Origin of the sequence: uncultured Alloprevotella sp., assembly GCF_963536905.1 — a bacterium.
Taxonomy (GTDB): Bacteria; Bacteroidota; Bacteroidia; order Bacteroidales; family Bacteroidaceae; genus Alloprevotella.
In genome coordinates this window covers 1-57,671 of record NZ_CAUTBW010000007.1, presented here as the reverse complement: position 1 = coordinate 57,671, position 57,671 = coordinate 1, and the positions used below count along the sequence as shown (strand labels likewise).

General features: G+C 43.3%; 48 protein-coding genes, 1 tRNA gene and 2 pseudogenes (1 of these 51 running past the window's edge). 16 read left to right on the top strand and 35 right to left on the bottom strand.

Features of this window, described 5'->3' with window-relative positions:
• The 5 genes in view from ABLA33_RS02275 to ABLA33_RS02255 are tightly spaced (at most 39 nt apart) and all read right to left on the bottom strand, a layout consistent with a single transcriptional unit that may run on beyond the window.
• Positions 1-119, bottom strand: partial view of an MATE family efflux transporter gene (locus ABLA33_RS02275; RefSeq protein WP_347719073.1) — the start only. It extends 1,180 nt beyond the left edge of the window; only the first 119 of its 1,299 coding nucleotides appear in the window; its start codon is at positions 117-119; the stop codon falls past the left edge of the window.
• Between the two features lie 10 nt (positions 120-129).
• On the bottom strand, positions 130-1,227 hold the full coding sequence (locus tag ABLA33_RS02270) for a biotin--[acetyl-CoA-carboxylase] ligase (RefSeq protein WP_347719072.1): 1,098 nt from the start codon (positions 1,225-1,227) through the stop codon (positions 130-132).
• Positions 1,228-1,623, bottom strand: a complete 396-nt coding sequence (locus tag ABLA33_RS02265) for a YraN family protein (protein WP_347719071.1) — start codon at positions 1,621-1,623, stop codon at positions 1,228-1,230.
• A gap of 1 nt (position 1,624) precedes the next feature.
• Positions 1,625-2,056, bottom strand: coding sequence for a nucleoside deaminase (locus ABLA33_RS02260; RefSeq protein WP_347719070.1), 432 nt, complete (start codon positions 2,054-2,056; stop codon positions 1,625-1,627).
• A 39-nt stretch (positions 2,057-2,095) separates the two neighbouring features.
• Positions 2,096-4,246: a Tex family protein gene (locus tag ABLA33_RS02255; protein ID WP_347719069.1), complete on the bottom strand. Its 2,151-nt coding sequence runs from the start codon at positions 4,244-4,246 to the stop codon at positions 2,096-2,098.
• Between the two features lie 574 nt (positions 4,247-4,820).
• Between ABLA33_RS02255 and ABLA33_RS02250 the strand changes: the two genes are divergently transcribed.
• Both ABLA33_RS02250 and ABLA33_RS02245 read left to right on the top strand, forming a co-directional pair.
• Positions 4,821-7,562 (top strand): TonB-dependent receptor, encoded by a 2,742-nt coding sequence (locus ABLA33_RS02250; RefSeq protein WP_347719068.1) that lies wholly within the window; start codon positions 4,821-4,823, stop codon positions 7,560-7,562.
• A 428-nt stretch (positions 7,563-7,990) separates the two neighbouring features.
• Complete coding sequence (locus ABLA33_RS02245; RefSeq protein ID WP_183694266.1) at positions 7,991-8,191, top strand: hypothetical protein; 201 nt, start codon at positions 7,991-7,993, stop codon at positions 8,189-8,191.
• A gap of 73 nt (positions 8,192-8,264) precedes the next feature.
• Here ABLA33_RS02245 and ABLA33_RS02240 read toward each other — a convergent pair.
• Positions 8,265-8,338, bottom strand: a tRNA-Met gene (locus ABLA33_RS02240).
• Positions 8,339-8,510: 172 nt separating this feature from the next.
• On the opposite strand from ABLA33_RS02240, the gene ABLA33_RS02235 reads away from it, so the two are divergent.
• The 9 genes from ABLA33_RS02235 to ABLA33_RS02195 all read left to right on the top strand — a co-directional run bounded on the left by ABLA33_RS02235 (position 8,511) and on the right by ABLA33_RS02195 (position 22,416).
• Positions 8,511-10,418, top strand: a complete 1,908-nt coding sequence (locus ABLA33_RS02235) for an LptF/LptG family permease (RefSeq protein ID WP_347719067.1) — start codon at positions 8,511-8,513, stop codon at positions 10,416-10,418.
• Between the two features lie 94 nt (positions 10,419-10,512).
• The gene (locus ABLA33_RS02230) at positions 10,513-11,730 is read left to right on the top strand and encodes a bifunctional 3,4-dihydroxy-2-butanone-4-phosphate synthase/GTP cyclohydrolase II (RefSeq protein ID WP_347719066.1); all 1,218 of its coding nucleotides are present in this window, start codon (positions 10,513-10,515) and stop codon (positions 11,728-11,730) included.
• A gap of 35 nt (positions 11,731-11,765) precedes the next feature.
• Positions 11,766-12,461: a Bax inhibitor-1/YccA family protein gene (locus tag ABLA33_RS02225; RefSeq protein ID WP_347719065.1), complete on the top strand. Its 696-nt coding sequence runs from the start codon at positions 11,766-11,768 to the stop codon at positions 12,459-12,461.
• 43 nt (positions 12,462-12,504) lie between these two features.
• On the top strand, positions 12,505-13,698 hold the full coding sequence (locus ABLA33_RS02220) for a pyridoxal phosphate-dependent aminotransferase (protein WP_311491229.1): 1,194 nt from the start codon (positions 12,505-12,507) through the stop codon (positions 13,696-13,698).
• A 180-nt stretch (positions 13,699-13,878) separates the two neighbouring features.
• Positions 13,879-15,348: a TolC family protein gene (locus ABLA33_RS02215; protein ID WP_347719064.1), complete on the top strand. Its 1,470-nt coding sequence runs from the start codon at positions 13,879-13,881 to the stop codon at positions 15,346-15,348.
• A 36-nt stretch (positions 15,349-15,384) separates the two neighbouring features.
• Positions 15,385-16,371 (top strand): efflux RND transporter periplasmic adaptor subunit, encoded by a 987-nt coding sequence (locus ABLA33_RS02210; protein WP_347719063.1) that lies wholly within the window; start codon positions 15,385-15,387, stop codon positions 16,369-16,371.
• Positions 16,372-16,381: 10 nt separating this feature from the next.
• Positions 16,382-17,542, top strand: coding sequence for an ABC transporter permease (locus tag ABLA33_RS02205; RefSeq protein ID WP_347719062.1), 1,161 nt, complete (start codon positions 16,382-16,384; stop codon positions 17,540-17,542).
• 51 nt (positions 17,543-17,593) lie between these two features.
• The gene (locus ABLA33_RS02200) at positions 17,594-18,826 is read left to right on the top strand and encodes an ABC transporter permease (RefSeq protein WP_311491225.1); all 1,233 of its coding nucleotides are present in this window, start codon (positions 17,594-17,596) and stop codon (positions 18,824-18,826) included.
• Positions 18,827-19,488: 662 nt separating this feature from the next.
• Positions 19,489-22,416, top strand: a complete 2,928-nt coding sequence (locus ABLA33_RS02195; RefSeq protein WP_347719061.1) for an outer membrane beta-barrel protein — start codon at positions 19,489-19,491, stop codon at positions 22,414-22,416.
• Positions 22,417-22,557: 141 nt separating this feature from the next.
• Here the strand turns inward: ABLA33_RS02195 and ABLA33_RS02190 are convergent, their stop codons facing one another.
• The 5 genes from ABLA33_RS02190 to murF form a co-directional block, all read right to left on the bottom strand.
• Entirely contained in the window at positions 22,558-23,757 is a 1,200-nt protein-coding gene (locus ABLA33_RS02190; protein ID WP_347719060.1) for an acetate kinase, read from the bottom strand.
• Positions 23,758-23,770: 13 nt separating this feature from the next.
• Positions 23,771-24,781 (bottom strand): phosphate acetyltransferase, encoded by a 1,011-nt coding sequence (pta, locus tag ABLA33_RS02185; RefSeq protein ID WP_311490503.1) that lies wholly within the window; start codon positions 24,779-24,781, stop codon positions 23,771-23,773.
• A 126-nt stretch (positions 24,782-24,907) separates the two neighbouring features.
• Positions 24,908-25,471: an elongation factor P gene (gene efp, locus ABLA33_RS02180; RefSeq protein ID WP_183694188.1), complete on the bottom strand. Its 564-nt coding sequence runs from the start codon at positions 25,469-25,471 to the stop codon at positions 24,908-24,910.
• A gap of 127 nt (positions 25,472-25,598) precedes the next feature.
• On the bottom strand, positions 25,599-27,608 hold the full coding sequence (locus tag ABLA33_RS02175; protein WP_347719059.1) for a M13 family metallopeptidase: 2,010 nt from the start codon (positions 27,606-27,608) through the stop codon (positions 25,599-25,601).
• Between the two features lie 13 nt (positions 27,609-27,621).
• Positions 27,622-28,917: a UDP-N-acetylmuramoyl-tripeptide--D-alanyl-D-alanine ligase gene (gene murF, locus ABLA33_RS02170; protein WP_347719058.1), complete on the bottom strand. Its 1,296-nt coding sequence runs from the start codon at positions 28,915-28,917 to the stop codon at positions 27,622-27,624.
• A gap of 168 nt (positions 28,918-29,085) precedes the next feature.
• On the opposite strand from murF, the gene folP reads away from it, so the two are divergent.
• A complete protein-coding gene (gene folP, locus ABLA33_RS02165; RefSeq protein ID WP_347719081.1) occupies positions 29,086-29,922 on the top strand; it encodes a dihydropteroate synthase in 837 nt (278 codons plus the stop codon).
• Between the two features lie 6 nt (positions 29,923-29,928).
• Positions 29,929-30,696: a diadenylate cyclase CdaA gene (gene cdaA, locus ABLA33_RS02160; protein ID WP_183694200.1), complete on the top strand. Its 768-nt coding sequence runs from the start codon at positions 29,929-29,931 to the stop codon at positions 30,694-30,696.
• 35 nt (positions 30,697-30,731) lie between these two features.
• On the opposite strand, the gene ABLA33_RS02155 is transcribed toward cdaA, so the two are convergent.
• The gene (locus ABLA33_RS02155; protein ID WP_347719057.1) at positions 30,732-31,106 is read right to left on the bottom strand and encodes a hypothetical protein; all 375 of its coding nucleotides are present in this window, start codon (positions 31,104-31,106) and stop codon (positions 30,732-30,734) included.
• 72 nt (positions 31,107-31,178) lie between these two features.
• On the opposite strand from ABLA33_RS02155, the gene ABLA33_RS02150 reads away from it, so the two are divergent.
• Positions 31,179-31,439: a membrane protein gene (locus ABLA33_RS02150; RefSeq protein WP_009347491.1), complete on the top strand. Its 261-nt coding sequence runs from the start codon at positions 31,179-31,181 to the stop codon at positions 31,437-31,439.
• Between the two features lie 154 nt (positions 31,440-31,593).
• On the opposite strand, the gene ABLA33_RS02145 is transcribed toward ABLA33_RS02150, so the two are convergent.
• The 22 genes and pseudogenes from ABLA33_RS02145 to ABLA33_RS02040 form a co-directional block, all read right to left on the bottom strand.
• Positions 31,594-32,655 carry an esterase-like activity of phytase family protein gene (locus ABLA33_RS02145; RefSeq protein ID WP_347719056.1) on the bottom strand — a complete coding sequence of 354 codons (1,062 nt, stop codon included), beginning with the start codon at positions 32,653-32,655 and terminating at the stop codon, positions 31,594-31,596.
• A 40-nt stretch (positions 32,656-32,695) separates the two neighbouring features.
• Positions 32,696-33,739 carry a GNAT family N-acetyltransferase gene (locus ABLA33_RS02140; RefSeq protein WP_347719055.1) on the bottom strand — a complete coding sequence of 348 codons (1,044 nt, stop codon included), beginning with the start codon at positions 33,737-33,739 and terminating at the stop codon, positions 32,696-32,698.
• 41 nt (positions 33,740-33,780) lie between these two features.
• Positions 33,781-34,692, bottom strand: a complete 912-nt coding sequence (locus ABLA33_RS02135) for a phosphatidylglycerol lysyltransferase domain-containing protein (RefSeq protein WP_347719054.1) — start codon at positions 34,690-34,692, stop codon at positions 33,781-33,783.
• A 63-nt stretch (positions 34,693-34,755) separates the two neighbouring features.
• Positions 34,756-35,412, bottom strand: a complete 657-nt coding sequence (locus ABLA33_RS02130) for a NigD-like C-terminal domain-containing protein (RefSeq protein WP_347719053.1) — start codon at positions 35,410-35,412, stop codon at positions 34,756-34,758.
• Positions 35,375-36,523: an acyltransferase gene (locus ABLA33_RS02125; RefSeq protein ID WP_347719052.1), complete on the bottom strand. Its 1,149-nt coding sequence runs from the start codon at positions 36,521-36,523 to the stop codon at positions 35,375-35,377. The genes ABLA33_RS02130 and ABLA33_RS02125 overlap by 38 nt, the downstream gene beginning before the upstream one ends.
• Positions 36,524-36,602: 79 nt before the next feature.
• Positions 36,603-37,589: a D-alanine--D-alanine ligase gene (locus tag ABLA33_RS02120; RefSeq protein ID WP_347719051.1), complete on the bottom strand. Its 987-nt coding sequence runs from the start codon at positions 37,587-37,589 to the stop codon at positions 36,603-36,605.
• 15 nt (positions 37,590-37,604) lie between these two features.
• Positions 37,605-38,612 (bottom strand): RluA family pseudouridine synthase, encoded by a 1,008-nt coding sequence (locus ABLA33_RS02115; RefSeq protein ID WP_347719080.1) that lies wholly within the window; start codon positions 38,610-38,612, stop codon positions 37,605-37,607.
• Positions 38,613-38,704: 92 nt separating this feature from the next.
• Positions 38,705-39,415 (bottom strand): PASTA domain-containing protein, encoded by a 711-nt coding sequence (locus tag ABLA33_RS02110; RefSeq protein ID WP_347719050.1) that lies wholly within the window; start codon positions 39,413-39,415, stop codon positions 38,705-38,707.
• An 88-nt stretch (positions 39,416-39,503) separates the two neighbouring features.
• Positions 39,504-39,662: a 50S ribosomal protein L34 gene (gene rpmH / locus ABLA33_RS02105; RefSeq protein WP_009347500.1), complete on the bottom strand. Its 159-nt coding sequence runs from the start codon at positions 39,660-39,662 to the stop codon at positions 39,504-39,506.
• A gap of 115 nt (positions 39,663-39,777) precedes the next feature.
• On the bottom strand, positions 39,778-40,866 hold the full coding sequence (gene trpS, locus ABLA33_RS02100; protein WP_311490514.1) for a tryptophan--tRNA ligase: 1,089 nt from the start codon (positions 40,864-40,866) through the stop codon (positions 39,778-39,780).
• 436 nt (positions 40,867-41,302) lie between these two features.
• Positions 41,303-42,874 (bottom strand): Gfo/Idh/MocA family oxidoreductase, encoded by a 1,572-nt coding sequence (locus ABLA33_RS02095; RefSeq protein ID WP_347719079.1) that lies wholly within the window; start codon positions 42,872-42,874, stop codon positions 41,303-41,305.
• A 362-nt stretch (positions 42,875-43,236) separates the two neighbouring features.
• A complete protein-coding gene (locus ABLA33_RS02090; RefSeq protein ID WP_347719049.1) occupies positions 43,237-44,121 on the bottom strand; it encodes a carbohydrate kinase in 885 nt (294 codons plus the stop codon).
• Positions 44,122-44,236: 115 nt separating this feature from the next.
• Positions 44,237-45,730, bottom strand: coding sequence for an NADH-quinone oxidoreductase subunit N (locus ABLA33_RS02085; protein ID WP_347719048.1), 1,494 nt, complete (start codon positions 45,728-45,730; stop codon positions 44,237-44,239).
• Positions 45,731-45,754: 24 nt separating this feature from the next.
• A complete protein-coding gene (locus ABLA33_RS02080; RefSeq protein ID WP_311490517.1) occupies positions 45,755-47,275 on the bottom strand; it encodes an NADH-quinone oxidoreductase subunit M in 1,521 nt (506 codons plus the stop codon).
• Positions 47,276-47,288: 13 nt separating this feature from the next.
• A complete protein-coding gene (nuoL, locus tag ABLA33_RS02075; protein ID WP_347719047.1) occupies positions 47,289-49,229 on the bottom strand; it encodes an NADH-quinone oxidoreductase subunit L in 1,941 nt (646 codons plus the stop codon).
• A 17-nt stretch (positions 49,230-49,246) separates the two neighbouring features.
• Positions 49,247-49,561 (bottom strand): NADH-quinone oxidoreductase subunit NuoK, encoded by a 315-nt coding sequence (gene nuoK, locus ABLA33_RS02070; protein ID WP_183694150.1) that lies wholly within the window; start codon positions 49,559-49,561, stop codon positions 49,247-49,249.
• Positions 49,562-49,575: 14 nt separating this feature from the next.
• On the bottom strand, positions 49,576-50,088 hold the full coding sequence (locus ABLA33_RS02065) for an NADH-quinone oxidoreductase subunit J (RefSeq protein WP_347719046.1): 513 nt from the start codon (positions 50,086-50,088) through the stop codon (positions 49,576-49,578).
• 117 nt (positions 50,089-50,205) lie between these two features.
• Positions 50,206-50,670, bottom strand: a pseudogene (locus ABLA33_RS02060) (4Fe-4S binding protein); the annotation flags it as partial.
• 13 nt (positions 50,671-50,683) lie between these two features.
• Complete coding sequence (nuoH, locus tag ABLA33_RS02055) at positions 50,684-51,769, bottom strand: NADH-quinone oxidoreductase subunit NuoH (RefSeq protein ID WP_347719078.1); 1,086 nt, start codon at positions 51,767-51,769, stop codon at positions 50,684-50,686.
• 106 nt (positions 51,770-51,875) lie between these two features.
• Positions 51,876-53,558, bottom strand: a complete 1,683-nt coding sequence (locus tag ABLA33_RS02050; protein WP_311490520.1) for an NADH-quinone oxidoreductase subunit D — start codon at positions 53,556-53,558, stop codon at positions 51,876-51,878.
• Positions 53,555-54,193 (bottom strand): NADH-quinone oxidoreductase subunit B, encoded by a 639-nt coding sequence (locus ABLA33_RS02045; protein ID WP_311490521.1) that lies wholly within the window; start codon positions 54,191-54,193, stop codon positions 53,555-53,557. Before ABLA33_RS02045 ends, ABLA33_RS02050 begins: the two co-directional genes overlap by 4 nt.
• Entirely contained in the window at positions 54,190-54,540 is a 351-nt protein-coding gene (locus ABLA33_RS02040; protein WP_311490522.1) for an NADH-quinone oxidoreductase subunit A, read from the bottom strand. The genes ABLA33_RS02045 and ABLA33_RS02040 overlap by 4 nt, the downstream gene beginning before the upstream one ends.
• A gap of 574 nt (positions 54,541-55,114) precedes the next feature.
• Here ABLA33_RS02040 and ABLA33_RS02035 point away from each other — a divergent pair.
• Both ABLA33_RS02035 and ABLA33_RS02030 read left to right on the top strand, forming a co-directional pair.
• Positions 55,115-55,702 carry a helix-turn-helix transcriptional regulator gene (locus tag ABLA33_RS02035; protein ID WP_311490523.1) on the top strand — a complete coding sequence of 196 codons (588 nt, stop codon included), beginning with the start codon at positions 55,115-55,117 and terminating at the stop codon, positions 55,700-55,702.
• Positions 55,703-55,955: 253 nt separating this feature from the next.
• The gene (locus ABLA33_RS02030; RefSeq protein WP_347719045.1) at positions 55,956-57,425 is read left to right on the top strand and encodes a leucine-rich repeat domain-containing protein; all 1,470 of its coding nucleotides are present in this window, start codon (positions 55,956-55,958) and stop codon (positions 57,423-57,425) included.
• Positions 57,426-57,582: 157 nt separating this feature from the next.
• On the opposite strand, the pseudogene ABLA33_RS02025 reads toward ABLA33_RS02030, so the two are convergent.
• A pseudogene (locus ABLA33_RS02025) lies at positions 57,583-57,671 on the bottom strand (UDP-2,3-diacylglucosamine diphosphatase); the annotation flags it as partial.

Below are 57,671 nucleotides of genomic sequence, written 5' to 3'. Positions count from 1 at the left end.
CCGATACAATCGGCGGATCCTATATGTCCAGAAATCCATAGATCAACTAAGCCGAGCAAGGGAACTGTAACGTTCGAAACAATACTTGGAATTGCAATTTTTAGAATTTGGCGATTCATAAGATTATTCTTATTGGAGAACGAACTGAACTTCCTTAAAAGTATATCGCCGCAAATGCCCTGCTGCATCTCTTAGTAATAGATGTCCATTTTCTTCTATATCAGCTATCTCTGCTTGGAACTCTCCATTTTTATCACGATAAGTATACACACCTTCACGACGATAGAGACAAGCCTTATACTCCTCATTGATAGCTTCTCGTTCTCCTTTTTCCAAACGAGAATAATAATGCAAAAAACTTTGAAGCCAACGTTCAAGAACAAGATATCGGTTTACTTCAAAACCTACAATCTGCGCCACTGAAACAGGATTAGGGGCATCACTTAAAAAACTCTGTTGATTCACATTGATACCAGGTCCCACAATGGTATGCGCAATCATTGAACCTTGTAAATCGTGTTCTAAAAGCATTCCACATATTTTTTTATCGCCATAATACACATCATTAGGCCACTTTACGGTTGTTTCACAATAAGGACGCAAGGCATCAACAACAGCCAAAGCTGTAATTTCTGAAAGATAGAACTGCTCATCAGCTCGAAGAAAATTAGGATGTGCTAACAAACCGAATGTCAGATTCTTTCCGTTGTCAGATTCCCAATGAGTACCTCGTTGCCCCCTCCCTGTTTTCTGTTTATCAGCATCAACAAGCAGAAACTTTTCTGTTCGCTCGCGCACTTCAGGTGCTCGGAGATAGAGCATTGTCGAGTCAGTCACATTAAGATGTACGTAACCTACCTCTGGCGGCAAACTTTCAGCAAAAAAAACGATATTGGCTTTTTTAGACAACTTATTTAGTACCAATTCATAAGATAAGTCTATGAGTTGCAAAATGAGTTCATCGCTTACATCACGCTCCACATAGACTGCATTCCAATGCAGCTTCTCAAAATGATATGCTTCATTCACTCCTTCATAATGCTCCCGAAGTTTTTGAGCATATTCGGGGTCACATTTCAGCACAATACAATCAGCGCGCTCCAGTGGTAATACAGCAAACATCTTATTACAAACCTTAAAGACTAAGGTTGTATCATCAAACGGAAGACTCTCAGAAGCCCCCCGCTTACTAAGACAATACTCACGCAGTTGTTCTATATTGATCATCTAATAAAATCTATGAATGTAACGTTTTCGTCGAGTAAGATCCACGGAATAAGCATCTACGTAATGGGTCACTTCAAAAGATTCTTGCTCACCTACAACAGTGACAATATCGAAGCGGTAAGAACAATTAAGATAATGCTCCTGCATATAAGCTTCTGCAGCTACAGCCAGATTGCGCTGTTTGTGCACATCGACCGCTCCAAGAGCAGTAAACTCTCCTTCCCTACTGCGCGTTTTTACTTCAACAAAAACTAATTCTCCGTAGTTGTCAGCAATAATGTCCACTTCTAGATGCCCCACACGCCAGTTGCGATCAAGTAGGCGATAGTCGAGAGAGCTAAGATAGCGACAAGCCACCTCCTCACCCAGCGCACCAAGCCTATTATGCTCTGCCATATCAACGCTTATTTCTAAAAAAATCTTTCATTAGAGCACTGCATTCTTCTGCTAGCACTCCACTGCATACTTCTGTTTTAGGATGAAGTGCTTCAGGAGCAAATTTAGAGAAACCTCTCTTTTCATCGCTTGCACCATAAACTAGACGACCTAATTGTGACCAGCCCAAAGCTCCAGCACACATCACACAGGGCTCAAGTGTGACATAGAGCGTACAAGGGTCGAGATACTTTCCGCCCAATGCATCAGCAGCAGCAGTAATTGCTTGCATTTCGGCATGAGCTGTCACATCGTGAAGCGTTTCCGTCAGATTGTGCGCTCGAGCAATAATGCGGTCTTTACAAACTACCACTACGCCCACAGGGATTTCCCCTTCTTCATAAGCTTGTCGCGCTTCTGCAAGTGCTTTCGTCATATAATCTTCGTCGGTCATAATTCTAAAGATTCTAAGGTATAAGAAATTAAGTATATATTACTTTTCACTCGTTACCAATTTTAGCCCGATTCTTCCACGGCACTCATCAATTTCTAACACACGAACAACAACACGTTGCTGTATATGAACCACTTCGGCAGGATTAGTCACTCGATGATTTGCCAAGTTCGACTTATGAATAAGCCCATCTTTATGGATACCCAAATTAACAAAACAGCCAAAATCGGTAATATTCGTTATAACACCAGGAAGTTCCATACCTATTTTTAGATCTTCAATGCTCTTCACTTTTTCATCAAAGCGAAAAACAGTGGCATGACCTCGTGGGTCTCTTCCTGGCTTTCCCAGCTCGGAGATAATGTCGTTCAATGTTGGCAAGCCCACAGCATCCGTACAGTATTTTTGTAGATCTATCGCTTTGCGCTTCTCTGCCGAACGTACGAGCTCGGGCACATCACAATGCTCATCTTTCGCCATCTGCTCTACCAGTGCATAACGCTCTGGATGTACTGCTGTATTATCTAAAGGATTAACAGCATCAGGTATGCGAAGAAAACCAGCACACTGCTCATAAGCTTTCGCACCAAGACGTGGCACTTTGAGTAAGTCTCTACGTGAAGAAAAAGGTCCATTTTCTATGCGATAATCCACGATATTTTGTGCTAATGCTGGACCTAATCCCGAAACATAAGTAAGGAGGCTCTTACTGGCAGTATTGAGATTTACGCCGACAGCATTTACGCAACTTTCCACTGTTAAATCGAGTGATTTCTTCAGTTCACTCTGATCCACATCGTGCTGATACTGCCCAACACCTATTGCTTTGGGATCTATCTTTACTAATTCAGCTAATGGGTCTGCTAAGCGACGACCAATGCTGACTGCCCCACGCACCGTCACATCGTAATCAGGAAATTCTTCACGGGCTAATTTCGAAGCAGAATACACCGAAGCACCATCTTCCGACACTAAAAAAACAGAAATAGCATCACCAAGATTAAGACTATTTATAAATGTTTCAGTCTCACGCCCCGCTGTTCCGTTACCAATTGCGATTGCTTCAGGTTTATACACTTCAATCATATTGCGTACTTTTCGCATGGCAGAACCTATCATCTGCTTAGGCGGATGAGGATAAATAGTCTCATTGTGGAGCAGATTTCCTTGTGCATCCAAGCAAACTACTTTACAACCAGTTCGAAAGCCAGGATCAATTCCCATAATGCGCTGCTGCCCGAGTGGAGGAGCTAACAATAATTGTTTAAGATTACTTGCAAACACACGAATAGCATCTGCATCAGCTTTAGCCTTGCTCTGCCCCGCAAACTCTGTTTCGATAGAAGGACGAAGCAAACGTTTGTAAGCATCTACAGCAGCCATATGAAGTTGTGAAGACTCTCGCACGAACTGGGGACGACCATGCTCAAAGAGGTAGTCACATTTTCGCAACACAAAACCTATAGCTTGTTCCTCATCATGCGGAGCTATGCTCACGCGCAAACAGCCTTCTGCTTCTCCACGTCGCATTGCCAGCAAACGGTGAGAACTACAACGGGAGAGCGGTTCTGCATTATCAAAATAATCGCGATATTTCTGCGCCTCTTCTTCCTTACCTTTCACTACCACAGAACGAATCCATGCTTGACGACTATAAGATGTACGCACAGTGTTTCGAACTTCTTCGTTCTCACTCACCCGTTCCGCAATAATATCACGCGCCCCCTGCAAAGCTGCTTCCTCATCCAGAACTTCATCTGTTAGAAATGGAGCAACGAGAGTATCCAATCGCGCCTCGGGATGTTTCATCAGCAAATCGGCTAAAGGTTCCAAACCGCGTTGTCGAGCTTTTTCTGCTCGTGTATGTCGCTTAGGTTTATAAGGCAAATAGATGTCTTCAAGAACAGTTGAATCCCAACAATTCTCGATACGCTTGCGAAGTTCGTCAGTTAGTTTTCCTTGTTCATCAATGGTGAGCAAAATCGTATTCTTACGATGCTGCATTTCAGAGAGTCGGTCGTTCTCATCTTTCACCGCAGCTACTTCCACTTCATTCAATCCTCCCGTCACTTCTTTGCGATAGCGAGAGATAAACGGAATTGTAGCACCTTCATTAAGAAGTTTGATAGTTCGCTGTACCTGCTGCTCGTTGATATTCAACCGCTGCGCTATAATATTAACTATCTCCATTTATAGATTCTTTTACCGAGCGAAGATAACAATAAGTTTTGATTGCCCGTTGAAAATAGAGCACATCTATCATCTCCACACATTATAATCGCAGAAAGAGAAAAACAAACAATACACTTAATCCAACATTTATAAAATAGAACAACGAGGAGCATTAGTATAGACTTTGGAGCTAAAAAACTTTCTTCAATACTATAAACGTAAAAGATGTATAAAACCTAAAAATAGAAAACATAATATATTTTTAGTATATTTGTCAGCAATCTCCATGGAAGCATCTTTTATTTTTAACTAATTATTGACAACTACAAATATGTAAATTATGAAAGCAAACACAAAGAGCCCTCTATTTTTTCAATGTAAAAAAGGAGCAGAAACGTACACAGAAACAGCTAAAAACCATCATTTACCACCCCCAAAAAAAAACAAACATAGCAAAGAACTTTTCAATAAACTAACCCTTTTGAAAAACACGTCGAAATTATTGACAGCGATAAGTCTTTACAAAGGTCATAGATTTACAGAACTCCTAAGTAGACCATCCTTTATACAACGCTTTTATCTTACAATATCAATGAAAACATTGATTCTTCTCACATTCTTTGCGCTATATAGCTCTATATCTATAGCACAACAAAAGGGAAAAACAGATAGCATCTATATTCATGGGCGTGTTGTTGAAAAATTGAGCAATAGGCCGATAGAGGACGCATCAATTATGGCTATCAACACGCAAGGAGACATTGTATCTTCCACCAAGACAGTTGATTATTATAAACTCTATGGCGTAGACGGAGGAGGTGATGTTTTGATAGAATTTAGTTTGGCAGTACCTAATTTCGGAAACTATACATTGCTCGTACAAAAAGATAAGTTTCTGGATTTGAGTTATCCTATTACTGTTCCTGAAAAGCAATATGGAAAAAGAACTACCCTCTACGAAATTGGCGACCTCTCCCTAGAGCGCGTGATTGAGCTTGGCGAAGCAACGGTTAAAGCCTCAAAAGTGATGATGCTTATAAAAGGGGATACTATTATCTACAATGCTGATGCTTTTCAGTTATCCAATGGCTCTCTCTTGGATAAACTCATAGAACAACTCCCTGGAGTTTCGCTAAAAAACGGCGGACAGATCTTAGTCAATGGAGAATTTGTGAGCAGTCTGCTAATCGATGGTAAGGATTTCTTCAACGGAGATGCAGCAGTGGCTCTACGCAATCTTCCAGCTTATGCAGTCAACAAAGTCAAGGTCTATAGAAGAGGAGCAGAAGACAGCTATTTAACTATGAAAGACACAACAGATAGAAGGCAAGATCCTTTGGTTATGGATGTGCGTTTGCGCAAAGACTATCATAGTCGTTGGCTGGGAAACATTAGTCTTGGCGGAGGAACTCATAGTCGCTACAATCTGCGAGGCTTTGCTATGCACTCAAGCGACATTTTACGATTCACAGCCTATGGGCGCCTCAACAATGTGGGAGATACTCGCCGCCCTACTGAGGGAGACACTTGGAGCATAGAGGATTTTTCAACTTCGCCTACTATAGATAAGGAGGGAGGAGCTGACATTTATTGGCAATCCCTACGCTCAAAATCCTATATGACAGCTTCGCTCAAAGGAGGACAGCAGATTGAGACAATAGGAAGCGGCACTATGAGCCACCATTACCTCACAGATGGCACTTCTTATGATGGACTGGAGAAAACTATTGGAGACAATCGCTCGCATAGCTTTGAATATAATGGTCGCTTTGTTTTGCCTTTACGCAAAGTCTTTATAGAATTTAAATCCCTCCTTGAATATCAAAAGACTGAGCAAAACACAACCTCCCAATCAGCTCTTTTGAAAACACTCCCCTCTGCTATTACCATACCTATAGACTCAGTACGTTCTCCGATATATGCGCCCTATCTTATTAGCGACTCCCAATCAAAAGACGCGGGTATGACCAAAAATTTAACCACCGCGCTCGGAGGTTTGGTAAAATTCGTTTCTCCACTAACGGGAAACACCATCACACTAGACACTGACGCCTCTTTCTATGATGGAAAAGCGTCTAACCACTATCTGGGCGACCGCTTCACCTGGAATGTGAGTGACAGGATGATGAAAGAGAACAGAGCCTCACTTCCTTCTCAGACATACTCATTGGGAACTAAGATAGATTACGAAATCTCTTTAAAAGCCTTCCGATGGAAACTATCTTATGGTTATTCTTATCTTTACACAAAACAAGACAGAGACATCCCGTTTGATATTATCAACTCTTACAGCTATAATGCTCGGCACAATAGGCATAACTTACAGAGCGATTTGGAGTGGATAAAGGATGGTCACATCCTACTACTTCGTTTACCACTAAGTTTTGAAAAAAGGACGGCAAACGACACACGTGCCACACACATACAGAAGCATTACACTCTTTTCACACCCTCGTTCACGTGGTTGTCCCCCTTTGGACTATATGCTTATTATAACTTGAGCGTTGACCCTCAAAAAATGTCGCAACTCTTCGACATCACTGATACCTATAACATGCAACAAATCTATAAGGGAAATCCGCATTTAAAGCCCTCGCAGCAGCATACTTTCGAGCTAAACTATTCCTCAAAAGCAAAAAAATTTGCTCAAGCGTGGCATGCAAACACACGTTATTCAATAGGGCATAACGAAGTGGTTTATACCTCTCTGCTCAACACTGCCACGGGCGTCTATACCCTCACACCAAAAAACGTTAGTGGAAATTATCTTGTCAGTTTGGATGCTGGCTATAGCCGCAGCTTAGACACTCAAAACCACTGGATGCTTAGCTCTGAAGTAGGAGCTTGGATACAACATCAAAGTTATTTTACTACAACCTCTCTAACCAATATGGAACGAGGCTCGTCCAACTCTGAAAACTTCAAAGCCAACCTACGCTTAACATGGCGTCTGCCACAACTACAAATCAATCTAAAAACAGGTGTACAGATGCTCTCTGCAACTAATAATCGTGCTAACCATTATGGTGGAACAGACTGGGTCAATGGCATCCTTCTTAACTACAATTTACCCTATGACTTCCAAATAAATTCCGATTTCACGCTATTCTTACGGTCGGGGTATTCTTTGGCAGGCATTCGACACTGTAGCAGTCTATGGAATGCCTCCATCAGTAAATCTTTTGGTAAACATTTAGGTTTTCGTTTAGATGCCTATGACTTACTCCATCAGTTGAACAATATCGAACGAATAGCCACCGCCTCCTATTGGCAAGAAAAGAACAAACTGACGCTTCCCAAATATTTTATGCTAAATGCAACATGGATATTTTGAAATGTGAGTAATAATTATCCTTATCGCGTCAGCTGATACTATAAGGATGTCAGCTGACGCGCTTATTGTGTCAGCTGATGCAATAAAGATAGTTACTCCTCTCTATATCGTGGATACACATTCGCCACAAAAGAACCCAGAAAAAGTTTTAGAGGCTTCAGTATTAAAATAATAGAATCGGATTCACAAAAACTCAAACACAAAAAAACGTCACTAGAGCTTCGCACCACAAACCTCACTCAATGAAGCTATTTAAGAAATATTCAGAATCTATATACAGGAGAGAGAAGAAGATACCATGTTCAACACACAACATATAGCAGTTTCTACTTCTCTACTTTTTGCAGACAACAACAAAATAAATACTTAATTTTGTAGGCAGAAAACTTCTGTAATCATTCCTAATTTAGATAAAAATTATTTCTATCATGATAGCTCCAAAAATTGACTTTTCAGATCGCGAAGAAAGACTTTTCTTTATCCACGAACGATACAAATGCCAATATCCAGACTGCGGAGGCTGTGGATCGTGCAATCTCCCCGACGGTATGCCTGCCATCGAGATGTTTGCTGATTATATTGACGGAAAAGTTGAATATGCCACTATCGCAGCCAAATTGTGGACATAAAAGTATACAGAAAAGAAAACACAAAGAAAAAGGTCTTAATACAGTTAAGCAACTGAACTAAGACCTTTCTTCGTAGCGCGGCCCAGGATTGAACTGGGGACCTCATGATTATGAATCATGCGCTCTAACCAGCTGAGCTACCGCGCCAGGTATTGCTGATTTGCGAGTGCAAAAGTAGTGCATACTTATGACACTACCAAATGTTTCTTGAAAAAAAACAAAAAAAAGTTCTAAACACCCCAGCTCTCAGTTTTATTTAATATAAAGATGAGCACACATGGGAAAAATATGCTACTTTTGCTCATACAAAGAATTTACGATGACTATATTAAAGAAGCTCGATATGTTCATACTGAAGAAATTCCTTTGGGTTTTCTTCGGTTCCTTCTTTATCACTCTTTTTGTTTTTATGATGCAGTTCACATGGCGCTATGTGGACGAGCTTATCGGAAAGGGACTCACCGTTGACATTCTTGCCGAATTCTTTTGGTACATGGGATTATCCTTGGTACCAACCTCTCTCCCTCTTGCCATTTTGTTGGCGTCGCTCATTTCCTTCGGTAATATGGGCGAACAGTTGGAACTACTTGCGATGAAAGCTGCAGGTGTTTCCCTGCTACGCATCATGCGACCTATACTAGTTTTAGTGGTCTTTCTAACAGGAACTTCTTTCTATTTCCAAAACAAAACAGCTCCAGAGGCTCAGCTCAAGCTCCGCACTTTGCTGCTGAGCATGAAACAAACTTCTCCAGCACTGGAAATCCCCGAGGGAGTCTTCTATAATGGAATACCTAACCTAAATTTATTCGTAGAGCATAAAGAAATATCAACAGGAATGCTCTACAACTTGATGGTCTATAAGACTGATGAAGGTTTTGATAAGGCACAAATCGTTGTAGCCGATTCTGGACGAATGGAAGTTACGGCAGATCGTATGCACCTCATATTAGATATTTGGAATGGTGAGCAATTCGAGAACCTTCAGAGCAACATGAGTGTGCTCAGTTCGCCTAACGGCACACCCTACGATCGCGAGACATTTAAATACAAAAAGTTTATCATTGATTTTGATAGTAATTTTGAAAAAATGGATGAGGAGCAGTTGCGCGGAATGGCCTCAGCAAAGAATCTCACACGTCTTCGCAACGACATCGACTCGATGGAAACACAATTAGACAGTGTGGGAAAATCATACTATGCAGAAGCAGAATCTCATTATTATAGACACCCTAAACTCAATGTTGCACAAAACAAACTGCTCAAGGTCGCGCTGGCATCACGCGGACTCAACTTCGATTCTCTTCTAGCTCATACCTCACCAGAGCGATTGCAATCGGCGCGCCAAATGGCCCAAGCTAACGCCGCAGCTTTTGCGGCCGACTTAGAATGGCGAAGCGCGGTGACCAACGATGGAGACCATTTTATCCGCACCCACTGGATTGAATGGCATCGTAAATTTACATTATCCCTAGCTTGCTTATTTTTCTTCTTTGTTGGCGCCCCTCTAGGGGCAATCATACGCAAAGGTGGCTTAGGTCTACCCACTGTGATTAGCGTGATCATCTTCATTTTCTACTACATTATTGACACTTCAAGTATGAAAATGGCGCGCGATGGTTCGCTTAATATGACCTATGGTATGTGGATTAGTTCTGCTATCTTAGCACCTCTCGGAGCATACTTAACATACAAATCGAACAACGATAGCGTTGTGTTTAATTGGGAAACCTATCAAAACATATTAATGCGCTTCTTCGGTTGGCGTACTCCTCGTCATCTCTTCCGCAAGGAAGTTATTATTGACACGCCAGATTATGCACGATTATCTACAGAAATTCCTAAACTGCGCGAATACTGCCGTAACTACAAAGAGCTGAAGCATCTACAAATGGCTCCTAATTATATTCGAGCCTTTTTCCGTCCACAGGTAGATAGACATGCCGAACGCATTAGTAATGAATTAGAAGCCATTGTCGAAGAGCTTTCAAATACTCGAAGTTCTCGTATCTTAAGCATTCTCAATACATTACCCGTTATTTATATTCACGCTCATACTTCACCTTTCGTAAATCGAAAGTTGAATATTCTTTGTGGTATTATCTTCCCCATGGGGCTCCTTCTGTGGCTACGCATTTGGCGTTTCCGCTTTCGTCTCAACAAAGACTTAAAACGCATTGATGAAGCATTAAGCCTACTGGAGCAATATGTGAGAGAAGAAATGAAGTAGCAAGAATGTTCACCACTAGATACAATAACACCTAATAACGAATAGAAACGTTGCTCGTACTAGAGATGAGCCAACATTAAATAGATTTCTCCTTATGGATAAAAATTTCAAATTGGCAACCATTGAAGAAGCGCTGGAAGATTTCCGCGCCGGAAAGTTCGTCATCGTAGTTGATGATGAAGATCGCGAGAATGAGGGCGACCTCATCATGGCGGCCGAATTCGCCACTCCAGAATCTGTCAACTATATGCTCCGCTATGGACGCGGAGTACTATGTACTCCTATCACTATTGAACGCTGCAACCAACTAAAACTCGATCGACAGGTGAGTGACAATACCAGTATGCTAGGCACTCCTTTTACCATTACGATCGACAAACTTGAAGGTTGTACGACTGGCGTAAGTGCTCACGACCGATCAGCCACCATTCGCGCTTTAGCTGATCCCAAGAGTCGCCCCGAAACCTTCGGCCGCCCTGGACATATCAATCCTTTGTATGCACAAGACCGAGGCGTATTAGCGCGCGCTGGACATACCGAAGCCGCCGTTGATTTAGCACGCTTATCTGGGTTGCAGCCTGCAGCCTGTCTTATAGAGATTCTCAATGAAGACGGAACGATGGCTCGAATGCCACAACTACAAGAGTTTGCTCAGAAAGAAGGCTTAAAGGTTATAACTATAAAAGATCTTATTTCCTACCGCTTAAAGACGGAATGCTTAGTAGAACAAGGAGAAGAAGTGAATATGCCCACCGAATACGGCAACTTCCACCTCATCCCTTTTCGTCAAAAAAGTAATGGTTTAGAGCATGTGGCTCTAATCAAAGGAAAATGGGAAAAAGACGAGCCCGTTTTGGTACGTGTTCACTCATCTTGTGTCACTGGAGACATTTTCGGTTCTGAACGCTGCGATTGCGGCGAACAACTTCATCGCGCCATGCACATGGTGGAAGAAGAGGGCAAAGGAGTCATTCTCTACCTCAATCAAGAGGGACGCGGCATCGGACTAATGGCAAAAATTGCTGCATACAAGCTGCAAGAAGAAGGCTATGACACAGTAGATGCTAACATTCATTTAGGTTATGACCCTGATGAGCGAGACTACGGTGTAGGCGCACAAATTTTGCATCTCATTGGTGCGCACAAGATGCGACTTATGACGAATAATCCCGTGAAGCGCGTAGGCTTGGAAGCTTATGGATTAGAAATCGTTGAAAATGTCCCCATTGAAATTCAGCCTAACAAATATAACGAACGCTACCTCCGCACGAAGAAAGAGCGTATGGGGCACAAGTTACATTTCGAGAAATAAGCAAACGCAATTCAGTAAATTAGAAAAGAACTATTATGGACAATATGTATAACAATTTTGGAGAGGTAACAGAAACGAAAGTTGCCTTCGGCGCCCTTATGCGCAAAGTGTATCTTTGGATGACACTAGCTCTTGCTATAACAGGATTAACTGCTGCTTGGGTAGCACAATCTGGCGCAATTTATCAGATTTCACAAGGTTGGTTCTTTGGTACTATCGGACTCGAGCTCTTACTCGTTATCTTTCTCTCCACGCGCATTTGGAAGATGTCATTCGCCACAGCAGGTGTCACTTTTGCTCTCTACTCCATACTCAATGGCGTTACGATGAGTTTTATCTTCTTAGCCTATGAATTCAACACTATTGCAACAACGTTCTTTATCACCGCTGGAACGTTTGGTGGAATGGCACTTCTGGGCTATATCACTAAGAAAGACTTGAGTGTCATGGGCCGTTTGTTCTATATGGCACTCATCGGACTTATCATTGCTGGCATTGTCAACCTTTTTGTAGCAAACAACACTTTCGACTGGGTTGTTTCAATCGCAGGTGTACTCATCTTTTGTGGAATCACAGCTTGGGACTCACAGCGCATCAAAATCATGCTACAAGAAATGGGCGACGAGGAAAATGAGAATACTTTGAAATTAGCACTTATAGGAAGCTTGGAACTCTATCTTGACTTTATCAACATCTTCCTTTATCTGCTCCGCCTCTTCAAGGACAATTAAAGAAAGCCAAAAAACACAGACTATCATATCTAATCCTAATATAATGAGCGTACTATCAGATTGCGTGAACCGACTGCAGCCTAGTGCAACACTGGCTATGTCGCAAAAAAGTGCTGAACTAAAAGCACAAGGTATTGACATCATTAATATGTCTGTAGGCGAACCCGACTTCCCTACGCCGCAGCACATCAAAGATGCAGCAAAGCAGGCTATTGATGACAACTGGACTAAATACTCTCCCGTGCCTGGCTATCCTGATCTGCGTAAAGCTATTTGTGACAAACTCAAAAATGAAAATGGACTGGATTACGAGCCAGCTCAGATAGTTGTGGGCAATGGTGCTAAACAAGCTGTTTGTAATGCCATTATGGCCCTTGTCAATCCTGGTGATGAGGTTATTATTCCTGCTCCCTATTGGGTAAGCTATCCGCAAATGGTACTAATGGCGGGAGGTACACCCACCTTTGTTGGCGCTACTATTGAACAAGACTTCAAGATCACTCCCGACCAACTTGAAGCTACCATCACGCCACAAACCAAAGCTCTCATCCTCTGCTCCCCCTGCAACCCTACGGGGTCAGTCTATAGCCAAAAGGAAATGGAAGCTTTGGCAACTGTGCTTCGTCGATATCCTCGCATTTTTGTCATTGCTGATGAAATTTATGAGCACATCAACTACAGTGGACTCCACGGCTCTTTAGCAAAATGTGAAGGAATGAAAGATCGTTGCATTGTTATCAATGGTGTGAGTAAGGCTTATGCAATGACTGGGTGGCGCATCGGTTTCTTAGCAGCAGCTCCAGAAATAGCGAAGGCCTGCTCTAAGCTTCAAGGACAATACACCAGCGGCCCATGCAGTGTGAGCCAAAAAGCAGCTGCAGTAGCGTTTGCTGGTCCACAGGATTGTGTTGAAGAAATGCGCAAAGCCTTTGAACGCCGCCGCGATCTTATCGTAAGATTGGCCAAAGAGATTCCGGGGTTTGAAGTGAATGTCCCAGAAGGAGCTTTCTATCTTTTCCCGAAATGTAGCTACTATTTTGGCAAACGCGACGGAGATTGTGTCATCAATAACTCTACCGACTTTGCGCTCTACCTTCTTGAAAAGGCACACGTAGCCACTGTTGGTGGCGATGCTTTTGGTAGTCCTGAATGCTTCCGAATGAGCTATGCCACTAGCGATGAGAATATCATTGAAGCATTGAAGCGTATCAAAGAAGCTGTAGCCCTTCTGAAATAAGAAGAAGCTTTTTTAAAAATATATTTTCTCAAAACTGCTGCTCACCAAGTTCTATTTTCTGAGCAGCAGTTTTTTTCTTTTTATGTTTTAATTGGTCAAAAAGTCCGATTCCTCATTTCGTCTATAAAAAAGGTCTTAACTTTGCGGAAGTAATTTATAATAGGAAAAAAACAGATACTTATGATTAAGCGTTGTATCGTTTCTTTGGCCATTTCTCTTCTTGTTCTTCCGTCTTTACAAGCACAGCGCACGCTTTCTTTGGAAGAATGCCGAAGGTTAGCCATAGATAATAATAAGACTTTAGCACAGAGCCGACTCAATCAAGAAGTGGCAGAATACACCCAAAAGGCAGCAAAGACCAACTATCTTCCAAAACTTTCAGCCACAGCTGGCTATATGCGTTCGGGTAAAGAGTTTTCCATTCTGAGCAAGGAACAGAAAAATGCACTCACGGGCAACGGGACTGCTCTTGTCAACGGCTTTGGACAAACGGCCCAACAACTATTGCAACAGAATCCTACCCTCGCACCGCTCATCCAACAACTTACGCCAATTCTTCAAAGTGTGGGCAATATCATTGATGGAGCCGGACAACGGGTTGTTGATGCATTCCGAACAGATAATCGCAATATGGCAGCGGGAGCTGTGATATTAACACAGCCACTCTATATGGGTGGAAAAATTCGGGCCTACGATAAAATCACACGTTATCAGCAGGATTTAGCCAACGAAAAGCTACGCGGTGATGAGCAGGAAGTCCTACTTCAAACCGACCAGGCCTATTGGCAAGTTGTTTCTTTGGCAAACAAACACAAGTTGGCCACTAGCTATCGCAACACATTAAAAAAATTGGACGATGATGTGCAGAAAATGATTCGCGAAGGTGTAGCCACAAAAGCTAATGGGCTACAAATCGCTGTAAAGCTCAACGAAGCAGAAATGCTCGTAACAAAGGTGGAAGACGGATTGGCTCTCTCGCGGATGTTACTCTGCCAACTTTGCGGTCTGCCGCTCGGAGAACAAATCACAACCGAGGATGAAACGAAGGAAGATCTAAAGGTTAGCAATGAAAATGCTACTCCCGATGTTGAAATAGCTTTCAACAACCGTCCTGAACTCTGCCAGCTGCAAACAGCACAAAACATCTACGATGAGAAAATCAATATCGTACGTTCAGAATTTCTTCCGCAAGTGGCATTGCTCGCTGGATACGGACTTACCTACCCCAATGCTTACAATAGTTTTGAAAAGAAATTTCGCGGAGACTGGCACGTTGGTATCACGCTGAAAGTACCACTTTGGAGCTGGGGAGAAGGACGCTACAAAGTGCGTGCGGCCAAGGCAGAAGCAACAATCACAACACTGCGTGCCACTGAAGCTCGAGAGAAAATAGAGCTACAAGTAAACCAGGAAACATTCCGTGTGAATGAAGCCAACAAAAAGCTAATGATGGCACAAAAGAATCTAGAAAAAGCCAACGAAAACCTAAGGGTAGCAACACTCGGATATAAAGAAGGTGTCATCACCATGACCGATGTTCTCTCCGCCGAAACAGCATGGCTGCAAGCACATAGTGAAAAAATCGACGCAGAAATCGACTGCAAGCTAACACAAACCAGCCTGCAGAAAGCTCTTGGTACTCTCAATTAAACAATCTTTTATTCATCTGTAAAATCATCAATAAATATGGCTACTAATAATAAAGGAAAAGTCAATCTGATTCCTGCAATCCTCATTCTTATTACTGTGATTGTCTTGGTGGTACTGGCAAGTCTATATGCTTTCCGCCATGAAGACGAAACGCTCGAAGGACAAGCCGATGTCACAGAATATCGAGTATCTAGTAAAGTGCCTGGCCGAATCAAGAAGTTCTATGTTGAAGAGGGGCAGTATGTTCACGCGGGCGACACATTAGCCGTCTTAGAAGCTCCTGAAGTTACGGCAAAACTAGAGCAAGCTCAAGCCGTGGAGAATGCCGCAGCAGCACAGAGTCAGAAAGCCGACAACGGAGCGCGCAAAGAGCAGATTCAAGGAGCCTACGATATGTGGCAAAAAGCCAAAGTTGGGGTTACGATTGCCGAAAAATCTTGGGTACGCGTTAAGCGTTTAGCCGACGAAGGAGTGCTCCCTGCTCAGAAGCTGGACGAAGTTACTGCACAACGCGATGCGGCCATTGCCACAGAAAAGGCGGCAAAGTCGCAATATGATATGGCGGTCAACGGTGCTCGCATAGAGGACAAAGAAGCAGCACGTGCACTTGTCAACCAAGCACGCGGAGCCATTAAAGAAGTGAGCTCATACATCAAAGAAACATATCTCTTAGCGTCGGCCGATGGTGAAGTAACCGAGATTTTCCCTTCTGTAGGAGAACTTGTTGGTACGGGTGCCCCCGTTATGAATGTTGCATTAATGAACGATATGTGGATGACTTTCAATGTGAGAGAGGACAACTTGAAACTCTTCCGCATGAACCAAACGGTCAAAGTGAATATCCCCGCGTTGAACAAAGAAGTAGAAGCCAAAGTTTTCTACATGAAAAATCTTGGCAGTTATGCCACATGGAAAGCCACAAAATCCACCGGACAGTTTGATATGAAAACTTTTGAAGTGAAGGTGCGCCCCACAAAAAAAGTTGAAGACCTACGCCCGGGTATGTCTGTACTCTTAAAATAACAATGTCATCATGAAGGAGATCATAAAAATAGCCAAACGGGAATACCAACGGATGAAGAATAACCCCATCTATTGGTTTTCCATCATCTTTGCTCCCCTTCTCTGCATTGTCTTTTTTACTACGATGATGTGGCAGGGGCTTCCCACTAACCTCCCCATCGGAATGGTAGACCAAGACAACACCACTACGACGCGAAAGATTGCACGCAACCTTGATGCGTTTCAGCAAACAGCCATCGTACAAAACTATCCTGACGTAAGTAGTGCACGACGAGCTGTGCAACGTGGAGAAATTTATGCGTTCTACTATATTCCCAAAGGTACAACAGCAAAAGCCAATGCGCAGAAAATTCCCACGATCTCGTTCTACACAAATTATGCTTACCTCATAGCAGGTTCACTCGTTATGCGCGATATGCGCATGATGTCCGAATTGGCATCTGGATCGGCTGGACGGTCGGTCCTTTATGCACGTGGTGCAACGGAACAACAGGCTCTTGCTTTCTTGCAACCTATTGTTGTTGACTCTCATGCCACCAACAACCCATGGCTCAACTACAACATCTATCTGAGCAATACAATTGTTCCAGGTATCCTAGGTATCTTCCTCTTCATGATGACTGTCTATAGTATTGGTACAGAAATCAAAGAAGGCACGGCACATGATTGGATTCTAAAAGCACGCGGAAATATGCACCTGGCTCTCATTGGAAAACTCCTGCCCAACACTCTCCTATTTCTCCTGGTGGGGTGGACCATAGTGTTCTACTTTTATGGATATATGCACTTCCCCTGCAATTCGGGAATTACCGATATGCTGATTCTCATGACGCTCTTCATCCTTAGCTGCGAAGCGCTTGGCGTTCTCATGATTACCATCCTGCCCACACTAAGAATGGGACTGAGTTTTGCTTCGCTATGGGGTGTCCTCTCGCTAAGTATCTGCGGAATGTCGTTTCCTGTCATGGCGATGCACCCTGCTCTTCAAGGCTTATCGTGGTTATTTCCTCTTCGCCACTATTTTATTCTGTATGTCAACTGCGCGCTTGATGGCTACAATCTCACAAATGCTTGGCCATACCTGGCAGCACTCGCCGGTTTTATCCTCTTATCCATCATCACAACCCCTATTTTAAAGCGCGAACTCCTAACGGTAAAATACGTACCATAACCTCTGACTCTACACTTACTCTCATTTGGTAAATGTAAAACTTATATCATTATGTCAATACTGAAGAATAGACAACAAGCCTTAGACGATTGGAATTATATCTTCAAAGCTGAATTGAAGAAAGTGTTCCAAGATAAAGGTGTGCTTATCTTCTTTATCTTAGTGCCCCTTGCATACCCACTGATCTATGCGTTCATCTATAACAACGAAGTAATCCGCGAAGTCCCTGCAGCCGTTGTCGACTACGACAATACGGCTTTATCGCGACAGTATATTCGCAACGTAGATGCCACCCCCGATGTTCGCATTATAGCTCATTGCACGAGTATGGCCGAGGCGGAAAGGCTCATCAAGAATCGTGAGGTTTACGGCATCGTCCGTATTCCTTCTGACTTCACGCGGAACATCAACACCATGCAGCAAGCGCATGTGGGTGTGTATGCAGACATGAGCGGACTCCTCTATTATAAAGCACTGGTTCTAGCCAATACCAACGTGTCGCTGGCCATGAATGCAGACATCAAGGTACAAAGAAAACCCAGCACAACAGCAGAACAAGACAAAGTAACGCAAATGCCCATACGCTATGAACAAGTGGATCTCTACAACCCTCAAACGGGCTTTGCCTCGTTCCTCATCCCTGCCGTTCTGATCCTCGTGTTACAACAAACTCTTGTTCTAGGCGTGGGACTCTCTGCTGGAACAGACAACGAAAGTAACCGCTACCGCGAATTGCAGCCCATCAATAGCCATTTCAATGGCATGCTACGTATCGTTTTTGGCAAAGGTTTTGCCTATTTGCTTATCTATCTCTGGAACATAGCTTTTGTGCTTGAAGTTGTACCGCGCATCTTCCATCTGCCCCAGATAGGCAATCCTTTAGACCTTTGGCTCATTGCCATTCCTTTCTTGTTGGCCATCATTTTTATGGCCATGACGATTACATTCTTGATTCGCCAACGCGAAACAGGCTTCATGCTCATCGTCTTTGCATCTGTTCCGCTGCTATTCCTCTCAGGCGTCAGCTGGCCAGGGGTAAGTATTCCTACATTTTGGAAATATGTTTCCTATCTTTTCCCCTCCACCTTTGGCGTGAATGCCTATATCAAAATCAATAGTTTAGGTGCTGAAATGGGAGATGTAAAACCCGAATGGCATGCACTATGGATACAAACTATTTGCTATTTCACCACCACTTGCATTATCTACACCCTCAACATCCGCCGCAGCCGTCATCGCTTCATTGAGATGTACCGAGAAAGGAAGAAGAGAAAACGCAGATAGAACAAGATTGCTATTCTTATCAACTATCCCTCATCACATCATCTGCCTGCCTATTACCATTCCTGGTCAGCAGGCAGATTTTTTAGTATCTATATTGCTGCACAAGAGATACAACAGCTAACTTTCCTCTGAAAAACTCTATACGATCAAACTTCATCAAAGCTTTACTGATGCTTTTAAGCATCATAGATAGTTGATTACGAAACATTTGTATAAAAAATAAGAATTCTAAAGATTTGCTTCAGCTTTCTCTAAAGGAGCCATAAAAATCGAATAAAGGCACTCATAAATATCCTTATTGCGTTTGAAAATACAATAAGGCTGTCAGCTGACTTCCTTATTGCGTCAGCTGACTGCTTTATTCTATTTTTAGCTACAACAAATTACAACCTTTATAGGATACGATAAAGAAATTACATCAGTCTGCTATTCTGAGTATTTCTTCCTATCCCTACTTTCTCCCCGTATTTTCTTCTCGCCTCAGCCAAACAAAATCGCGCAAACCATCGCTCATTTTCTGATAAGTTGCAACTTATTATAAACAAATAACTGCTTATAGAAGCTAAAAAAAGACTTTTTTCTTTGCAATTATATATATATATATATATATATATTTGCAAAATAGTTATGCTAAATTCTTTCTTAACCAGAAATTCAAAATCATGAAACGTATCTCTTTCGTTCTTTTACTTATTTTCTCACCTCTTCTTTGCCTTTATGCACAGAATGGAGAAATAACAGGTAGAATCCGTGATCTCATCACAGAGAATAGCATCGATTCTACAGCAGTGACACTGCTGAGAACTGACAGCAGCAGAGTGGGAGCCACTTATGCAATAACAGAGCTCAGCTATACGGAAATAGATGGAAAACCGATTCGGGATAGGAATCCGAAAGATGGAGCAATGTTCATATTAAAAGTTCCGAAGCCAGGTCGCTACATTCTGCGCTGCATGGCCGTGGGCTACAAAACAATGTACTTTCCCATCCACGTGAAATACACCTCTGCAAAAACAAAATATGATGTGGGCGACTTCTATTTGCAGGAATCTTTTGTACAATTGGGAGAGGCTGTAGTGAAAGGTACCAAAATACGCATGTTCTACAAAGGTGATACGCTTGTGTATAATGCCTCTGCTTTCCAACTTCCTGACGGCTCTATGCTTAATGATCTTGTTGCTCAACTACCTGGAGCAGAAATACGCGATGGCAACATTTACGTCAATGGGCGCTTAGTTGAAAATCTGCTGTTAGGAGGAAAAGACTTTTTCAACGGCAATCCTCGTGCAGCTCTGGCAAGCTTACCCGCCTACGTGGCAAAGAACGTGAAAGTGTACACGAAGAAAGGCGAAAAGAGCAGCATGATGGGAAGCTCGATGGGAGACGATCAATTTGTGATGGATGTGCACTTGAAACGGAAGTATATAGGCACTTATATAGGTCAATTGGTGGCAGGATACGGAACAAAAGATCGCTATCAGGCAGGATTTAATCTAATGAAATTCAACGACTGCCAAAGTTTTAGCTTAGCTGGAGACTTCAATAATCGCAGCCAACAGTTTCAATATGCAAGAGACGGGGAGAGAGGGAATGCAGAAAAGAGCGGGAAACACCGCAGAAACTATCTGACTTTCAATTACCAATATGAGCCTAACGGAAAGATACGTTTCACAATGGGTGCAGACTATCATGACAATGCGGTGCATAATGATGAAGGGTCGAGCCGAGAGAATTTCCTTTCAGGAGGTAATACGTTTATTCGCACGTCCAATGTGTCCTACATTGACAATATGTCAGTGGCAGGCCGAACTCGTCTGACGCTTCGTCCACGCAAGAATCAATTCTACGAAATCAAATATTCCATCAACTACCTGAAAAATCACGGATATAATCACATCCGGACGGCCAACTACAACGCAAATCCTTTGGAGAAAGACTTCTACGCTTTAATGGACAGTACGTTTTCGAGACTTAACACCAACGTGTTCCTTCAGTCCATCTTGCTCAGCCGCCTTCAAAACCGGGTGCACTTCGATAGCAAACAACTCAACCATCAGGCCTCTTTCTTGATGCACAATGCCTTTGGAGGGAATTTACTGAATGTTGAGGGCGAGTTTGCTGCCACTAATCAAGATGGACATCGTTATGACTTATATAATCTGCGCTACAGTCGCCCCACACCTCAAACGGATTTCCGAAATCGGTATGTGGCGTCACAAACTGACTCCTACCACTATTTAGGGAAAATTTCTTACGATTGGAAATATAGGCAGACAGAAAAGGCCGATGGACTTTTAACCCCTTACTACAGCTTTGCGTACGATAAAAACTGTAACAACAACCCTCTTTATCGCCTTGACCTCTTAGGTGGAACATGGGGAAACTTCGATACGTCTGTATTGGGAGTACTGCCTTCCAACGCTACAGATTTGGAACAGGTACTGAGTAGTGCCGACAGCTATTGGGGCAATCTCAGACAAAAGAAGCATCTGCTGGGTGCAAACTGGCAACACGAGCTAAAGCTTGCCAATAGACGATGGTTGAAATTCAACGTTACAGCAGAAACGGGATATTTGGACAGTCAGTATAATTATTGGCGCTACGGAAACAAATATCCAGCCACACGCCATTCTTGGCTTCCTTCTCCTTCGGTCAGACTGACATATAACCCCATCGCGGAGGATCGTGGAGGAAGAGGCACAAATTGGGTATTGTCTGCGTCAAGTCGCAAAGAGCAAGTCAACCTTTATCATCTTATCGACATTACTGATGCAGCAGATCCGCTGAATGTGTCCAAAGGAAACTCGCAGCTACATGACACATGGATAAACAATGTTTCATTGCAGCACATGCGCCGTTTCTACAAGACAAATACGAATCTCTATAGTGGAATTTCCTTCAATTTCTTGAAAAACGCTGTAGAAATCTCCACCATCTATGATCGGACAAAAGGTGTGCGCACGACACAGCCCGTCAATGTCGATGGAAACTGGAATGCAGGCTTCAACTTTATGGTAAACACACCATTAGACAAGGATCAGAGATGGATTATCTTTTACATGGCAAGCATAAACGCCTATCACAGTGCAGACTTAAGTTATACCACAGCAGGCAGTCACAACGAAAAATACAATGTAGACAGACTGGATTGGTCAACAGGTATCATGCTACAAAGTCATCCCACAGCTTGGCTGAATCTCTCTAGTTCTTTCACTGCTTTCATGAATAATATCAGAGGCTCCCGCCCACAATTCGAAAAGATTCATACCACCACATTACTCTACGGCCTTCAGGCAATTGTGAACCTACCTGCCAAGTTCATTCTGTATGCGAACTGCGACTTCGCTTCACGCTTTGGTTATAACGACGCATCGCTCAACGAAACGCGTGTAAACATCGAGACAAGTCTGGAGCGCTCTATCAAGAATTTCACTTTAAAGTTCCAAGCTTGCGACCTCTTAGCACGTAATCTCTACACTACTAATTCTATCGACGCACAAGGTCGCACCGAAAGCTTTGCAACAACAATTCCCCGCTATTTCCTCTTCTCATTGACATGGAGATTTAACAAAATAGCCAACCGAAAATAATATAAATGCAAACTCTTTTATTGCTCTTATATAGCTATCCGAGGGATAAAACAAAACTGCCACTTATCTGAAAAAAGATAAGTGGCAGTTGAAATTATAAGTAGTAGGTAAGTTTCTCCTCCAACTATTAAAGAAATGAATCTACTGCTTAGCAACAAGCTGCATCGTATCAGTAGCAATCATCAATTCTTCATCCGTCGGGATAACAGCTACCTTTACTTTACTTTCAGGCAGAGAAATAAGTTCTTCTTCACCATTATTGCGCTCGTTCTTTTCTTGATCAAGCTGTATACCTAAGTATTCCATTCCTTCCATTGTAGCCTTACGCACATCCCACTGATGCTCGCCTACGCCAGCAGTGAAGACAATGACATCAACACCTCCCATAACGGCCGTATAAGCACCTATGTACTTCTTAATGCGATAGGAATACATATCAAGAGCCAGTTGAGCGCGCTCGTTGCCCTTTTCGGCTGCATCTTCCACTTCGCGCATATCACTGCTCACACCACTGATGCCGAGCAGACCGCTCTTCTTGTTGAGCAGGTCGATGGCTTCTTCCGGAGTTTGGTGCTCTTTCTCCATAATATAGAGAATGGCACTGGAGTCGATGTCACCCGTGCGCGTACCCATCATTACACCTTCCAATGGGGTAAGTCCCATAGAGGTATCAACGCATTTGCCATGATCAACAGCAGAGATACTTGCACCATTTCCGATATGGCACGTAATCATACGCACATCTTTAGGATCGAAGCCGAGAACTTCACCTGCTCGTGCAGTCACATAGCGATGGCTCGTACCATGTGCTCCATAACGGCGGAAGTTATAATCTGTATAATAATTATAAGGCAGACCATACATGAAAGCCTTAGGCGGCATTGTCTGATGGAAAGCTGTATCGAAAACGAACACCTGCGGAAGATTGGGTAACTGTGCACGCACTGCAAGATAGCCTTTCAGATGGGCGGGGCTATGAAGAGGAGCTAATTCCATAAAAGGCTTCCATCCTTCTAGCATTTCATCTGTCACAATCTGGCTTTCAGTGTAAGTACCACCAGCCACAATACGATGGCCCGCAGCATCAATCTCGTCAAGGCTCTTAATTGCACCAATCTCAGGATCGAGAAGAGTGTCGAACATCAATTTAATACCTTCCGTATGAGTGGGACACTCGTGGCTGATAATTTTCTTTTCGCCATTAGGAAGAGCTACTTTATTGAAAGAGCCGGCTAAACCTACTTTTTCAATGCCGCCTGCTGCGAGGACGGACTTGTCGGTCATGTCGTACAGCTTGTACTTGATGCTGGAACTACCGCAGTTGATAACAAGGATTTTCATAAATAGAGGAATTTTACTGTTTAGCCGCCTGTGCTTGACAAGCTGTGATGGCTACCATATAATAAATGTCATCGATAGAGCAACCGCGGCTCAAATCATTGACAGGACGAGCAATACCCTGGAGAATTGGACCTACTGCAATGGCATTGCCCAAACGCTGAGCGAGCTTATAGCCTATATTACCCACCTCAAGGTTGGGAACAATCAGCACGTTAGCTCTACCAGCGATCTCACTGCCTTTGGCTTTCTTCTCTGCCACGGAGGGAACAAGAGCTGCATCTGCTTGGAGTTCTCCATCTACTTTCAATTCAGGATAATGTTCATGAGCCAAGCGAGTAGCCTCAACCACCTTATCAACTACTTCATGAGAAGCACTGCCTTTAGTAGAGAAACTCAACATAGCCACGCGAGGATCGGTAATACCGGCTACAGACTTTGCAGTCTCTGCAGTGCAGTAAGCAAACTGAGCCAACTGTTCAGCTGTAGGAACTGGAGTGACAGCGACATCACTCATCACAACAACGCCATCTTCACCGTATTGATGCTGCTGAGTAATGAGCAACATAGCACCACTCACACAAGTGATACCAGGAGCACACTTGATGATTTGAAGAGCGGGACGGAGCGTATCGCCCGTAGTACTGAGTGCACCAGAGATTTGGCCATCGGCGTCTCCATTCTTAATAATAAGACAGCCCAAATAGAGAGGATTCTTCACCAAGTCACGAGCCTGCTCAATTGTCATACCCTTCTTCTTACGAAGTTCGGCGAGCAGTTGTGCATATTCCTCAGATTTTGGATTGTTCTCTGGGTCGATAATAGTAGCTTTGCTGATATTCGTCAGGTTGAAAGCTTCAACTTGTTGCTGAATTTTAGCGGGATTTCCAATAAGAATAATGTCGGCGAGAGCGTCGGCAAGAGCGCGGTCAGCAGCCTTAATAGTGCGTTCCTCCTCAGCTTCTGGAAGAACGATACGCTGCTTATTGGCCTTAGCGCGGACAATAAGATTTTCTAAGATATCCATTATTTATTAAAAAAATATTTATGTATGATGCAAAGGTATAAAAAAATGTGCTAATGCACACATAGGTACATTAGCACATTTAGTATAAAAACTTATTTCGGAGTGGATTACCCGCTCAAAAGTAGCTTACTTCACGCGGTTGAGATAAGAACCATCGCGAGTATCTACCTCGATAACTTCTCCTTCATTGATAAAGAGAGGTACGCGAACTTCAACTCCGGTTTCAAGCTTGGCTGGTTTTGTTGCGTTTGTAGCGGTATCACCCTTCAAACCAGGTTCTGTGTAAACAATCTTAAGCTGTGTTTTGACCGGCATTTCAGCATACAGAATGGTCTCTGTAGAAGCATCGCTAACAACGTCGAGAATATCACCTTCTTTCATAAACTCCACACCTGTGATAAGCTCTTTCTCAATCATGACATCATCGAATGTTTCCTGATTCATGAAGTGGAAATCATCACCATCAGCGTAGGTGTATTGGAAGGGGCGACGCTCTACGCGTACATCCTCGAGAGCTTCACCGATATTGAAGCGCTTTTCCAACACGTGGCCAGAAACAACATCCTTCAAAGTCGTACGCATAATTGTGTTACCCTTACCTGGCTTCACGTGAAGGAAGTCGATGCAGAAATACAGTTTACCATCCAAACGGATGCAAGTACCTTTCTTAATCTCTTGTGATTTAATCATCTGATATGTATTGTTTTATTCTTATATTCGTATAAGCGGCTGCAAAAATACTAATTACTTAACTAACAAGCAACGGAATTCTGCCTTTTTTAGCTCTGCGCGATTGTAACATAGCAGTTAGCAATGGTTACCATATCTGCACTTTGTCAGCACGATACATTTTATCGCCTGGCTTTACATGAAAAGCGTCATAGAATTCTTGGATATTGGACAATGGACCTAATACTCGCCATTTTGCGGGCGCATGTTCGTTGCTTTTCACCTGTGTTGCCAAAGCCTCGGGGCGCATCTGTAGCATCCAAGCTTGAGCATAACCAAGGAAGAAGCGTTGCAACGGAGTGAAACCGCCAATCTGCTCTCCAGCTTGATATTGTGGTGTCTTCTTAAATGCTTCTAAGGCAACAATAACACCACCGAGATCAGCGATATTCTCACCTTGCGTCAAACTACCATTTATATGCAAGCCTGGTGTCACTTCATATTCGTTGAACTGTTTAACAATCTGCGCGGTGCGAGCATCAAACTGTTTCTTATCAGCTTCGGCCCACCAGTTATGAAGGTTACCATCTTTATCATACAGACATCCTTGATCGTCGAAACCATGCGTAACTTCATGTCCAAATGTTCCACCAACGATGGCATAGAGGATAGCATCGTCTGGCATTCCCGTAAAACCTGGTACAAAAATATTGCAACCAGGTATCACTATCTCGTTGTTCGATGGATTGTAATAAGCATTATACGTTTGCGGTTCCATGTCCCATTCTGTGCGATCCACTTTCTTGCCATAATGGGACAAGTGTCGCTGCATCTCCCAAATGTTCACGTTCATCACATTACGAACATAGGACTTACGGGAGATCTCCAACTGGCTCATATCCTTCCACTTGTCTGGATAGCCCAGTTTCATCACCACTGCATTGAGTTTGTCGAGTGCCTTTAATTTTGTTTCTTCGCTCATCCAACTAAGATTGCGAATGCGGGTAGCAAGCTCCGATTTGACAGCATTACCAATTTCTAAAAACTTTTCTTTCGTTCCCTTTGGTAAGAAATCTTGCACGTAAACTTGTCCCACGAGATCGCCCAAGGCATGATCCGTGCTCGTAACGGCCCGCCGCCAACGAGAACGAGGTTGCTCGATACCACGCAATGTCTTTGAATAAAAGTCAAACTGAGCTTGGAAAAGAGCATCATCCAAAGAAGATGCAAGCCCATTGACATAATGGAACAAAAGATAATTGTTCCAATCAGTCATCGAGATGCGAAGAAGCATTCCGTCAAGATGTGTGAAGAATTCTGGTTGTCCCACAACAACCGTATCAACATCTTTCAGCCCTAAAGTCTTTGTCAAGAGGGACAGAGAAAGATGAGGAGCCAGTTTCTCAAATGCCGTCGCACTCATCTTATTGAAGTTGCTCAGAGGATCGCGCGTATCTTCTCGCTTGCGACTGTGTTGCGCCAATTCGGTTTCTATGCTAAGCAACGTCTCTGCTGCTTTTCGCGCTTCTTCTTCAACAAAACCTGCACGTTTGAAAACTATCGTTGCGTATTCCACAAAACGCTGACGGATGCGCTGTGTAGCCTCATCATTTTCCACGTAATATCTACGATCGGGTAGCGACAAGCCACCCTGATTCAAATAGAAAGCATACTTATCACTTTGCTGCTGATCCTGCCAAACGCCAAAAGAAAAAAGCGCACTACTGCTTACACGCGTGATATAAGCCAACATACGAATCAGCGCATTAACATCCTTCACCGAACGAATCCGCCGAATATCACTTTGCAGTTCTGAAATACCACGCTTGTTGCGCCCTATGCTATCCATATAAGAAGCATAGAAATCGCCTATCTTTTGGCGAGCAGAGCCTCTCAATTGCTTGCGATTACTGGCTTCTTGACAGATACGACGAATTTGATCATCAATGGTATCCTGTATCACCGTAAAAATTCCATTGTCTTTTTCTGTTGCAGGGATGGGATTCTGACGAAACCATGTGCCGTTGGCATATTCAAAAAAATCGTCCTGTGGGCGAACAGATGTATTGATATGCGAAACTATTGGGTCTACGCTCTGTGCTGTTGCAGTGGCAGCCACGCAAACTATAGCAGCAAAGAGCGTTTTTATTCTTATCATTTTCATTGAGCAATTATAGCACATCTGGCAATTGGAACAATTTCTGAGAATTGCTTCCTTTAATGAGTATCATGTGATTTTCTACGGGGTCTGCTGCCAGTGCTTCTTTTACAGCTTCCACATTTTCAAAATAGCGATATTGATGGGCAAAGGGTTTAAACTCTTCGCCAACAAGCCAAACAGATTCGAGATTCAGCTGATTGAGCAAATCAATAATCTTTTGGTGTTCTTCAACACTTGCTGCTCCCAACTCGCGCATACCGCCCAAGATGGCCATTTTGTGTGGAGACTCTATTAGGCGGAAGTTTTCCAAAGCAGCTTTCATACTGGTGGGGTTGGCATTATAAGCATCAACCACGAGCGTATTCTTGGCTGTGCGCTTCAGCTCACTTCGGTTATTTGTCGGTACATAAGCTGCAATAGCATGTGTCACTTGTTCTGGCGTCACGCCAAAGTGAACGCCAATGGTAGCAGCTGCCAAAGCATTGTCTATATTGTATGCGCCAATGAGTTGTGTCTGCACTTCTTGCCAGATTCCCTCTTTCACGCGCCAACGGAAATGCAAGAAGGGGTTGCAATTCAGCACCTCGCCTTCCACATCATAGCCTTGTCCTGGACGCCCGTAAGTATATGCTTTCAAACCTTTCGCTATATTGAGCAAATATTCATTGTCACCATTGAGAAAAATATAGCCACCTGCTTTCGAGCGGAGATAATCGTAAAGCTCTCCCTTCGTATGGATAACGCCCTCGAAACTTCCAAAGCCTTCCAAGTGAGCCTTACCAACATTCGTAATTAAGCCACAATCAGGATCTACGATATTTGCCAGAGCTTTGATTTCTCCAGGATGATTTGCTCCAGTTTCTATCACAGCTATTTCGTCTTTTTCTGTCAAACGCAGGAGCGTTTTGGGAACTCCTATGTGGTTGTTCAAATTGCCGAGCGTATAGAGTACGCGATATTTCTCAGCAAGGACAGCACTGGTGAGTTCCTTTGTGGTAGTCTTACCATTTGTCCCCGTCACCTCCAATATCGGTGTCCCCAACTGATGGCGGTGGTAAGAGGCCAGTTGCTGCATTGCTGTCAAAACATCATCAACAAGAATCATGCGATCATCATTTCCCACCACTTTTTCATCGTCAACCACAGCAAAGGCGCAGCCTTTTTCGAGGGCCATAGTTGCAAATTTATTACCATCGAAAGTTTCTCCTTTCAACGCAAAGAAGATTGCCCCTTTCGGACACTCGCGCGTATCCGTCGTAATGACAGGATGCTCGCAGAACAGTTTGTACAAGTCTGCTGTATTCATTTCTTTCATTCTAAATATCGTGCGAATTTACAAGTTTTTTTTCGCAGCCTACTTCTTTTCCGACAGATACCTTACCTTTATGGAGCTTTAGCAGTAAAAAAAGAGATAGATACAAGCATGGTCAGCGGAATTTAACTACTTTTGCGAGTAAATAAAGTAAAGGAAATCATGCAGACCTATACAATAAATTGCAGCGGAAAGCTTATAGACTTCAGTCAGCCTAAAGTGATGGGCATTTTAAACGTAACGCCGGATTCTTTCTTTGCAGAGAGCAGAAAACAATCCGACGAGGAAATCCACCGACGTGTACAGCAGATGGTGGACGAAGGCGCACAAATGATCGACATTGGAGCATATAGTTCGCGCCCTGGGGCTGATGATGTTTCCCCCGAGGAAGAGATGCGCCGCCTCTCGCATGGTCTGCAAATAGTCAACAAACTTGCGCCACAACTCCCGGTTAGTGTCGACACTTTCCGAGCTGATGTGGCCCGAATGGCTGTAGAGGAATATGGAGCCGATATTATCAATGATATTTCGGGAGGCGAAATGGACGCGCAAATGTTTCGTACCGTAGCGCAACTCAATGTTCCTTACATTCTCATGCACATGCAAGGAACCCCCCAAACAATGCAGGACAACCCGCAATATTCAGATTTCTTACGCGAAGTGTTTCTCTATATGGCACAACGCATCAATAGGTTGCGCGATATGGGCGTAAAGGACATTATTCTTGATCCTGGATTTGGCTTTGGTAAGACGCTCGATGAAAACTATGAGTTGTTGAACCACTTGCAGGACTTCCACGAATTTGAATTACCCTTGCTCGTTGGCGTTTCTAGGAAGTCCATGATCTACAAGCTGCTCAACACCACACCGCAAGAAGCCCTTAACGGAACAAGTGTACTCCACACCATCGCTCTCCTAAAGGGGGCAAACATTTTGCGCGTCCACGACGTTCAGCAAGCTGTTGAAGCCGTACAGTTATATACAAAAACCGTTCAGTAAGTTCTCATGCTCTCACTCGGAATTAAAGACATCATCGACATTTTCCTTGTCGCTTTGTTGCTCTACTACATTTGGAAACTCATGAAGCAGTCCAGCGCCGCCAACATCTTTAGCGGCGTCATCATCTTCACTGTAGTATGGATTCTTGTGTCACGCGTGTTCGAGATGCGACTGATTGGAGGCATCATGGACAACTTGATGAACATCGGTTTGCTGGCTGTCATCATTCTTTTCCAAGACGAGATTCGACATTTCCTTTCTACCATTGGCAACCAAAAGAATGCAAAGTATCTTGCACGCATTTTCCACTTAAACAAAGAGGTCAAATCCCACCGCACGGACATTATGCCCATCGTTATGGCTTGTCTGAGCATGTCGAAACAAAAGGTGGGCGCACTCATCATAGTAGAACGGGGTGTCAACCTTGCGGAATATATTAACACAGGGGAAATCATCAATGGCAAAATCAGCCAACGACTCATCGAAAATATCTTTTTCAAAAACTCTCCACTCCATGATGGTGCTATGATTATTAGCAATAGCCACATCACTGCTGCGGGCTGTATCCTCCCCGTGTCTCACGACACCGACATCCCTAAGGCACTTGGTCTTCGGCATCGCTCGGCCTTAGGCATTTCGCAAAAAAGCGACTGTCTGGCTATCTGCGTTTCGGAAGAAACGGGCGGCATCTCAATAGCCGAAAATGGCCATTTCCATCTCCGCTTAAATGCTGAAGAGCTTGAACGAATGCTCACAGAGGAATGGCAGGACTGATACCTATAAGAACTTCAGATTTTTCCCAACTCTTTTTATTGCTTTCCAAAAAACTTTCTTCCATCATTGCCCTGCAAAGACTTTCTGAGCAGAGCATGATTCTCGATTCGTTGGGAAAAACAAACGGAATACAGAAACAATCCATTTTTTTCTCCCTTTGAAAAAGCCCAAAATACAATAAGGCTGTCAGCTGACAGCCTTATTGCGTCAGCTGGTTTCCTTATAGTGTCAGCCGAGAGCCTTATTGTATTTTTGAGACTGCTTATTGGGTAAAGGTATAACTCTATAACGCCACTTTTCCAAAAAAAAGATTTGAATGTTTTTTTACTTTGCACACGCTTTTTAGGCACTTCTTTTTCTTCGTTCCAAAATCCTTTTTCTACCTTTGCTGCGGTAGTACGGGATAACAATGCTTATAATGTAAAGTTTTTAGGACTACCAGAACTTAAGTTTTATTTACTCTTAAAACAAAGCAAGAACTAATGAAGAAAGAAAAGTTTTTTGAAATGATGGGATGGATTGGTACGGTAACAGCAGTACTAATGTATGTATTCTATTTCCCGCAAATTGAGAACAATTTAGCAGGTCATAAAGGAACCTTCATTCAACCATTTATGGCAGGTGTTAACTGCGTGCTTTGGGTTTCATATGGACTCTTTAAAGAGAAGCGAGATTGGCCAGTAGCCATTGCCAATGCTCCAGGTATAATCTTTGGTTTTGCCGCAGCTTTTACAGCACTATAATATCTAAACTTTTCCTTTTTTGCAGCTTTCATCTATACAGAAACGGAAGATGTTCACAAGAAAAAGAGGCGCACAAATGTGCGCCTCTTGTATTTTTAAGATCAAAAATCTTACTCTTTCTGTTATTAAAGTCTTGAGAAAGGAGAATTTGGGGCTATGGTAAAACAATAACTTTGATGTAATCTTTCAAATGAAAGATGCCTTTGCCAACAGATGCTTGACTGTCATTGACAAGCAGGAGAGTCTGTCGGCCATCATCAAGACGGCGACCAAGACACATACCCTCATAGTTGGCATAAGAAAAAGAAAGTGGCGTTATCTCCGTCTCAACACTACACAAAAACTCTTTATTCACGAATTTGTCCGCTGATAGTTTCGAGAGAGGTGTGGATGAATCAATCTTATGTTCGCGCGACGGATTAACAATATAAAGACGGCTCACACTCTTTGCCCCTATATAATCGTTAGGAACATTGAGTTCTCTTTCCATTACAATGAGTCTACCATCAGGCAAGGCACAGAGATCACTCACCCCAAAACAATAGTATCTCCCTGTTGCTTGCAAACCAGGTGCATCCATCCGGTAAGCATATTGTCCCACAGACTGAAGATCATTACCAAAACTCTGCAAGCGCAGTAGGTTTGTGGCCATCATGTTCCTAGGATGGATATAGTCGCCGTCAGATTTCAGTGTGCTTTCGGTGGTAGTCCAGAAACGACCAGTTGTTGCATCATAGCTGAGCGACTCAAAGCCGTAGTTGTGGCGAATATTAGGAACGCCAAACTCATCGGGGATATTCAAGCCGCGCCCTGTTGGCACACCATCCAGTCCATATTCCAGAATCTGCTGATCGCCTTCTCCGCTGATGAAAACTGTATTGAGCGATGGATTATAGGCCACTCCCTCACAATCGCGCAGGGTAAATCCGCGACTGTCGAGTTGCGGATGAGGATTTCCTTTGAATTCAGAAAGACCGACATATTCCACTTGTCCTGAGGTAGGATTCTGCACAATCCGAAATTCAAAAAAGCCATCTTCAGGTTCTTTGTCGCTGACCATGACATAACGATCGCCATGAATCGGAGCAATACCACTGAAATTGGCAGTACCCACTCCCCACTTAGAAAGGCGTTGTTGCTTGAGTTGGACCACAGGTTGCGCCACCGCAGCCAGTGCGGTCAAAAAGAATGCTAAAAAAAATATTTTGAGTCGCATAATATTGTCTAACGCTATAATGTCCTTAAATATTGCCTACTTACTCATCGAGCATATTTCTGACTATCACGGGCTGAGAGCCGAGGAACATAGCAGCAAGTCCACCAGGGGTGATAATCTGACTGGGACGATCTTCTACAATAAAGACTTCTCCGCCACGCAGCATATAAAATCCGTTGTTTTCAGGCACATCGAGATCGCCATCAATACCAATGCTCAGCTCAAAACCAGGATGCTGGAGCAAAATGGTCTTGAAGAATTTAACAACATTAACAACACGAGCCATAGCATAAGGTTGTGCTCCCTTTATGGCTCCCGCGCAAGCACCACGATCGTAGATGTGCTCCACTGCATACTTACGACAGAGGTACGTCACAAAGAGGTTCTGAACTCGATAGTCACTCACCACAATGTCGCGCAGCATCACGCGGCCGTCGGACTCTTGTACACCCCAGCACAAACCAACAATCCGCGACTTATTACGAGCCACAAGAACAAATCCTCCCTCTAAATCGCAAGTCTCTAAGGATGCAAAAAAATCGTTCAGAGATGATTTAAAAATAAAAGGATAAGTACGACAGCGTTGTTGGTAATAGACATAAAGATTCTCTCCCCATTCTTCGGGCTCCTCAATCACGATGTGAGCATCTTCTTCGCCCGTGGGCGTAAGCTCCACTTCTGCACGGAAAGTAGAGGTCCAAAAAGCACCATGCTGCGGCCGTTCGTAGAAATGGCGTAGTTCTTCACTACCAGGAATGAGAAAACTCAAAACGCCTCCTTGCTCATAGAGTCGACGATGGCCCTCACTAATAATCTGTGAAGCCAATCCATACCCACGATACTCGGGCAAGGTGCCTACCCCACTGAAATAACCTGTATGAACAGTGCTGCCGTAGAAGTTCATACTATAGGGCAACAACTGTCCTGCAGCAACCACTTGGGTTCCCTCGCGGCGTGTTATATTGGAGGCATCGGTATATTTATCCTCAAAATAAATATCTAGAAACTCTTCGCTATCTGTTGGAAAACAAGTTTTCCAAAGTTCGCGAGTCTGTTGTTTGAGTTCTTCAGGAGTAAGAAGCATATCGAAAGAATTATTTTTACGATGAATAGATGTGTGCAAATTTAATCCATCTTCATTGGATGTCGCTCCATAACGGTAAATTTATTAAGCAAAAAAGCCGGACGATAGCTCTCCTTTGAGCGGCGTAAGCCTGGAAGACCTAAATCTTCTTCCCGATTTATATAGACAAATTGTTCCGGTAAGTGGCGCGCAAATTCGCGATTGATCATAGCAAAAGCTCCTTCGAAGTTGAAATCTACCTTCTCTGCACAAGTGTCAAAAGTATCGTAATTGACAGGGCCGCCGTAAGTGAAAGCGATGATTTTCCCCTCTATACGGAGCACACCACCAATGGCTCCCAACTCTTCCCAATGGGAAAAAACATACTCAATACTGCGTCGCTCGGCATCAGCGGAGAGACGCCCAGAAGGAACATTGTCTTTCTCCTCCTCCCATTGTTCGCGGAGTGCTAAACACTCAGGAATAAACTCAGGAGTGAGAGGAAGATATTCATAATTAGGATAGAGTTTTTCAAACTTATTGGCATGATTGCGCTTTTGCTGAAGCTTCTTTCCTGCCAATGTGGCCAACGATTCACGATGATAAATGTAGTCGGTATAACTACGGTCGGCCGTGGCATAAAAATAATCGGGCATGGCTGCATTAATATAGCCCAACTGAACTTCTGGGCAGCCCAACATCAAAAAAGGAGCGTCCTGCTGACGAGCATCTTCGAGCAAATCGCCAACAACAGCAGCCCAATCACCATGTCCCACGGGGGCTAAATAAGCATTATGCCCCTCTGCCTTGAAACGGAAAAGCAGCCAATCACCATGATAAGCCACTTGCGTATCATAAAGAAAACGCCAACTCATCAAATTCAAGAAGTTGAGATCACAATTTCGACATTCGCTCTCACGAACAATCTGTTGGATTTGTTCGCGATCAGTTAATTCTATAGGATGAAAATCCATTCAGTTCTGGTTGTTTAATTAAAAATGACAGTACTTAAAGAAGCTACTGTCTAAAAGATTGAATCAATAAGCTTGCGTTATTGAGGTCTGCCTACCTTTCTCATCCCTGTAGAACAAGCGGATACTGTCCCCCCTCGAGAGGCGTGGGAGATAAGAATCAAGACGACAAGAAAAATAAGTATCACGATAGTAAGCCTTTCCGTCTCCATTCTGATAATGAAAGAGTTGCAAATTCAGCGTCTGCGTGTGCGCTTCATTCTCTGAAAAGCCTTTATCAACAATCCCCAGATAATGACTGCGCTTTGCAGGCCCAGTGGGCAGCGACACAAAGAAGTTGAGATATCGATGGCTCAACCACATCGATCGTAGTAGTAGCGCATCAGTTCGGAGGACTGTATCTGGCATTTGCTGAACGGAACAGGTCAATACTGGCGAAAGGCGCATCAGTTCAACCGTCTTATTCGCACGCACATAAAGCGCATAGGCTCGAATAGTTGAAGCAGGTTGTGCCACCATTATCCGATTGGTCACCGCAAGGGTATCGCCATTATCTAAGACTATTTGCGAAATCGTTTTATCCCCTCGTGATAGAGCCTCAACCAGTCCTTGCTCATAATTTTGTAAAGGTCTGTCCGCTTCGTCGGAACATGCCGACAACAAGGTGCAGAACAGCAGAAGTGCACTAAAGCACGCTTTCATGATTAAAAACCGGATTAGCATACATTTCCAGTATACGGTCACGCAGAAAGGCCTCATCCTTGTTAGGTATGTCTATCTTTGCCAACTGCCCTTTCAAGTATTTCTCAAAATGAGCTTTCTCGTCTGCTGAGTAATGAGTAGCATGGTCAGAATTTCCACGAAGAAGATCCGCAGCTGCATAATTACCTGGGAACAAACGATAGTTACGATAGATTTCGCGATCCATACGCTGGGCGATTTCACCAAAGAATTGTCCTTTAGGAGCATCTTCCAGTTCGTCCAACCAATCATTGATAGGCGTTCCCATAACAAAATGAACGTGTCCCTTAAAGCCGAGAATTCCTGTTTGCATATTTAGTAAATCGTCCTGCCTACTCTTCTTAAAATCTGCGTTGTCTCGCTTCAACTGGAACTCTTGGGCTTTAAGATAGTCGCAGGGATCATATTCGTAAGATAGACTCATCGGTACAATGTTCATTTCTTTCAAATTACCCAGCGGAGTCCCTGTTCCTCCCATAGCCACCATTTTTAAGACGGCTTCAGCGGTATGGTCGTTACTGTCCTTGGCGCGCCCTTCGCGTTGTGCAATCCAAATAGGGTTCTGCTTCTCGCGAATGACAAAGTGCATATAGCGACTCATCTTTTTACTGGCTGCAAGCATTTCACGAAGACCTAGGCTACGCTGAACGATAAAAGCTTTATTAAGACGTACCAAATGCTTTATCCAAGGAAAAATGAGGAGATTATCACCGATTGCTATTTCTTGCGTTGTGGAAAAACCATTCTTGATAAGCAACATAGCCAAAAGTCCGGGGTCTAAAACTATATCTCGATGGTTAGAAATAAACGTGTAAGCTTTATGTTTATCTTCTATTTCACCACAGTCGAGATCATAGCCCAAACTTACCTTGCTCATCAAATCATCTATGTACGCATAGACAAATTTCTCTTGGAAATCAAGAACGTCTTTACATGAATAGAGCCCGGCTTTGAGCTGTTCAAAAGATGTTTTGGGAAAGAGTTGTTGCAGGATGCCGCAGAACTGTTCGTCAGCGAGCAACGCATCGAAAGTAGCTTTCAAATCTTTCGCTTCATAGCAGCGAATGTCGTCATATTCTGCAGGTGTTTCCATGTTGTTTCGGGTTTAAGAAAGACAGCTCCAAGCCAACAAATATTTAAAAGTTGTTGGCATGGAGCCGATATGTTGATAATTAGAATTTACCTTCGATTATCTCGGAGAGGACATCTCCCGGCTTACGCCCTGCTGCACGTATCTGCTGCGGAATAAAGCTAGTAGCGGTCATACCTGGAGTTGTGTTTATCTCAAGCATGTTGATTTGTTCGTTACCTGCTTCGCCCGACAAAATATAGTCAATACGAATGAGGCCATAGCAGCCAAGAATTTTATAGATGTGCTTCGTCATCTCACTTACGCGTTTCGCAGTTTCATCGGCGATGCGGGCTGGCGTGATTTCACTAACTTTTCCATTATACTTCGCATCGTAGTCGAAGAACTCTTGGCTGGTCACTACTTCTGTGATAGGGAAAGTCACGACTTCACCGCCTTGTTTGTACGCGCCACAAGTGATTTCAGTGCCCACCATAATCTTTTCAATCAGTACCTCATCGCTTTCGTGCATTGCTTTCTCGACGGCCGGTATGAGGGCTTCAGCAGTTTTCACCTTTGTTACACCGAAGCTGCTGCCGCCTGCATTGGGTTTTACAAAACACGGCAGTCCCAAGCGATTTATGATGTCCGCCTCCACAGGCATTGCTTCGCCTTTACGCACCATGATACTGTCTGATATATGCAGTTCTGGGAAAGAGCGAAGAAAGTTGTTTAAGGCAAACTTATTAAAAGTCATCGACTCAATAAGTACATCACTCGTTGAATAAGGTATTCCTATTAAATCAAAATAGCCTTGAAGAATACCGTTTTCACCTGGTGTTCCATGAATCGTTATGTATGCAAAATCGAACTTATGTTGACCATCACTGGCCGTAAAGGAGAAATCGCTGCGGTTGATTGGACAAAGTTCATCACCATAACGTGCTGTCCATTTGTTCTTTTCTATATCGACAACGTAGCTATCATATTTTCCGTTGTCCATGAAAGACAGAATCCCTTCTGCACTACGCAGAGAGACATCATGCTCAGAGGAGTAACCTCCGGCTACAATTGCAATAACTTTTTTCATTGCTATCTTGTACGTTTACTTAATTCCTTTGAAATACGTCCGCCATCGCTCTAGGAGCTGGGCCATATCAATAGGCATTTCGGACGTAAAATCCAATTCTTGCCCCGTTGTGGGATGCTTAAAACCAAGCGTGCGGGCATGAAGAGCTTGACGCGGACAGATTTCAAAGCAGTTGCGGATAAAACTATTATAACTGCTCGACTGTGTTCCACGCAAAATTTTATCGCCTCCATAGCGTTCATCGCTAAAGAGTGGATGTCCCAAATGTTTCATGTGGGCCCGTATCTGATGAGTTCGCCCCGTTTCAAGAATACATTCTACAAGCGTGACGTAGCCAAAACGTTCCAACACGCGATAATGAGTAACGGCGTGCTTACCTATTTCCGACTCGGGAGGGAATACTGCCATCTGCAAACGATCTTTCGGATTCCGGGCAATATTACCAACTATCGTTCCTTCTTCCTCTTGGATATTCCCCCAAACAAGGGCATTGTAGCGGCGGCGCGTTGTTTTATTAAAGAATTGTAATCCCAGTTTGGTCTTGGCATCGGGCGTTTTGGCCACGACAAGAAGTCCGCTGGTATCTTTATCAATTCGATGAACGAGTCCCACCCCTGGATCATTGGGGTCATAATTGGCGTCGTCGCGCAAATGCCAGGCAATGGCGTTCACAAGAGTTCCGGTGTAGTTTCCCCACCCTGGATGGACCACAAGGCCTGCTGGCTTATTGACCACCATCAATTCGCTATCTTCATAGATAATATCAAGCGGAATATCCTCGGGCTCTATTTTATTTTCATATCGAGGATGGTCAAGAAGCAGTGTAACTACATCGAATGGTTTTACACGATAATTGCTTTTTACAGGCTTCTGGTTGACGTGAATAAAACCCGCCTTAGCTGCCAACTGAATACGATTGCGAGAAGTATCGGGCAGATGAATCATTAGGAACTTATCCACACGCAGCAGTTGCTGACCTTTATCGGCAACCACGCGGAAATGCTCGTAAAGGCCTCCCCCCATCGAGTCGTCTTCTGGTTCATCGAGAAGACCTTTAGTATCTCCATCCAGCATATCTGGGAGAAGCGTATCCTCTATTTCTCCTGAAAAGGCCGTCATTCGGAAATATGGATTGAATCGTAATTGTTATCTTCATAGAGCGAACGCATTGCTTTGAGCTCTTCTTCGCTTGGTCCATTGATAACATAGTCAAGACTGTCGTTACCATTATACTCGTCTTGGACATTCCCGTCACCCACAACAAGCGTAAGCGGAACATCAACTGACACTCTCTGCCCTTTCACAACGTTTCGACCATTCACCTCAATGCCATAAACCCAATCTTTATCACCTGTAACATATTTCGGAGCTGTCAGTTTGAAGCCCATAACTCGCAGTTTAGCCTCGGCCTCACGAAGGGAACAGTTGTCGGCAATATCGGGGATAGCAACAGCACGCGCTGAAGCCGCATTGATAGTAAACTCTATGATGCGTCCAGCTTTTACTTTTTCACCCGGACGGATGGATTGATCCAAAACAGAATTAGGAGGCAATGTACGAACATAGCCCGTGTCTCGAACTTCCGCCTTGAGTCCCATGTCGTTGAGTTCTGCCACGGCCACATCATAACTCTTACCGCGCAAATCAGGAACTGTCACTTCTTGTCCGTGGCGTGTATAAATCACAAGGAAAGAAGAAACACCTACTATCAGCAACACAGTGAGCAGCAACATTGCTAGCATGTTACCTATAATGCTTTTGCTGCAAACTTTCTTGAAAAACTCCTTAATCGTCATGGGCGATGTTATCTTTGACTTATGGGGCATAATCTCCCCCAATCTATTGCAAAGATACTATAAAAAAACGAGAGAAGCCTTTGCCTCTCTCGTAAATCTCAAAATCTCAAAAAGAGAATTACTTCTTACCATGAACTTCGTCAGAAACAGTGAGCTTCTTACGGCCATGACGACGACGTGAAGCTAGCACGCGACGACCGTTAGCGGTCTGCATACGATGACGGAAACCATGCTTGTTGTTTCTCTTTCTGTTGTGGGGCTGGAATGTACGTTTCATTTTTATTTTGTCTTTTTTATTTTTTGTTTCGTTCTTTTCAGCTGACGCATTCTATGCGTTTCGGGGTGCAAAGTTAAGAAGAATATTCGAACTCTCAAAGAGTTAGCCTGCAAAATTATTTTGCATAACGCTTTGCTTGTTCTTCAATAAGAGCTAGATCGTCGAAATAATTTATTTTCATTGCATGTTTTACCTCAGAAAGCGTTGCTGCAGCAGCTTCACGAGCGCGCTCTGTTCCCTTGCGTAACATCTCGTAGACGGCTGGAATATCTTTTTCAAATTCAGCACGACGCAACCGCATAGGTTCTAACTCTGCTTGTAAGATATTGTTAAGGAACTTTTTCACCTTCACATCTCCCAATCCACCACGTTGGTAATGTTCTTTCACTTCGTCGAGATTCTTATAATCGGCCCAGAACTCCTCAAAATGTTCAGGTCGGCAAAAAGCATCGAGATAAGTAAAGACTGTATTTCCTTCAATATGTCCTGGATCTTCCACGCGCAAGTGTTCGGGATCTGTATACATCGACATGATTTTTTTCTTCATGTCCTTAGGATCTTCGCTCAAATAGATACAATTTCCAAGACTCTTTGACATCTTAGCCTTACCATCTGTTCCTGGCAAACGCAAACAAGCTGCATTTGTTGGTAGAATTATCTGTGGCTCAACGAGAGTCTCACCATAGATATAATTGAAGCGACGCACAATCTCTGTGGCTTGCTCAAGCATGGGCTTCTGATCTTCTCCCACCGGCACATGTGTAGCCTTAAATGCCGTTATATCAGCTGCTTGAGAAATGGGATAAGTAAAAAACCCAACGGGAATACTTGAATCAAAACCACGCATAGAGATTTCTGTCTTCACTGTTGGATTACGTTGCAAACGACTCACAGTAACGAGGTCCATATAATAGAAGGATAGTTCAGTGAGCTCAGGAATCTGACTCTGGATAAAAATTGTGACTTTATTGGGGTCTAAGCCAACACTCAGATAGTCCAAGGCTACCTCTATCACGTTTTGGCGAACCTTTTCTGGATTATCCATATTATCGGTCAATGCCTGAGCATCTGCGATAAACACATAGAAATCCTTATAATCATCAGTGTTCTGAATCTCTACGCGACGGCGAAGAGACCCTACATAGTGTCCAATATGAAGGCGACCCGTTGGACGGTCGCCAGTGAGATAAATTTTGTCTGACATATCAAAATACGTATTTTGTGATGACAAAAATACAATATTTCCGCCACAAGACAAACCTTTCCGTTCTTTGCTAAAAGCTGAAAAGCCAAATGACAGATTTTCTCCATCTTCAGAACATATTACTTCAGAGCACTTGCGCGCACAAAAAAAGGCATTAGGGGACTCAATCATTGTAACCTCCCCACAAATCCCCTTATTGTATTTTTGATTACAATAAGGATGTCAGCTGACATCCTTATTGCGTCGGCTGACACAATAAGGATATTTTTATCTCCTCGGTACAGAGCAAAAATCAAAAGAAAGAAGTTTGCGTGAATACTTGTGGTGCGCAAAGCGATACAAAATTTTTCCACGCACTCATCTATCATCGCAACAAAAAACGCCCACTACTTCTGTAGTGGACGCATTTAACGTATAATTATATGTGGCTGTAGACTTATTTTGTCTTCTTCAGCAATTTAGCAACTGCCTTCTGCACGTTGGCCACAGCCTTTGTGCTAACAGCATTCTTGGCTTCAACCGTAGTTGCCTTCTCATAATCTGCCCAAGCCTTAGCAGCAATAGCCTTTTGTGCATTGGTGATAGCAGTAGCAAGTTGAGCCGCTGCATCTTCTTGTGCAGCAGGAGCGAAAGCATGTTTATAACCTTTCACATCATTCCAATGTCCACGCGTAAAGTCGGGGAAAGCAACGCTAGCAGAATTATGATCGAGAGAAAGAGTTCCGAGTTCAGCCAAAGCACACCATTCGGCAAGGTCGTAAACGTCCATATCGAGAGGCAAACCATTTTGCAAACAGTAAACAAGACGACTATCCATGATGAAGTCCATACCTCCATGACCACCAACTTCTTTGGCCATCTTGCCATACTTCTTCAGAATGGGCGACTGATATTTCTCTTCAAGAGTCTTTTTTTCTGCGTCCGACATGAAAGAGTGAGAAGAGAGATTGTCTACCTTAGGAGCAACACCAGCTTCTTTCAAGCTCTTCGCATCAAGAGCGTAACCTTCAACAGGATATTTATTGGCAAAACCTTTCGTACCAGAGAGTTGATAGAGGCGGTCGTAAGGGCGCGGATTCATCACTTGGTGCTGAACCTCAATAACCTTTCCTTCCTCTGTACGAATCAGTGTTGTAGTATGATCACCATTGCGGAAATTTGTTGGGCGAACACCTGTCTTAGCTTCCACATAGTTAGGACCATGAACAGGTTTAGTGTCCATTGCAACAAGTGTTTTCATGCGGTCACCACGATGAATGTCGAAAGCTTGTGCCACAGGACCTAGACCGTGAGTAGCGTAGACATCGCCACGATTCTCCATATTATACTGCATACGCCAGCCTAATTTAGGAGATTTCTCAGGATTCTTCCAATATGCATTCCAAAAATCATCTAGGTTATGAATATAAGCACCTTGTCCATGGAGCAATTCACCGAAAACTCCGTGCTGTGCCATATTCAAAGTATTCATTTCAAACCAGTCGTAGCAACAGTTCTCAAGAATCATACAATGTTTGCGAGTTTTCTCAACTAAGTTGATAAGATCCCAACACTGTTCAACATTCATAGCAGAAGGTACTTCAATAGCCGTATTCTTTCCATTCTCCATAGCAAACTTAGCCACGGGGAAATGGTGATCCCAGTCAGTTGCAATATAAACAAGATCAATATCGGGACGTTTGCAAAGTTCCTTGTAACCTTCTGCACCAAAATAGATGGACGCTGGCGGAAGATTTGCCTTTTTAAGATATTCTTGGCAACGTTCTGCGCGCTTCTGTTCATAGTCGCACAATGCAACAATTTCTACACCAGGAATATATGTCCAGCGTGCAACAGCACCAGGTCCACGCATCCCTAAGCCTACAAAAGCAACACGCACATTCTGAATTTTGGGAACTGTCAAGCCTAAAGCCGACTGTTGGCCAGCAGGGCGAGCAGGAGTGTCAAGTACAATCTGCCCTTCATTCCAATGCCACTTCGTAGAAGGAGACGTGGACTGGGCATTCATCTGCCCAGACGAAAGTACCGCCAAAACGGCGATAGCAAGAACTTTGAAAAATTTCATAGAGTTGTGTGTGAATATATTTATTAGGTATTTCTATGTAGGCAAAGTTACAATATTAGAATGAATATCTTAATAAGCGTATTCATTTTTTCGCTATTTGGCACAAAAACGAGCATACTCAAAAGAAAAAGAGCAATCAGCGAGAATCTATTGAATTCATCTGTAACACTACAATACTCCTAGTGACAAAATATAAAATTAGATATTCAATAGCCAATTTCTTCGCTAAAATAAAAAGAAAGAGAAATAGAGAGACAACATAATATATGCCTCAATCTTCTCTTTCTTATAATTTTTTCTTGCTGTTAACTCAATAAGTCGCGAGGCAGAATAGGCATTGCGCCTTGCTGAGTACATACAAAAGCGGATACTTTAACAGCAATAGCATGAGCTTCTGAGATTGGAGAACCATTGATAAGCGCTGCACAGAAAGAAGCGGTAAAACTATCTCCAGCTCCAACAGTATCGACGACTGAAACTTTTGGCGTGGGTTGGGAAGATACGCCTTCTTCAGAGATGACATAACTGCCATTTGCTCCACAAGTATAAATAACAAGGCGCAGATTAAAACGCTGACGAAGAAGCTCACACTGCTCCAATGGAGATATTTGGGGGAGATTATAATAATTAGCTAGGATGGGCAATTCTTCATCGTTAACCTTAAGAACATTTGCAGCAGAAAGAGACAAATCTACAACTTCTTTACTATAGAAGGGAGTGCGGAGATTTATATCATAAATACGAAGAACGTCATCATCGGCAGGCAGAGATGCCAAAAAAGCTTGAATGGCAACACGACTTTGCGGACTACGCTGAGCTAAAGAACCGAAACAAACGGCTTGGGTATTTTCTGCAATCTCACGGAGTTTCTCTGTAAAAGGGATATTATCCCAAGCCACATCCTGCTGAATATCGTAAAGGGGAATACCAGCTTCATCAAGTTGTACATTCACTCGCCCCGTAGGATATCCAACCCTTTCAATATATGCAAGAAGCTGTTTACGCTCTAGTTCTTGAATAGTTTCTTCTCCTAAAGCATCTTGCCCCACAGCGCTTATAGCCAAGCCTTTCAAACCAAATTGAGAAACATGATAGGCAAAATTTGCAGGAGCACCGCCCAAACGTTTGCCTGAAGGGAGCAAATCCCAAAGTAGTTCGCCTAATCCCACTACATATCTTTTCTTTTCCATACTATTGATGTTCTTTTTCTGATTCAAGGCGCAATATACTATTATTTTATTGCATAAAAAAATAGCGGCTTCCCTTATTGTAAGAAAAGCCGCTAAAGATAGAAGTTTACACTTATTAGAGTGCTCCAAGCATCTTATCGATGCCGTAGGAAAGTGTGTCAATATAGTTATAGAAAACACCACCGATACCCAGCACGATAACACCTGCTGTACAGATAACGAGAGCTACACGCGTATAGCCATCAGATTGGAACTGAGCTATAGGATGTTCATTCTTCTTGATATACATGGCCTTTACAATCAACAAGTAATAGTAGAGTGAAAGAACTGTGTTAATCAAAGCTATCAGTACAAGCCAGTGGTAGCCTGCATTGAACGCTGCCATAAAGATGAAGAACTTAGAGAACATACCTGCAAAAGGCGGAATACCTGCCAAACTGAAGAGGCAAAGCGTCATGATGAAGCTCAAGTGTGGATTTGTTTCATAAAGTCCGTCGTAGTCGTCGATACGAATCTTTCCGCTGTTTTGTTCAATCACATTGATAACAGCGAAAGCACCTAAGTTGGCTACCATATAGACGAGGATATAGAACACGATGGATGTCATGCCCTGAGCCGTCCCTCCCATAATGCCGAGTACGATATAACCAGCTTGGGAGATGGCAGAGAAGGCCATGAAGCGCTTTAGATTTTGCTGCTGAATGGCAAAGATATTTGCCAACGTGATAGAAGCGATGATAATCCAATAGAGACCTGTGTTCCACTCGGCCATCAAAGAGTCGCCTGCAAAAGCCTTCACGAGAACCGTAAAGAGAACGAAAGCAGCACTACTTTTTGAGATAACACTAAGATAGGCTGTTACTACGGTCGGCGCCCCCTGATAGGTATCAGCTGTCCAAAGATGGAATGGTACCAAACTAATTTTGAAGCCCATACCTGAAAGGAAAAACGTTAGACCAATAACGCTGAGAAGCGTATCACCAGAGAAGAGAGCACCCACACTGCTATAGTAGAGCGTACCAGTGGCACCATAGATGAGCGAAAGACCATAGACAAGAAGTGCGCTGGAGAAGAGTGCCAACAAAATGAACTTGGCACCCGCTTCTGCACTCTCATAGCGATACTTATCGTAAGCTACGAGAGCTGCCATAGGTACACTGGCCAACTCCAAGCCGATGAAGAACATCAAGAAGTGCCCGCTACTGATCATAAAGTACATACCGAGCAACGTGAATAGCGTAACGAGATAGAACTCGCCTTGCTTAACAATGTTCTCTGGGCGACGCAACCAACTATTAGCCATCAGAAACACCACAAGTGTTCCAATATTAAGTACCGACTTAATAACAGTCATCATCGGCGTATGCTGGTACATTCCGCCAAAGGCTTCTGTTGCCTGCATACTACCATTGCAACAGGGCAACAGGTTGATGAGTGTATGAATAGAGAGAAGGCCTATAGCTACATAGTTGATAGCTGAGGGCTTCTGGCTAATGGTCTCCCCTTCCTTAGGCTCTTTGCACATAAACAAGTCGGCCAAAAAGAGGATAAGAATGACAGCCAAAAGGCTTGCCTCCTCGGGCATATGTAAGAATTGTGAATAATCCATTGTCTGTTTTTATTCTTTAAGAGATTACATGAACGGATTGAGATTCGTATTGGCGGCAAAGGCTGTAATATGTTCTACGACTGGAGCTACACCAGAATTTATCATATTACTTACCCACCACGGAGCAGAACCGAGGGCTGCAATCGTAGCGATGAGGCAGATAACAGCGAAACGTTCTTCCCAATGAGCATCGTCAAGCTTCAAGTGTTCTTCATTAGTGGAAACTCCATAAAGGATTTTACCAACAAGGCGAAGAATATAGACAGCTGTGACAACAATGCTAGTGCAGGCTGCAATAGTCAGCACACGATGGAACGTGTCGGCATTAGCAAAGGAACCAACAAAGATGGTCATTTCTGCAACAAAGCCGCTGAAGCCTGGAAGACCGAGATTAGCCAAACCAGCTATCACATAGCATACAGAGAGGAACGGCATAATCCGCATCAAACCGCTCATCTCACGGATATCACGTGTATGCGTGCGGCCATAGATCATACCAATGAGGGCAAAGAAGAGAGCTGTAGTCAGACCGTGAGAAAGCATCTGCAAGACTGCACCAGTAGCCGCTACTTGGTTCACCATCAGAATGCCGAAGAGCACCAAGCCGCAGTGAGACACTGAAGAGTAAGCATTGATATACTTTAAGTCGGTTTGAACACAAGCTGAGAAGGCACCATAGACAACTGAGATACCCGTTAGTACGAGGAAAATCCAGCCTAAGTCCTGTGCTCCTTGCGGCATGAGGAACATAGCGATGCGGAAACAGCCGTAGCCACCAAGCTTCATCAATACACCTGCGTGCAACATAGACACTGCCGTTGGCGCAGAAGCGTGACCGTCAGGACTCCAAGTATGGAAAGGAAACAGTGCACCGAGAACACCGAAACCGGCAAAGGTTAGCGGGAACCAAATATGCTGCTGGGCAATGTCGATTAAGTGAGCACCATTCTGCTGATGGGCAATGTCGAGAATATCCATTGTCTGGCCACCTGCTCCATAGAAGATACCAAAGATACCACACATGAGGAAAGCAGAACCGCCCATAAGCATGAGTGTCAGCTTCATGGCTGCATATTCTTTAGGACCTGTGCCCCACACACCAATCAGCAAATACATCGGGATAAGAGCTACTTCATAGAACATAAACATGGCGAACATGTCGATGGAAATGAAGAAACCATAAACACCTGCACTCAGCAGTGTGAACCACAAGAAGTATTCCTTGTTCATGTGCCAAGAAACAAACGTTCCTGTAAACACGATGACGGAGGAGAGCAACAGCATTGCAACAGAGATTCCATCGACTCCGACGGAGTACTTAATGTGCAATGGTGTAATCCAATCGAAAGAGGCGGTGAACAACATTTCTGCCGTATTACCAGCAGCTCGTTCTTGAAGGAAGAGCACTGTGAGGACAGCAGAAAGGATGAGCAAGCAGGTACTACCCGCTACCATCACGCCTCTAATACTTTTTTGATCTCTTGCTAGCCATAAACCGAGCAGCATGAGCAGAGGAATCAGTACAAATATTGATAAGAAATTCATATATCTGTCAGTTTTAGAGGATCATAACTAATAACAGGGCGAGAGCACCCAAGAAGAATATAAACGCATACTTCTGAATAGAACCACTCTGGAAACCACGAATTTGGAAACCTAGTTCGTGAGTTCCCCAAGCCAAGAAGTTGAAGAAACCGTCAATATATTTACGGTCAAACTTAGCGATAGTTCCAGAGATGTACTTGAAGATGATGCGGTGCGTAATGAACTGGTAGACTTCATCTAAATAGAAACGCTTATATGCCCAACGATGGAGATGCGGTGCTGCATTCTGCATTTTATCAGCAACAGGTTGTTTCTCTCCCTTGTAAATCCAAGTGGCAAGACCAATAGAGACAAGTGCGATGACACAGCTCTTGGCACCCAAGAGCCAGTTGAAATGTGCTAGGAAGTCGTACGCGAATCCATCAGCAGAAATAATCTTTCCAAAAGGAATAAAACCAGCTACTAGCGTAATAGCTGTGAGGAACAAAAGTGGGAAAGTCATTGCCAAAGGACTCTCATGCGGATGGCATTCGGCATGATGTTCTTTGTTCTCTGTTCCCCAGAAGATACCATAGTAAAGGCGGAACATATAAAACGCTGTCATAGCAGCAATACCTGTCATCACCCAGCCCATCACTGGACTATAAGCGAAGCTAGCTTCCAAAATCTCATCCTTCGAGAAGAAGCCTGAGAAAGGAGGAATACCTGAGATTGCCAAGCAAGCGATAAGGAATGTCCAATGAGTGATTGGCATATATTTACGCATCCCCCCCATTGCACTCATTTCATTACTATGAACTGCATGGATAAGGCAACCAGCACAGAGGAATAGTGTTGCCTTGAACATAGCATGGGTGAAGAGATGGAACATACTTGCCATATAACCGATACTAAATTCATGGTTGATCAATTCAGGACTTGCTCCACTAGGCAGAGGCATGCAAACTCCCAAAGCCACCATCATGAAAGCTATCTGAGAGATAGTAGAGAAAGCCAAGACACGCTTAATGTCACTCTGTGCGCAAGCAACTGCCGCAGCATAGAAAGCTGTAAATGCTCCAACCCAAGCCACAATATGAAGAGTGTCGGGAGCATAGGCAATCCAAAGAGGGAACATACGTGCCACCTGGTAAACACCAGCAACGACCATGGTTGCAGCATGAATCAGTGCACTAACAGGCGTTGGGCCCTCCATTGCATCAGGAAGCCAAATATGGAGTGGGAACATAGCACTCTTACCTGCACCACCAATGAACATAAGGAACAAAGCTGTGGGCAGCATAAAGGCTGCACCTGCAAATTCACGCACGCTACCTGTTTCAACAAAACTGAAACTAAAGGTTTGTGCATAGAAACCATAAATAAGAATACCAATGAGGAAGAATAGGTCAGCAAAACGTGTCACAATAAATGCTTTCTTACTAGCTGCAATTGCGGGCTTTTCAGTATAAAAGAAACCAATGAGCAAATAAGAAGATACACCTACAAGCTCCCAGAAAAGATACATCTGGAAGATATTTGTAGCGACAACGAGGCCAAGCATAGACATGGTAAAGAGACTCAGATAGGCGTAATAACGCTGAAATCCACGCTCTCCATGCATATAACCAAAAGAATAAATGTGTACCATGAAAGACACCGTAGAGATGACGATAAGCATCATCACCGAAATCGGGTCTAACAGGACACCCATATCGAAGTGAAGATTGCCGAGAGGCAACCACGTCATATTGTATGGCACTAAAGCTTGATATATGCCTTGTGCGTTGCGTCCAATGCCAAAGAAGTACTCAAAGGCAGTGTAGAGCGAAAGCAAGAAGACAAGTCCCAAGCTAGTTGTACCAATAAGTCCAGCAACCTTATGGCTCAATTTGTGACCGAAGAGTCCCAAAAAGAGAAAAGAGCAAAAAGGCAATGCCAGAATCAGAATTGTATATAAAAATTGAGTTTCCATTGTGCATTAAAAGTCTTTTACCATTTCATCTTTGTGAGCTTGTCAACAGACGTATCCTTGATTAAACGGTAGATATTGACCATGATGGCGATGGCGATAGCGCTTTCAGCAGCCGTAATGGCGATGGAGAAAAGCGTGAAGAAGAAACCTTCCGTATTACCGCTTTGTCCGTAGAGCATGCGGTTGAATACTGCGAAGTTGATATCCGCAGAATTTAGCATCAATTCGATGGATAGAAGGATTGCCAATGTGCTGCGGCGGGTAAGAAATCCAAAGATGCCAGCAAACATCATAATGGCAGAAACGATGAGGATATAATTTAATTCAATCATAGCTGTCTTTCGTTTTATCGTTTACGGGCAATGAGCAACGCTGCTACAATGCAAGCAAGGAGCAGAACGGATACAGCCTCAAAAGGAAGCAAATAACCATTGAAGTCCGTTGAGAGCATAGAAACACCTACTTCCTTGATTGGAAGAACATTCTCGTCAGGGGCATCCAGGGAACTGGCAAGGAACTCTTGCTTAAAGATGGCAAAGAGAACTATACCAAATCCCACCAGACTCAGGAGAGCTGAAGCAAATATCTTTGTCTTCGTATTCTCGCTCAGTCGATCCTTCTTTCCTCTTGTCAGCAGGATGGCAAAGACGTACAGCACAACAACGCCACCGGCATAAACCATGACCTGGACAGAACCAAGGAAGGTGTAGCCCATCAGGAAGTACAGACCTGCCGTACCCAAAAGAGCAAAGAACAGGTAGGTGGCAGCACGGATGATACTCTTCGATAGCACGCAGGCCAAAGAAGAGCAAGCAATAATAGCTGCCAAAATGATGAACATTATATTATGGGAATCCATTGTTTGATTTGATTTTTAATTATTAGCGGCCGCTGTTTCTGTTGATGAAGCGGCTGGAGCTTCTGGTTTTGGAGCTACTGGAGCTGCAGGCTTTGCCACAGCTGGACGAGCCACAGGCTTGCGTTCTTTACACTTGCTACCTGGCTGATTGAGCTGCTTGATAAGTTTTGCACGGTCAAACACTGCAGTTTCATAACTTTGATCAAAAGTGATGGCATCGTGAGGACAAACGCGTGTACAGATTTCGCAGTACATACAAATACCCTGATTATAGATATACTTATCCAGCACCTTCTTCTTCTTTCCATCCTCTGTTTCAATCATCTTGCTCACAACGGTAATGGTATCGTTTGGGCAATTGATCATACAGAGTCCGCAGGCTACGCACTTATGTTCATTATTCTCATCGTGAGGCATTACTAAACTTCCACGAAAGCGATCGAACATAACCAGTTCCTTACGATTTTCAGGGTACTGTTCTGTAATCTTTTTAGTGAAAAGTTCGCGCATTGTGGTTCTCAAACCAACAGTGAGCGTTTTAACGCCAGCGAACAGCCCTTGTAAATATGAGTTTTCTTTCATTGTTACAATTCGATTACACGTTAATACCCAAGCCCAATGTCACAACAAGCGCCATGAGCAGAAGATTCAGAAGACTAATAGGCATCAGATACTTCCATTCAAGTGAAAGGATGTGGTCGATACGCAGACGAGGAAAAGTCCAACGTTCCCACAAAAGCAATACAAGGATAAAGAACGTTTTTCCCACGAACCATACAATTCCAGGAATATAGTTCATAACCTCGTTAAAGCCGTCCAAACCAGCAATATGTAGCGGAGCCCACCCACCTAAGAAGATAGTAGAGGCCATTGCAGCGCAGATAAAGAGGTTCAAGTATTCAGCCAAATAGTAATAACCGAAGTGCATACCAGAATACTCCGTGTGATAACCAGCAGTCAATTCTGATTCACCTTCTGGAAGGTCAAACGGACCACGATTACACTCTGCATTTCCAGCAATCAAGAAGATAAGGAAGGATATCAGTGCAGGAATGTGTCCGCGAACGATATTCCAACCTTGGTCAGCCTGTTGCTGAACAATTTCGCTGATTTGCATCGTTCCACAGAGGGTCACCATAGTCAGCATAGTTATACCGATAGAAATCTCGTAGCTGATGAGCTGTGCTCCAGCGCGCATAGAACCTATCATAGGATACTTACTATTAGAACCAAGACCCGCCATCAGAATACCTACGACACCGATACCGCTAACAGCAATAAAGAAGAACACGCCTACATTAAAATCCAAGACTTGGCCACCCTTATTCCAGGGCAGGCAGGCGAAAGTCAGCATAGAAGCTGTTACAACCAGATATGGGGCTAAGTCGTGAAGGAAACGATCCGACTTACGCATACGGATAATTTCCTTGGTGAGCATCTTGAATACATCACCGAAGACCTGCAGCAAGCCCCATTTACCGACACGATTCGGACCGAGACGGCACTGGAAGAAGGCACAGACCTTACGCTCCATATAAATGAGGGCAATGGCGAAGACTGCGTAGAGCGTAATGATAATTAGCGCTACAACTATCGATTCCAGCAGGATGGCAGACCATTCGGGGATAAACTCCGTCAGCCAATCGTGGATCGCCGTCGTCCAAGTAGTTAAATCGAAAATATTTGAATTCATTGCTTAAATGAATAATTAACAATATACAATGAATCGTCGTGGCATTACCCACAAATGATTCTTCGTTGATTATTAATTGTGGATTAAATGAGATTTATCTGTCAATGTCTGGTACGACGTAATCGAGAGTTCCGTTAATTGCCATCATATCTGCAATCAACTCGTTGCGACAAGCAACATCCATTGCATTGACAAGTGGCAGACCCGTTGAACGATAATGTAAACGGTACGGACTCTTATCGCCCTTACTCTCAAGGAATACGCCGAATTCACCACGGCTACCTTCTACGCAGCTGTAGTAAGTTCCTGTAGGCACTTTAATAATAGGCTTCGTCTTTGCTTGGAACGTACCTTCGGGGATGTTATCGATAAGTTGTTCTATAATGTGCAAACTCTCTTCCATCTCGTCTATACGGTTTAGCAGTCGGGCGTAGCTATCACCTTCCGTACGTACAACTTCATTGAACTCAACTTTGTCATAGGCTGCATAAGGCTGACGTTTACGAATGTCATTGTGCCAACCTGATGCGCGGCCAGAAGGCCCTGTCACACCCATGTTGCGAACTTGTTCGTTGGTCAGGATGCCCACGCCAATAAGACGATTGCGTGCGATGACATTATTGATAAAGATATCGTAGTATTCCTTAATACCTTGACGCATCTTAGGAATAAACTCTTTTACGCGCTTCTGGAAATTAGGATGCAAATCATGGCTCACACCGCCAATCATATTATAATTGATGATAAGGCGTCCACCACAAGTTTCCTCGAAGATATCGAGTATCATCTCGCGGTCGCGGAAACCATAAAGGAATGCAGACGTTGCACCCATATCCTGACAGAGGCAAGAGAAGAAGAGGATGTGAGAGTCGAGACGCTGAAGCTCATCCATAATCGTACGGATAACTTGAACACGCTCACTCACTTCTATTCCTGCTGCTTTCTCAATGGTCATACAGAGAGCATGGCGACTTTGCGTTGCTCCGAGATAATCCATACGATCGGTCAATGCCAATGTTTGCGGATAGGTGTATGTTTCATTGAGTTTCTCAATACCACGGTGAATATAGCCAAGTTTTGGATCTATTTTCTTGATACGCTCACCCTCGAGTGCCACGCGGAAATGGAGCACACCATGAGTAGAAGGGTGTTGCGGACCAATGTTAACCATATAATCTTCTGGTGTAAACACCACATTGGTAGTTTCCTTAATAGAACCATCGGGCATTCGATCATACTGCGTTGTCGTGTCAGACAGCACTTCATTGGTCATACGTAGCGGATTTTTCTGCTCTGTTTCATCGTCCTTACGCATAGGATAGCCTTCCCAGTCTTCACGCAAAAAGACACGGCGCATATCGGGATGACCTAAGAACTTGATACCATAAAAATCGAACACTTCACGCTCATATATATTGGCAATTTCCCACAAATCAGAAACTGTCGGAAGGAACGGATTTTCACGATCCGTTGTCACCAGTTTGATATACTCACGCTTACCCGTATCTGTTGACCAAAGATTGTAAACACAGCCGAGACCTTCTTCTTGCCAGTCTTCTCCCGTAATGAGTTCGAGCATGTCCATCTTTTCCTCATCCTTGAGGCGTTCCATTTCTCTGTGGAATTCATCGATGGTTACTGTGCGAGGATGTATCTCATTCTCGGCAGGGGCGGCTGGAGCAGCAACTGCAGAAGGAGCCGCAGGACGAGTAGCTGCAGGTTTTGCAGCAGACGCAGGCTGTTGAGCCTGGACTTTCTTTTCTTCTAATTCGCTCATGCCTCTTCTTCCTGTTTAATAATTTCGCTTTCCTGTTTTGCTATCTCAGAACGACTCATAGGATCTTTTTGCTTACGATTGGTAGTACCGAAGAAATTTTCGGCCTTCACAATACGCTGCAATTGCATCATGCCATAAAGGAAGCTTTCAGGACGCGGAGGGCAACCAGGGACGTAAACATCAACAGGGATGATTTCGTCAACACCCTTCACTACGTGATAAGATTTCGTGAATGGACCTCCGGCTACAGCGCAACCGCCAATAGCCACGACATACTTAGGATCGGCCATCTGATCGTAGAGACGACGCAGAACAGGAGCCATCTTATAAGTAATAGTACCATTCACTAAGATTACGTCAGCTTGACGAGGACTGTTACGTGTCACTTCAAAACCAAAGCGAGCAATGTCGTAGCGAGCTGCACAAACTGCCATAAATTCGATACCGCAACAGCTCGTAGCGAACGTCAGCGGCCAAAGCGAATTTGAACGGCCCCAGTTGATCAAATCGTCGAGCGACTTCACAACAACATTGGCTCCGTTTTTATTCAACTCTGCAACGAGTTCCTCATAAGTCTCGTTGTCATTGAACTCCTCGTAAGGAATGTTCTTGATTTTGGGCCTTTTCAGTTTCATTCCCATTTCAATGCTCCTTTCCTCCAGGCATAAGCCAAGCCCAGAACTAAGACAAACAGGAAAAATCCGACTACCATCAAACCCATCAGACCAAGGCTTTTCATCACCACAGCCCAGGGAAAGAGGAACATCGTTTCCACATCGAACATAAGGAAGAGAATAGCGAACAAGTAGTAGCCTATACGGAACTGCATCCATGCACCTCCACGTGTCGGAATACCACACTCGAAAGCCTCATCCTTCTGCGCGTTGAAGCTGCGCGGTGCCAGCAGATTGGCCAACACCGTGACAACACCCACAAACGCCAGACCCGTCACGATAATCGTGACAAATAAGGTAAAGTTCATAGCTTTAATGTGTTATTTATAAATTTAGTTGAAGTTCTCTGGTAAGACGCAAAAGCACATGAAGAAAGTCTCGCAGATTGGCTTAGAAGCAAAAAAACGCCGTCATCCTCTTGACAGAAGAGACGGATACGACGAATCAGCGGAAGGGCACACTTGTCCTCCGCTCCAATCCAAGCATTTTCAAGCGATGTGTTGCAATCACATCGAATGATAGAGAAATTCTTCACTTCTTTTCGTCTTATGGAGCGCGAAGGTACAAAGAATAATTGGGAAAAAGAAATTTATACTCTTATCTCTTGCGTTCTCCTATCGTGTCTTTAAGCTATTTCATCTGGTTTTTAAACTGTTATCCATACACCTAACTTTCTTAAAAAAAGTTAGATATAGTAGTCATTCTTCATATTTTTCTATCATCCGTTTTACAAAAAATAGCCTCTAATTAGCATTAGAGGCTATTTTATCCTCATGGATGAAATTCGAATACCAAAGAGTTTTTCTCCTCTTTTTTGAAGAATTTGTCAGAGATTTATCGTATAGCTTTGTATATTTGCAACATAAAAAAACATAGTAGCGAATGAAGTTTACTCCACAAATAGCTATCATTACAGCAAACCCACTAGAGGGAAAAGGCCTTGCTGAAATGATTAAGCGAATGATGCCAATGGGTGAAGCTTGTATTTTTCACGACTTTGAAGAAATGCAAAAGGAGAACAATGGGCAATTTTTCCACTTTTTTATTACAGGTCACGTTCTCTTACAACATTCTGAATTCTTTACTCCGTTGTGTCATCGTACCATTGTCTTGATCAATGGTACTGATACTGGTTGTATCCCCAATGCCTTTCGCACAATCAATACACACCAAACAGAGACAAACTTCACACGACAATTGCTCAGCATTTTCCACAGTGGACACGGTACCAACTCGCAAACACCTCGTCCGCGCATCCTCCCTACCCCACTAACTCCGCGTGAAACAGAAGTGCTACACTTTGTAGCTATGGGACTAATCAATAAAGAAATTGCGGAAAAGTTGCAAGTGGGGCTTACCACTGTCATCTCCCACCGAAAGAATCTTACTGAAAAACTTGGTATCAAATCTGTCAGCGGCCTTACTGTATATGCTGTCATGCACGGGATAGTAAAGCTGGAAGACATTTAAGGTCCAACTAAGGAGTAGCATTCTATAAACCTTTAAATCATACTCAATAGAAAACGACACCTGTTTCTGATTTTACGTAAAATTCCGAAACACTTTTAGTATTTTTCTATCCATTGCTCTAAATACTGTTGCAATGAATTAAATAAGAGTGTATATTTGCAATATAACACGATAATATTCACCCTCTTGCATACAAGAATCTATAGCTATAGCACTATTCTATAATTTTACTCATCTTAATTCTATATTGCTTATGGATAAGAAACTGTACTTCGTATTACTACCGATTTTCTTGGTACTATCTTTCTTTGCATCTCTGCCTATACAGGCTCAGTCTAAGCTAACATACATAGCTGACGGAAGTGTTCCCATACAAAGTTTTTCTGTTCGAACCATCACTCCAAACACAACTGTGTCTGTAAAATTCCCAGATGGAATTGTAGCTGAAGCGGTGAGCGATAACGAATACCGACTCACACAGTTTGCCCATCGAATCAAAGATGTCCCAGCTCCTTGGACGATAGAAATATCTGTTGAAGGAATTGCGTCTTTCGCCTCTCAGCAAACAGGTATCACAAAAGTAGATCTTACAGGCTGTAAAGAAATCAAACGACTCACGCTACCTTATCAAAATCTTGAAAGCATAAACCTTTCCGGACTCGAGGAAATGGAAGAACTTTATCTCCATGGCAACACAAAACTAAAAGCTTTAGATGTTACAGATCTTACCGAACTTAAAATTCTCAACATCTCCAACACTGAGGGATTGGTTCCAGTAGGTTTGAATCATTGTACAGCACTCAGCTATCTGTATGCGTACAACTCTTCTTTAAGCAACCCTGACCTCTCGGCGTTAACAGAACTACAAGTTCTTGATTTGACGAATACAAAGACCTCATCCATAGATCTTTCTAAAAATACAAAGTTGCAAAGTGTTGAATTGACAGATAATCTTTTAACCGACGTGAATCTCTCCGCTCTGAAAGATTTGATAAAATTAAATATCAATGGCAATAAACTACAACACATTGACCTCCATCAGAATGCAAAGCTCGTTGAACTCAATGTAAGTAGCAACCAACTTCAAACACTCAACATTGTATTGGATTCACTGACCTCTTTGGATTGTGGTGCCAACAGACTCCCGATTTCTCAACTGCCAATGCGAGGAAACTTATCTACTTATATCTACTGGCCACAAAAAGATTTTATGGTAGCACAGCAAGTTGAAGTAGGAAAACCTTTAGATTTAAGCCAAGAAGCAGAAGCTACAGGCGTTGCACAAAGCAAGAAGAAAACAGTTTTCTTTGTGTACGATTCTGAAGGAAATATGCTTTCAGAAGGCGATGATTATACTTGCACTAATGGTATTTTCACTTTCTCCAAAGCATTTGATAAAGCTCTCCGAATAAAGATTAAGACCGCTGCTTTCCCTAAACTAAAAGATAAGGCTTCTCTCTATAGCACATACTTCAAGGTGGTAACTCCCACTACTGGCATCAATTCCACTACTACAGCTAAAGACCCCTATTTTTCCACGACTCCAGGCCATTTAACAATCGTCCTCACAGATAAATCAGCCATTATTTCCATCTACCAACTTGATGGTAAATGTGTTACAAAAACATCTATTGAGCCGAACAGCCCTCTATCCCTACCACTACCACAAGGCGTTTATCTTATTGTTATCGGTGACAAATCTTTCAAGGTTATTATTCCATAATTTAAAAAAACTATTTACGGAATTCCACATAACCTTTACACGCTAAAAAAACAAGAACGGAATAATAAAAACAAGCGAAGTCGAAGGAAATAGACCTTAGACTTCGCTTTTGTTATGGGAGAAAAACACGGACTGTTATGAATGTGTCCTATGTTTTTTATGGGTTGGTTTCGCCTTCGATAAAATTCTCCATGAAGATATGCTCTCCGTCAAACACTGCGTAAGTAAACTTATCAATCCAATCAC

Excerpts from the sequence above, each read along its gene's own strand:
- ABLA33_RS02270 (WP_347719072.1), bottom strand. The coding sequence starts at position 1,227 with ATGATCAATATAGAACAACTGCGTGAGTATTGTCTTAGTAAGCGGGGG.
- ABLA33_RS02265 (WP_347719071.1), bottom strand. The coding sequence starts at position 1,623 with ATGGCAGAGCATAATAGGCTTGGTGCGCTGGGTGAGGAGGTGGCTTGT.
- ABLA33_RS02260 (WP_347719070.1), bottom strand. The coding sequence starts at position 2,056 with ATGACCGACGAAGATTATATGACGAAAGCACTTGCAGAAGCGCGACAA.
- ABLA33_RS02255 (WP_347719069.1), bottom strand. The coding sequence starts at position 4,246 with ATGGAGATAGTTAATATTATAGCGCAGCGGTTGAATATCAACGAGCAG.
- ABLA33_RS02250 (WP_347719068.1), top strand. The coding sequence starts at position 4,821 with ATGAAAACATTGATTCTTCTCACATTCTTTGCGCTATATAGCTCTATA.
- ABLA33_RS02245 (WP_183694266.1), top strand. The coding sequence starts at position 7,991 with ATGATAGCTCCAAAAATTGACTTTTCAGATCGCGAAGAAAGACTTTTC.
- ABLA33_RS02235 (WP_347719067.1), top strand. The coding sequence starts at position 8,511 with ATGACTATATTAAAGAAGCTCGATATGTTCATACTGAAGAAATTCCTT.
- ABLA33_RS02230 (WP_347719066.1), top strand. The coding sequence starts at position 10,513 with ATGGATAAAAATTTCAAATTGGCAACCATTGAAGAAGCGCTGGAAGAT.
- ABLA33_RS02225 (WP_347719065.1), top strand. The coding sequence starts at position 11,766 with ATGGACAATATGTATAACAATTTTGGAGAGGTAACAGAAACGAAAGTT.
- ABLA33_RS02220 (WP_311491229.1), top strand. The coding sequence starts at position 12,505 with ATGAGCGTACTATCAGATTGCGTGAACCGACTGCAGCCTAGTGCAACA.
- ABLA33_RS02215 (WP_347719064.1), top strand. The coding sequence starts at position 13,879 with ATGATTAAGCGTTGTATCGTTTCTTTGGCCATTTCTCTTCTTGTTCTT.
- ABLA33_RS02210 (WP_347719063.1), top strand. The coding sequence starts at position 15,385 with ATGGCTACTAATAATAAAGGAAAAGTCAATCTGATTCCTGCAATCCTC.
- ABLA33_RS02205 (WP_347719062.1), top strand. The coding sequence starts at position 16,382 with ATGAAGGAGATCATAAAAATAGCCAAACGGGAATACCAACGGATGAAG.
- ABLA33_RS02200 (WP_311491225.1), top strand. The coding sequence starts at position 17,594 with ATGTCAATACTGAAGAATAGACAACAAGCCTTAGACGATTGGAATTAT.
- ABLA33_RS02195 (WP_347719061.1), top strand. The coding sequence starts at position 19,489 with ATGAAACGTATCTCTTTCGTTCTTTTACTTATTTTCTCACCTCTTCTT.
- ABLA33_RS02190 (WP_347719060.1), bottom strand. The coding sequence starts at position 23,757 with ATGAAAATCCTTGTTATCAACTGCGGTAGTTCCAGCATCAAGTACAAG.
- pta (WP_311490503.1), bottom strand. The coding sequence starts at position 24,781 with ATGGATATCTTAGAAAATCTTATTGTCCGCGCTAAGGCCAATAAGCAG.
- efp (WP_183694188.1), bottom strand. The coding sequence starts at position 25,471 with ATGATTAAATCACAAGAGATTAAGAAAGGTACTTGCATCCGTTTGGAT.
- ABLA33_RS02175 (WP_347719059.1), bottom strand. The coding sequence starts at position 27,608 with ATGATAAGAATAAAAACGCTCTTTGCTGCTATAGTTTGCGTGGCTGCC.
- murF (WP_347719058.1), bottom strand. The coding sequence starts at position 28,917 with ATGAATACAGCAGACTTGTACAAACTGTTCTGCGAGCATCCTGTCATT.
- folP (WP_347719081.1), top strand. The coding sequence starts at position 29,086 with ATGCAGACCTATACAATAAATTGCAGCGGAAAGCTTATAGACTTCAGT.
- cdaA (WP_183694200.1), top strand. The coding sequence starts at position 29,929 with ATGCTCTCACTCGGAATTAAAGACATCATCGACATTTTCCTTGTCGCT.
- ABLA33_RS02150 (WP_009347491.1), top strand. The coding sequence starts at position 31,179 with ATGAAGAAAGAAAAGTTTTTTGAAATGATGGGATGGATTGGTACGGTA.
- ABLA33_RS02145 (WP_347719056.1), bottom strand. The coding sequence starts at position 32,655 with ATGCGACTCAAAATATTTTTTTTAGCATTCTTTTTGACCGCACTGGCT.
- ABLA33_RS02140 (WP_347719055.1), bottom strand. The coding sequence starts at position 33,739 with ATGCTTCTTACTCCTGAAGAACTCAAACAACAGACTCGCGAACTTTGG.
- ABLA33_RS02135 (WP_347719054.1), bottom strand. The coding sequence starts at position 34,692 with ATGGATTTTCATCCTATAGAATTAACTGATCGCGAACAAATCCAACAG.
- ABLA33_RS02130 (WP_347719053.1), bottom strand. The coding sequence starts at position 35,412 with ATGCTAATCCGGTTTTTAATCATGAAAGCGTGCTTTAGTGCACTTCTG.
- ABLA33_RS02125 (WP_347719052.1), bottom strand. The coding sequence starts at position 36,523 with ATGGAAACACCTGCAGAATATGACGACATTCGCTGCTATGAAGCGAAA.
- ABLA33_RS02120 (WP_347719051.1), bottom strand. The coding sequence starts at position 37,589 with ATGAAAAAAGTTATTGCAATTGTAGCCGGAGGTTACTCCTCTGAGCAT.
- ABLA33_RS02115 (WP_347719080.1), bottom strand. The coding sequence starts at position 38,612 with ATGGGGGGAGGCCTTTACGAGCATTTCCGCGTGGTTGCCGATAAAGGT.
- ABLA33_RS02110 (WP_347719050.1), bottom strand. The coding sequence starts at position 39,415 with ATGCCCCATAAGTCAAAGATAACATCGCCCATGACGATTAAGGAGTTT.
- rpmH (WP_009347500.1), bottom strand. The coding sequence starts at position 39,662 with ATGAAACGTACATTCCAGCCCCACAACAGAAAGAGAAACAACAAGCAT.
- trpS (WP_311490514.1), bottom strand. The coding sequence starts at position 40,866 with ATGTCAGACAAAATTTATCTCACTGGCGACCGTCCAACGGGTCGCCTT.
- ABLA33_RS02095 (WP_347719079.1), bottom strand. The coding sequence starts at position 42,874 with ATGAATGCCCAGTCCACGTCTCCTTCTACGAAGTGGCATTGGAATGAA.
- ABLA33_RS02090 (WP_347719049.1), bottom strand. The coding sequence starts at position 44,121 with ATGGAAAAGAAAAGATATGTAGTGGGATTAGGCGAACTACTTTGGGAT.
- ABLA33_RS02085 (WP_347719048.1), bottom strand. The coding sequence starts at position 45,730 with ATGGATTATTCACAATTCTTACATATGCCCGAGGAGGCAAGCCTTTTG.
- ABLA33_RS02080 (WP_311490517.1), bottom strand. The coding sequence starts at position 47,275 with ATGAATTTCTTATCAATATTTGTACTGATTCCTCTGCTCATGCTGCTC.
- nuoL (WP_347719047.1), bottom strand. The coding sequence starts at position 49,229 with ATGGAAACTCAATTTTTATATACAATTCTGATTCTGGCATTGCCTTTT.
- nuoK (WP_183694150.1), bottom strand. The coding sequence starts at position 49,561 with ATGATTGAATTAAATTATATCCTCATCGTTTCTGCCATTATGATGTTT.
- ABLA33_RS02065 (WP_347719046.1), bottom strand. The coding sequence starts at position 50,088 with ATGGATTCCCATAATATAATGTTCATCATTTTGGCAGCTATTATTGCT.
- ABLA33_RS02050 (WP_311490520.1), bottom strand. The coding sequence starts at position 53,558 with ATGAGCGAATTAGAAGAAAAGAAAGTCCAGGCTCAACAGCCTGCGTCT.
- ABLA33_RS02045 (WP_311490521.1), bottom strand. The coding sequence starts at position 54,193 with ATGAAACTGAAAAGGCCCAAAATCAAGAACATTCCTTACGAGGAGTTC.
- ABLA33_RS02040 (WP_311490522.1), bottom strand. The coding sequence starts at position 54,540 with ATGAACTTTACCTTATTTGTCACGATTATCGTGACGGGTCTGGCGTTT.
- ABLA33_RS02035 (WP_311490523.1), top strand. The coding sequence starts at position 55,115 with ATGAAGTTTACTCCACAAATAGCTATCATTACAGCAAACCCACTAGAG.
- ABLA33_RS02030 (WP_347719045.1), top strand. The coding sequence starts at position 55,956 with ATGGATAAGAAACTGTACTTCGTATTACTACCGATTTTCTTGGTACTA.